At 71.9% G+C, this 46,642-nt stretch carries 37 protein-coding genes and 1 riboswitch (1 of these 38 running past the window's edge); of the genes, 22 read left to right on the top strand and 15 right to left on the bottom strand.

Annotation, left to right across the window (positions count from 1 at the left end):
- The first annotated feature begins 82 nt into the window (after positions 1 to 82).
- The 5 genes from cobM (at position 83) to ACYVD5_RS15965 (ending at position 5,745) form a co-directional block, all read left to right on the top strand.
- Positions 83 to 943 carry a precorrin-4 C(11)-methyltransferase gene (cobM, locus tag ACYVD5_RS15985; RefSeq protein WP_461001834.1) on the top strand — a complete coding sequence of 287 codons (861 nt, stop codon included), beginning with the start codon at positions 83 to 85 and terminating at the stop codon, positions 941 to 943.
- Between the two features lie 4 nt (positions 944 to 947).
- Positions 948 to 2,123 (top strand): cobalt-precorrin-5B (C(1))-methyltransferase, encoded by a 1,176-nt coding sequence (locus ACYVD5_RS15980; RefSeq protein WP_461001833.1) that lies wholly within the window; start codon positions 948 to 950, stop codon positions 2,121 to 2,123.
- A gap of 76 nt (positions 2,124 to 2,199) precedes the next feature.
- The gene (gene cbiE, locus ACYVD5_RS15975) at positions 2,200 to 3,450 is read left to right on the top strand and encodes a precorrin-6y C5,15-methyltransferase (decarboxylating) subunit CbiE (RefSeq protein WP_461001832.1); all 1,251 of its coding nucleotides are present in this window, start codon (positions 2,200 to 2,202) and stop codon (positions 3,448 to 3,450) included.
- Positions 3,447 to 5,264 carry a precorrin-3B C(17)-methyltransferase gene (gene cobJ, locus ACYVD5_RS15970; RefSeq protein ID WP_461001831.1) on the top strand — a complete coding sequence of 606 codons (1,818 nt, stop codon included), beginning with the start codon at positions 3,447 to 3,449 and terminating at the stop codon, positions 5,262 to 5,264. Before cbiE ends, cobJ begins: the two co-directional genes overlap by 4 nt.
- Positions 5,265 to 5,379: 115 nt before the next feature.
- On the top strand, positions 5,380 to 5,745 hold the full coding sequence (locus ACYVD5_RS15965) for a hypothetical protein (RefSeq protein WP_461001830.1): 366 nt from the start codon (positions 5,380 to 5,382) through the stop codon (positions 5,743 to 5,745).
- A 37-nt stretch (positions 5,746 to 5,782) separates the two neighbouring features.
- On the opposite strand, the gene ACYVD5_RS15960 is transcribed toward ACYVD5_RS15965, so the two are convergent.
- The 4 genes from ACYVD5_RS15960 to ACYVD5_RS15945 are packed head-to-tail and all read right to left on the bottom strand — an operon-like array spanning position 5,783 to position 8,628.
- On the bottom strand, positions 5,783 to 6,649 hold the full coding sequence (locus ACYVD5_RS15960) for an energy-coupling factor ABC transporter ATP-binding protein (protein ID WP_461001829.1): 867 nt from the start codon (positions 6,647 to 6,649) through the stop codon (positions 5,783 to 5,785).
- A complete protein-coding gene (gene cbiQ, locus ACYVD5_RS15955) occupies positions 6,646 to 7,401 on the bottom strand; it encodes a cobalt ECF transporter T component CbiQ (protein WP_461001828.1) in 756 nt (251 codons plus the stop codon). Before cbiQ ends, ACYVD5_RS15960 begins: the two co-directional genes overlap by 4 nt.
- Before the next feature lie 9 nt (positions 7,402 to 7,410).
- On the bottom strand, positions 7,411 to 7,857 hold the full coding sequence (locus ACYVD5_RS15950; RefSeq protein WP_461001827.1) for an energy-coupling factor ABC transporter substrate-binding protein: 447 nt from the start codon (positions 7,855 to 7,857) through the stop codon (positions 7,411 to 7,413).
- Positions 7,858 to 7,860: 3 nt separating this feature from the next.
- Positions 7,861 to 8,628 carry an energy-coupling factor ABC transporter permease gene (locus tag ACYVD5_RS15945; protein WP_461001826.1) on the bottom strand — a complete coding sequence of 256 codons (768 nt, stop codon included), beginning with the start codon at positions 8,626 to 8,628 and terminating at the stop codon, positions 7,861 to 7,863.
- A gap of 30 nt (positions 8,629 to 8,658) precedes the next feature.
- Positions 8,659 to 8,870, bottom strand: a riboswitch (cobalamin riboswitch).
- A 124-nt stretch (positions 8,871 to 8,994) separates the two neighbouring features.
- Here ACYVD5_RS15945 and ACYVD5_RS15940 point away from each other — a divergent pair.
- The 12 genes from ACYVD5_RS15940 (at position 8,995) to ACYVD5_RS15885 (ending at position 26,585) form a co-directional block, all read left to right on the top strand.
- Positions 8,995 to 9,195 (top strand): DUF362 domain-containing protein, encoded by a 201-nt coding sequence (locus tag ACYVD5_RS15940; protein ID WP_461001825.1) that lies wholly within the window; start codon positions 8,995 to 8,997, stop codon positions 9,193 to 9,195.
- A gap of 83 nt (positions 9,196 to 9,278) precedes the next feature.
- Positions 9,279 to 9,869 carry a precorrin-8X methylmutase gene (locus ACYVD5_RS15935; protein ID WP_461001824.1) on the top strand — a complete coding sequence of 197 codons (591 nt, stop codon included), beginning with the start codon at positions 9,279 to 9,281 and terminating at the stop codon, positions 9,867 to 9,869.
- A gap of 126 nt (positions 9,870 to 9,995) precedes the next feature.
- Positions 9,996 to 10,967 (top strand): sirohydrochlorin chelatase, encoded by a 972-nt coding sequence (locus tag ACYVD5_RS15930; RefSeq protein ID WP_461001823.1) that lies wholly within the window; start codon positions 9,996 to 9,998, stop codon positions 10,965 to 10,967.
- Entirely contained in the window at positions 10,957 to 12,018 is a 1,062-nt protein-coding gene (gene cobC / locus ACYVD5_RS15925; RefSeq protein ID WP_461001842.1) for an Rv2231c family pyridoxal phosphate-dependent protein CobC, read from the top strand. The genes ACYVD5_RS15930 and cobC overlap by 11 nt, the downstream gene beginning before the upstream one ends.
- 159 nt (positions 12,019 to 12,177) lie before the next feature.
- Entirely contained in the window at positions 12,178 to 14,958 is a 2,781-nt protein-coding gene (cobT, locus tag ACYVD5_RS15920) for a nicotinate-nucleotide--dimethylbenzimidazole phosphoribosyltransferase (RefSeq protein ID WP_461001822.1), read from the top strand.
- A 216-nt stretch (positions 14,959 to 15,174) separates the two neighbouring features.
- Positions 15,175 to 16,485: a uroporphyrinogen-III C-methyltransferase gene (gene cobA, locus ACYVD5_RS15915; RefSeq protein WP_461001821.1), complete on the top strand. Its 1,311-nt coding sequence runs from the start codon at positions 15,175 to 15,177 to the stop codon at positions 16,483 to 16,485.
- A gap of 32 nt (positions 16,486 to 16,517) precedes the next feature.
- Positions 16,518 to 18,335 carry a GTPase gene (locus ACYVD5_RS15910; protein WP_461001820.1) on the top strand — a complete coding sequence of 606 codons (1,818 nt, stop codon included), beginning with the start codon at positions 16,518 to 16,520 and terminating at the stop codon, positions 18,333 to 18,335.
- Positions 18,332 to 20,989, top strand: coding sequence for a GTPase (locus ACYVD5_RS15905; protein ID WP_461001819.1), 2,658 nt, complete (start codon positions 18,332 to 18,334; stop codon positions 20,987 to 20,989). Before ACYVD5_RS15910 ends, ACYVD5_RS15905 begins: the two co-directional genes overlap by 4 nt.
- A gap of 585 nt (positions 20,990 to 21,574) precedes the next feature.
- Positions 21,575 to 22,966 (top strand): sensor domain-containing diguanylate cyclase, encoded by a 1,392-nt coding sequence (locus tag ACYVD5_RS15900; protein WP_461001841.1) that lies wholly within the window; start codon positions 21,575 to 21,577, stop codon positions 22,964 to 22,966.
- A gap of 252 nt (positions 22,967 to 23,218) precedes the next feature.
- The gene (locus ACYVD5_RS15895) at positions 23,219 to 24,271 is read left to right on the top strand and encodes a DUF4192 domain-containing protein (RefSeq protein WP_461001818.1); all 1,053 of its coding nucleotides are present in this window, start codon (positions 23,219 to 23,221) and stop codon (positions 24,269 to 24,271) included.
- Positions 24,272 to 24,326: 55 nt separating this feature from the next.
- Entirely contained in the window at positions 24,327 to 25,988 is a 1,662-nt protein-coding gene (gene ettA, locus ACYVD5_RS15890; RefSeq protein WP_461001817.1) for an energy-dependent translational throttle protein EttA, read from the top strand.
- Positions 25,989 to 26,153: 165 nt separating this feature from the next.
- Entirely contained in the window at positions 26,154 to 26,585 is a 432-nt protein-coding gene (locus tag ACYVD5_RS15885) for a globin (RefSeq protein WP_461001816.1), read from the top strand.
- A 450-nt stretch (positions 26,586 to 27,035) separates the two neighbouring features.
- On the opposite strand, the gene ACYVD5_RS15880 is transcribed toward ACYVD5_RS15885, so the two are convergent.
- Complete coding sequence (locus tag ACYVD5_RS15880) at positions 27,036 to 27,251, bottom strand: hypothetical protein (RefSeq protein ID WP_461001815.1); 216 nt, start codon at positions 27,249 to 27,251, stop codon at positions 27,036 to 27,038.
- A 191-nt stretch (positions 27,252 to 27,442) separates the two neighbouring features.
- Here ACYVD5_RS15880 and ACYVD5_RS15875 point away from each other — a divergent pair, with 191 nt between their 5' ends.
- Both ACYVD5_RS15875 and ACYVD5_RS15870 read left to right on the top strand, forming a co-directional pair.
- Complete coding sequence (locus ACYVD5_RS15875; RefSeq protein WP_461001814.1) at positions 27,443 to 28,252, top strand: helix-turn-helix domain-containing protein; 810 nt, start codon at positions 27,443 to 27,445, stop codon at positions 28,250 to 28,252.
- Positions 28,245 to 28,430 carry a DUF397 domain-containing protein gene (locus ACYVD5_RS15870; protein WP_461001813.1) on the top strand — a complete coding sequence of 62 codons (186 nt, stop codon included), beginning with the start codon at positions 28,245 to 28,247 and terminating at the stop codon, positions 28,428 to 28,430. Before ACYVD5_RS15875 ends, ACYVD5_RS15870 begins: the two co-directional genes overlap by 8 nt.
- Before the next feature lie 18 nt (positions 28,431 to 28,448).
- On the opposite strand, the gene ACYVD5_RS15865 is transcribed toward ACYVD5_RS15870, so the two are convergent.
- The 6 genes from ACYVD5_RS15865 to ACYVD5_RS15840 all read right to left on the bottom strand — a co-directional run bounded on the left by ACYVD5_RS15865 (position 28,449) and on the right by ACYVD5_RS15840 (position 36,324).
- On the bottom strand, positions 28,449 to 29,780 hold the full coding sequence (locus tag ACYVD5_RS15865) for an MFS transporter (RefSeq protein WP_461001812.1): 1,332 nt from the start codon (positions 29,778 to 29,780) through the stop codon (positions 28,449 to 28,451).
- A gap of 73 nt (positions 29,781 to 29,853) precedes the next feature.
- Positions 29,854 to 30,786: a hypothetical protein gene (locus tag ACYVD5_RS15860; RefSeq protein ID WP_461001811.1), complete on the bottom strand. Its 933-nt coding sequence runs from the start codon at positions 30,784 to 30,786 to the stop codon at positions 29,854 to 29,856.
- Positions 30,759 to 32,960, bottom strand: coding sequence for a hypothetical protein (locus ACYVD5_RS15855; protein WP_461001810.1), 2,202 nt, complete (start codon positions 32,958 to 32,960; stop codon positions 30,759 to 30,761). Before ACYVD5_RS15855 ends, ACYVD5_RS15860 begins: the two co-directional genes overlap by 28 nt.
- Positions 32,961 to 33,090: 130 nt before the next feature.
- The gene (locus ACYVD5_RS15850; protein ID WP_461001809.1) at positions 33,091 to 33,432 is read right to left on the bottom strand and encodes a DUF6507 family protein; all 342 of its coding nucleotides are present in this window, start codon (positions 33,430 to 33,432) and stop codon (positions 33,091 to 33,093) included.
- Positions 33,433 to 33,670: 238 nt separating this feature from the next.
- On the bottom strand, positions 33,671 to 34,117 hold the full coding sequence (locus ACYVD5_RS15845) for an acyl-CoA thioesterase (protein WP_461001840.1): 447 nt from the start codon (positions 34,115 to 34,117) through the stop codon (positions 33,671 to 33,673).
- A gap of 74 nt (positions 34,118 to 34,191) precedes the next feature.
- Positions 34,192 to 36,324 carry a prolyl oligopeptidase family serine peptidase gene (locus tag ACYVD5_RS15840; protein WP_461001808.1) on the bottom strand — a complete coding sequence of 711 codons (2,133 nt, stop codon included), beginning with the start codon at positions 36,322 to 36,324 and terminating at the stop codon, positions 34,192 to 34,194.
- Positions 36,325 to 36,665: 341 nt separating this feature from the next.
- On the opposite strand from ACYVD5_RS15840, the gene ACYVD5_RS15835 reads away from it, so the two are divergent.
- Entirely contained in the window at positions 36,666 to 37,166 is a 501-nt protein-coding gene (locus ACYVD5_RS15835; RefSeq protein ID WP_461001839.1) for an HNH endonuclease, read from the top strand.
- A gap of 179 nt (positions 37,167 to 37,345) precedes the next feature.
- Here the strand turns inward: ACYVD5_RS15835 and ilvD are convergent, their stop codons facing one another.
- Together ilvD and ACYVD5_RS15825 are read right to left on the bottom strand one after the other, a co-directional pair.
- The gene (gene ilvD / locus ACYVD5_RS15830; protein ID WP_461001807.1) at positions 37,346 to 39,208 is read right to left on the bottom strand and encodes a dihydroxy-acid dehydratase; all 1,863 of its coding nucleotides are present in this window, start codon (positions 39,206 to 39,208) and stop codon (positions 37,346 to 37,348) included.
- A gap of 326 nt (positions 39,209 to 39,534) precedes the next feature.
- Positions 39,535 to 40,347 carry a nuclease-related domain-containing protein gene (locus tag ACYVD5_RS15825; RefSeq protein ID WP_461001806.1) on the bottom strand — a complete coding sequence of 271 codons (813 nt, stop codon included), beginning with the start codon at positions 40,345 to 40,347 and terminating at the stop codon, positions 39,535 to 39,537.
- A 205-nt stretch (positions 40,348 to 40,552) separates the two neighbouring features.
- On the opposite strand from ACYVD5_RS15825, the gene ACYVD5_RS15820 reads away from it, so the two are divergent.
- A complete protein-coding gene (locus tag ACYVD5_RS15820) occupies positions 40,553 to 41,977 on the top strand; it encodes an amidase (RefSeq protein ID WP_461001805.1) in 1,425 nt (474 codons plus the stop codon).
- On the opposite strand, the gene ACYVD5_RS15815 is transcribed toward ACYVD5_RS15820, so the two are convergent.
- On the bottom strand, positions 41,898 to 43,253 hold the full coding sequence (locus ACYVD5_RS15815) for an MFS transporter (RefSeq protein ID WP_461001804.1): 1,356 nt from the start codon (positions 43,251 to 43,253) through the stop codon (positions 41,898 to 41,900). The genes ACYVD5_RS15820 and ACYVD5_RS15815 overlap by 80 nt on opposite strands.
- Positions 43,254 to 43,402: 149 nt before the next feature.
- Between ACYVD5_RS15815 and malQ the strand changes: the two genes are divergently transcribed.
- Positions 43,403 to 45,454: a 4-alpha-glucanotransferase gene (gene malQ / locus ACYVD5_RS15810; RefSeq protein WP_461001803.1), complete on the top strand. Its 2,052-nt coding sequence runs from the start codon at positions 43,403 to 43,405 to the stop codon at positions 45,452 to 45,454.
- Between the two features lie 110 nt (positions 45,455 to 45,564).
- Here malQ and pepN read toward each other — a convergent pair whose 3' ends face one another.
- Positions 45,565 to 46,642 carry the 3' end of an aminopeptidase N gene (gene pepN / locus ACYVD5_RS15805; protein ID WP_461001802.1) on the bottom strand. Its footprint extends 1,472 nt past the window's final position, so only the last 1,078 of its 2,550 coding nucleotides appear in the window; its start codon lies off the right edge, out of view — the gene reads right to left on this strand; it ends in the stop codon at positions 45,565 to 45,567.

The following is a 46,642-nucleotide window of genomic DNA, read 5'->3' as shown; positions in this document are numbered from 1 at the left end:
CCCGCCGACACCGCCTCGCCCGCACCGGCGGCCGCGGCACCGCGCCGGCAGGCCCGGCGCGGCCACGATGCACGAGAGGTGAGTGAGCAAGCGCATGGACAGCCAGCAGCGACGTGAACACAACAGCGGGGCCGGTTCCGGCGGCGCGGTCGTGTTCGTCGGCGCCGGCCCGGGCGCCGCGGACCTGCTCACCCTGCGCGCGGCCCGCGCCATCGCCGACGCCGACGTGGTGATCTGGGCGGCCAGCCTGGTGCACGAGGACGTCCTCGAACACGCGCGCGCCGACGCCGAGATCGTCGACTCCGCCAAGCTGCCCATGGAGGGCGTGCTGCCCTACTACCAGCGCGCCGCCGCCGAGGACCTGGTCATCGCCCGCATCCACTCCGGCGACCCCGCGCTGTGGGGCGCCGTGCAGGAGCAGGTGGAGGTCTGCGCCGAGCTCGGGCTGGCCGTGGAGATCATCCCGGGCGTCTCCGCGTTCAGCGCGGTCGCCGCGATCGCCAACCGGGAGCTGACCATTCCCGAGGTCGCCCAGTCGGTGATCCTGACCAGGCTGGGCGGCGGCAAGACCCCCATGCCCGAGGGCGAGGACGTCCGCGAGTTCGCCCGGCACGGCACCACCATGGCGCTGTTCCTCTCGGCGGCGCGTTCCGGGCGGCTGCAGCAGGAACTGATCGAGGGCGGCTACGCCCCCGAGACCCCCTGCATCATCGCCTACCAGGCCACCTGGCCCGAGGAACTGATCGTGCACTGCGCATTGAGCGAGCTGGAGGCCACGGTCAAGGAGCACCGGCTGTGGAAGCACACCCTGGTACTGGTGGGGCCCGCTCTCGACGCCGGCGGCACCCGTTCGCACCTGTACCACCCCGGCCACTTCCACACCCACCGCCGGGCCGACCGCGAAGCGCGGCGCGCCCTGCGCGAGGCGCGCCGGGGAGCATAGCCCGGTGAGCGAGAACCCGCGGCCCGGGCCCGAACCCGAACCACCGGAGGGCCCCCAGCCGCGCGAACCCGACCTGCCGCGGACCATGAAGGTGCGGCAGAAGGCCCTGCGCACCGGGTGGACGACCGGCACCTGCGCGTCGGCGGCGGCAAAGGCCGCGACACTGGCGCTGGCCACCGGCCAACCGGTGGGCAGTGTCGAGATCGCGCTGCCCTCGGGCGAGCGCGTCGCGTTCACCACCGAGCGCTGCGACCTGCTCGGCCCCGGCCGGGCCGAGGCGGTGGTGGTCAAGGACGCCGGCGACGACCCCGATGTCACCGACGGCGCGCACGTCACCGCCACCGTGACCCGGCGCAGCGAGCCCGGAGTGGAGCTGGACGGGGGCGTCGGCGTCGGCGTCGTCACCCGCCCCGGGCTCGGCCTGGAACTGGGCGGCCCCGCCATCAACCCGGTGCCGACCCAGATGATCACCCAGGCGGTGGGCGAGGCAGCCGATACCGCAGGCGCGGGTTTGCGGGTGGTGATCAGCGTGCCCGACGGCGAGCGGATGGCGCGCAAGACCACCAACGCGCGGCTGGGTATCCTCGGCGGCATCTCCATCCTGGGCACCACGGGCATCGTGCGCCCCTTCTCGACCGCCTCCTGGCGAGCGAGCGTGGAGCAGGCGGTGTCGGTGATGGCGGCCCAGGGCGAGGACACCCTGGTGCTGTGCACCGGCGGGCGCACCGAGCAGGGCGCCATGCTGCTGCGGCCCGGGCTGCCGCGGGTGTGCTTCGTGGAGGTGGGCGACTTCACCGGCGCCGCACTGCGCCAAGCGGTCGACTACGGCCTGGCCCGCGTCGTCTTCGTCGGGATGGCGGGCAAGCTCACCAAACTGGCCTCGGGCGTGCTGATGACCCACTACACCCGCTCCAAGGTCTCCACCGAGCTGCTCGGCACCATCACCCGCCAGGTCGGCGGCAGTGCGGAGCTGGCCGCCGAGGTCGACCGCGCCAACACCGGCCGGCACGCCTACGAGCTGTGGGAGGCGGCCGGCCTGCTGGAACCGGCCGGGACCGAGCTGTGCCGGCGCGTCACCGACGTCCTCACCCGCTTCGCCGAGGGAGCCGTCGAGGTGGAGGCCGCAATGGTCGACTTCACCGGCAACACCGTCGTCGCCGCCCACCCCGCGGACACGTGATGGCGCCGCCCGCACCGGCCGCCACCCGCGCCGCGCTGCGCACCGGCGCCGCATTGGACCTGCAGGAGGCACCCCGATGATCACCGTCATCGGTCTGGACGGCGGCGCCCTCGCAGAACGGGCCGCAGCGGCGCTGGCCGAAGCGGTGTGCGTGGCCGGGGCCCGCCGCCACCTGGACGCCGTCGCCGCGCACCTGCCCGCCGAAGCCGAGCGTGTGCCGATCGGCGACCTGCACACCGCCACCGGCGCCGTCCTGGCCGCCCGCGGCCCGGCCGTCGTGCTGGCCTCCGGCGACCCCGGGTTCTTCGGGGTGTTGCGCATCCTGCGGGCGCGCGGCGCCGAGCCGGCCGTGGTCCCCGCAGTCTCCTCGGTCGCCACCGCCTTCGCCCGCATCGGCCTGCCCTGGGACGACGCCGTCGTGGTCTCCGCGCACGGCCGCGCCGACTCCGGGCGCGGCGTGCGCCGGGCGCTCGCCGCCGCGCTCGCCCACCCCAAAGCGGCCGTGCTCACCGCCCCCGGCGCCGGCGGCCCCGACGCGTTCCTGCCCGGCCTGCTGCGCGCCGGACGCGAAGTCCACGTCGCCCAACGGCTCGGATCAGCCGACGAAGCGGTGGTCCGGGTCGGCGGCCACCACGACACGCCCCCGGACGGCTGGGCCGCACCCAACGTGGTGCTGGCCGTCGACCCCGACCACGCCGTCGCACCCGCGATGGCGTGGCTGCCCGGCCACCAGGGCGCGCCCGCAGGCTGGGCCCTGGGCGAGGACGCCTTCGAGCACCGCGCCTCGCTGATCACCAAACCCGAGGTGCGGGCGCTGGCACTGGCCCGCCTGGCACCCCGCCCCGGCACCGTCGTATGGGACGTGGGCGCCGGCAGCGGATCGGTGGCCGTGGAGTGCGCCCGGTTCGGCGCCCACGCGCTGGCCTTTGAACGCAACACCGCCGACTGCGAGCGCATCCGCGCCAACGCCCGCGCTCACGGCGTCGCGGTCGAGGTGCTGCCCGGCGAAGCCGAAGCCAACCTCGGCGGGGCCGCCGCAGCGCTGGCCCCCGACGCCGCCTTCATCGGCGGGGGAGACGACACCGTCGCCGCCGCGGTGTGCGCCCAGCGGCCCGAACGCATCGTCGCCGCGCTGGCCTCCCTCGACCGCATCCGCCCCCTGCACGACCTGCTCACCGCCGCCGGCTACACGGTCGGCGGCACCCAGTTGCAGGCCTCGCGGCTGGCGGAGTTGCCCAACGGTTCGCTGCGGCTGGCCGCGGCCAACCCGGTGACCCTGCTGTGGGGCACCGTCCCCGAATCCACTCCATCGGAAAGGCGCAGATGACCGACAGGACCGAGACGACCGGCAGCTCCGCCGGGACCGGCGGCGGCGCCATCGGCGTCGTCGCGGCGACCGAACGCGGGCGCGAAGCGGCCCGGCACCTGGCCGGAGCCTGGCCCGACCGGGTCCGCACCTACACCGGCGACCGGGCGGGCGAGGACCTGCGCAGCGCCTTCGCCGACTGCGGCGCCGTCGTCGCGTTCCTGGCGGTGGGCGCCGCCGTGCGGTCGCTGGCGCCGGTGCTCGGCGACAAACACACCGACCCGCCGGTGGTCTGCGTCGACGAGGCGCTGCAGCACGCCGTGGCGGTCCTGGGCGGCCACCACGGCGGCAACGCCCTGGCCGGCGACGTCGCCGCCGTACTGGGCTGCACCCCCGTGGTCACCACCGCCAGCGACTCCGCCGCTGCCGCCGCGCTCGACTCTTACGGCGCCGACCTCGGATTCACCGTCCCCGACACCGCGCCGCTGGCCGGAGCCGGCGCCGCGCTGCTATCGGGACGCCCGGTGCGCCTGGAACACGACCAGGTGTGGCCGCTGCCACCGCTGCCGCCCAACGCCGCCGACCGCACCGGGCAGGAGCCGGCGGCGGTCCTGCGCGTCACCGACCGCACCGACCGCACCGACCGCACCGAGCCGGGCGCCGCCGGGGTGCCGACCGTCACCTACCGGCCGCCTTCGCTGGTGGTCGGTGTCGGCTCGGCGCGCGGCGTTTCCGCTGAGGAGGTCGGCGAACTGGTCGACCGGGCCCTGGCCGGAGCAGGGTTGTCCGCCGACTCGGTGCGCGGCTGGGCCACCGTCGACGCCAAGGCCGACGAGGACGGCATCCTGCAGGCCGCCCGCCTTCGCGGCCGGCAGGTCCGCACCTTCCCCGCCGCCGAACTGGCCGGGGTGGAGGTACCCAACCCCAGCGACGTGGTCCGCGCCGAGATCGGCACGCCCAGCGTCGCCGAGGCCGCCGCCCTGCACGCCGCGGCCGGAGCCGGCAGCACCGCCGATCTCGTCGCCGCCAAACAGAAATCCGCCAACGCCACCGTTGCCGTGGCCCGGCTGCGGCCCCGCGGCCGGCTCGCCCTGGTCGGGCTGGGCCCCGGAGCCCGCGACCTGGCGGCGCCGCGCGCGCTCGCCGAACTCCAGCGCGCCTCGGTCGTGGTCGGCCTGGACCAGTACCTGGACCAGGTGCGCGACCTGCTGCGGCCGGGCACCCGCACCGTCGCCAGCGGCCTCGGCCACGAAGAGGAACGCGCTCGCACCGCCGTCGCCGAAGCCCGCGCCGGCGCCGCGGTGGCGCTGATCGGCTCCGGCGACGCCGGGGTCTATGCGATGGCGAGCCCGGCGCTGGACTTCGCCGGTTCCGACATCGACGTGGTCGGCGTGCCGGGTATCACCGCGGCCGTGGCAGCCGCGCACCTGCTCGGTGCGCCGCTGGGCCACGACCACACCTACATTTCCCTGTCGGACCTGCACACCCCGTGGGAGGCCATCGAACGCCGGGTGCGGGCGGCGGCCGAAGGCGACTTCACCGTGTGCCTGTACAACCCGCGCAGCCGCCGCCGCGACTGGCAGCTGCCCGAAGCGCTGCGCATCCTCGCCGAGCACCGGCCGCCGCAGACACCGGTCGGCCATGTCCGCAACGCCGCCCGCGACGACGAGCGCGCCGTGGTGACCACCCTGGAGGAGATGCTGGACGGCGGAACGGCCGAGGTGGACATGTTCACCGTGGTGCTGGTGGGCAGTTCGGCGAGCCGCACCGTCGCCGGCCGCTTCGTCACCCCGCGCGGCTACACGTGGCGGGGCGCACCGGCAGGCGTGCAGTAGCGGCCCGGCGGACTTGTGCCGGGGTACCGCGGCTTTTAGCCTGATGAGCCGCCCGGAACCGCGGACCGTAGCGGGTCCGCGGCAATCCGGACCGGACGAATGGGAGAGAGCCGCGATGCCCGCCATGCCCCCTGAGAACACGGCCGGAACCGAGTTGCGCGAGCAGATCGCCGCGGCGATCGCCACCGGCCGCGACCTTGGGCCGGGGTTCGACGCTGAGGTCGCCGACTCGCTCGCCGACCGCTTGGAGGAGAAGAACGCGGAGACGGCCCGCGAGCCGCGGGGGCGGCGGCCGGAGCTGCGGTGGTGGCGGCGCGAGCCGACCGCCCGCGAGCGGCGGGCGGCGCGGACCGCCGGCTGGGGTGCGCTGGGTATCGCCGCGGCCGCCTGGGCCGCCGAGGTCGCGCCCGAGGGGCTGCCGTGGGGAATCCTCGCAGTGGTGGCAGTGGTCTTGCACGTGGTGCGGTCCTGGCGGTCCTGAGACCAGCCGCCCTGCGGCGCAGGCCCCGGCGGGCGGCTCAGCTCCCGCCGGCCGCCTCCAGCAGCCGCGCCGCCTCCTCGGGAGTGGCGGGATCGGGGGAACCGGCAGGCAGCAGCCCCGCCGCGCGCAGCGCGCGGCCGGCGGCCGGAGCCCAGGCCGGGCGCAGGCGGGCGGCCGACAGCAGCGCCGGATCGCCGAGGATGTCGCGGGCCGGCCCGGCGGCCAGCACACCACCGTCCAACAGCAGCACGGTGTCGGCCCACCGGTAGGCCAGGTCCACGTCATGGGTGGAGACCACCAGGGTGGTGCCTGCGGCGCGCAGGCCGTCCAACGTCGCCACCAGCGACTCGACCCCTTCGGGGTCCAGTCCGGCGGTGGGTTCGTCCAGCACCAGCACCGAGGGCCGCATCGCCAGCGCGCCCGCCAGCACCACCCGCTTGCGCTGGCCGTAGGACAGCAAGTGGGTGGGTTGGTCGGCCAGGGCGGTGATGCCCAGCGCCTCCAGCGCCCAGGCCACCCGTTCGCGGGTGGCCGCCCGGTCCAGCCCCAGGTTGAGCGGACCGAAGGACACGTCCTGGCTGACACTGGCCGAGAAGAGCTGGTCGTCGGGGTCCTGGAACACCAGCTGCACGCGGCGCCGCAGCTCGGCCAGCGCCCGGCGGCCGCGGCGCACCCGCTCGCCGCCGACGTACACCTCGCCCGATTCGGGGGTGAGGCTGCCCGACAGCAGGCGCAGCAGCGTTGTCTTGCCGCTCCCGTTGGGGCCGAGCACGCCCACGACCTCGCCTTCGGGGATGCGCACGTCCAGCCCGGTGAACACGGGCGCGGCGTCGGGGTAGCCGAACGCGAGGCCGCGCCCGGCCAGTGCGGCCGGGGCGGCGGTGTCGCCGGGAACGGTTGTCACAGGTCGGCTCCGAGCAGCATGTAGGCGAGGGTCGCCGCGGCGACCAGCACGGGCGCCACCGCGGCGGCGGCGACCGCCGCGGGCCGCAGCGGCACCTCCTCGACCAGGACGGTCAGTTCGCCGGTGTAGCCGCGGCACTCCAGGCCGCGCTGCATGCGCCGCGCACGATCATAGGAGCGCACGAACAGGGCCGCGCCCAGCGAGCCCACCGAGCGGATCCAGGCGCGCCGATCGGTGTAGCCCAGCCGCCCGGCTTGGGCGGTCTGGATGCGCCGGGCGCTGTCCAGCGTGACGAACAGCATCCGGTAGATCAGCGCGACGACCTCCACCAGTGCGCTGGGCAGCCCGGTGCGGGTCAGCCGCGGCAGCAGGTCGGCGAGCGGCGTGGTGAAGGCGAACAGCAGTTGGCAGCACACCGCTGCCGCGGCCCGCCCGGTGATCTCGGCGGCCCGCGCCGGCCCGCCGGGAGCCGGGGCGATGGCGCCCTGCGGCCCGCCGACGGTCACCAGCAGCGCCAGCGACCCGGTGAGGATGAACAGCAGCGGGCCCCATGCGGCGCGCACGAAGGCGCGCGGCGATACCCGCGCCGGGCCGAACGCCGCGGCCAGGGCGACCGCGGCGACCAGCGGCGCGGCGGGCCAGGTGGGCAGCGCCAGCGCGCACGCCAGCAGCCCGCCGAAGAACACCCCCTTGACGATCGGGTGCACCCGGCGCCACGGACTGCGGTAGGCGGCGGCGTCGATTGCGAGCACGTGCGCCCGCTACCGCTCCGCGCCGCTGCCGGGACGGGGCTGCACGGTCTCGGCGGATTCGGCGGTGTCCGCGGTCTCCGCGGAGCCGGTGGCGCCGGACGTGCCGGCTGCACCGGGTGCAGGCGCAGGAGAGCCCTGGCCGGGCCCGGCGTCCGCGGCGGCCTTCGCGAACTTGTTGCGGGTGCGCACAACCCCGAAGTAGTAGCCGATGAAGCCCGCACCGATCGCCGCCTGCAACGCGAAGATGCCCGACTCGATCTCGGTGGAGGGGGGCTCGTAGAACGGGCTGAACCACGGCTCATGACCCGCATCGATCTCGGTGACGGCCGTCTTGGCCTGCGCGTCGGCGCCGCCGAACGGTTCGTCCAGGTGGGCGCCGGCCCCGATGAGCAGGGGCAGTACGGCGATCAGCGCGGCCGCGGCGATCAGCAGCCAGGTGGTTCCGGTCTTGGGCACGGCTCAACCCGCCTTCGGTTCGGTCGCTTCGGTGGAGGCGGCGGCATCGGGGCCGTCCGGGCCGTTCGGCGACTGCGCGGCCGCCGCGGCGGATCCCCGCAGCACGCCCAGCCGGCGCAGCTGCTCGGGGCTCACCCGGGTCAGCAACCGCACGATCACCACGGTGACCAGCCCTTCGATGGCGGCCAGCGGGATCTGGGTCAGCGAGAAGATCCCGGCGAAGGCGGCGAAGGAGCCCGCGAAACCGGACTGGGGATCGGGAAAGGCCAGGGCAAGCTGGAAGCTGGTCATCGTGTAGGTGGCCAGGCTGCCCAGCGCTGCGGCGAAGAACACCGCAAGACCGAGCGACGTGTGCTCGCCGGCCGCGGCGGTGGCCGAACGCACCGCCTTGTAGACCCCGTAGGCCCCCCACGGCCCAACCACCGCCATGGAGAACACGTTGGCGCCGAGTGTGGTCAGCCCGCCGTGCGCCAGCAGCAGCGCCTGGAACAGCAGAGTGACCGTGCCCAGCGCGGCCATGACCGGGGGGCGGAACAGCACCGCGCCCAGCCCGGCGCCGGTGGGGTGGGAGCAGCTGCCGGTGACCGAGGGGATCTTCAGTGCCGACAGCACGAAGCAGAACGCCCCGGCGGCGCCCAGCAGCAGCTTGGCCTCGGGATCGGCGCGCACCGCCCGGGTAAGCGATCGGACACCGTGCGCAACGAACGGCGCCGCAACGGCGGTCCAGGCAGCGGCGTGCTGCCAGGGCAGGAAACCTTCGGCAATATGCATATCGGGGGACCCAACTTCCAACACCTCGTGGACGGTCGTCGCGCCGTGGCCGGTCTCCTGGCTAACGGGTCGTCGCCCTTTGCCGGCCTTCCCAGCGGGCAGCGTCGCTGCTGCCTGCCAGTGGCCTGCGCCGACCGGCCGCCAACGGCGGCGGACGGGGCATCGGACTTCCCGCTCACAGTGGCGAGGGCCGCACCGGTTTCGAACCGGATTTCCCGAGCACCACGGCCCTACGAACGTACGGCGTGCGGTTCGCAATCGCAATGCCGGACATTGGCGCTCGGGGCGGGAAGCATGCCCGAGAGGCCGTGTACGCTGGCCCGACGCCGCCCCTGCGGTGCCCGCGCAGCAAGGGAAGGAGACCCGTTGGCCGACCCCGCCGACAGCGGCGCGCCGGTGGCTGTGACATCGTCGTGCACGGCTTGCGGAGCCTGTCTGCTGACCTGTCCGGAGCACGCGCTGCGGCCCGAGGGCGGGAGCCTGGTGGTGCTGGGCGACAGGTGCACCGGGTGCCTGGAGTGCGTCGAGGTGTGCCCGGCCGACGCCATCGCCATCGCAGCCGAGTAACCCCGGCCCGGCAGTCGGGCCGGACCGGGCCGACCCGCGAAACGTGCGCGGGCCGGCCACTGCGAACCGAACGGAGGAAGAGCGTGGACCGGCAGGTGCACCCCATCGAGGTCGAGTCGTTCGCCATCCTGCGTTCCCGCATCGACCTGGGCCATCTGCCCGCGCTGAGCCGGGCCGTGGCCGAGCGCGTCATCCACGCCAGCGCCGACCTCGACTACGCCGCAGACCTGGTCATCGACGACACCGCGGTCGCGCAGGCCGCGCAGCGGCTCGCCGACGGGGCGCCGATCGTGACCGACGTCGCGATGGTCGCATCCGGCATCACGGCCCGCAGTTGCGTGTGCCACATCTCCGACCCCGGCGCCCAGCGGCTGGCCCGCAGCGCCGGGATCACCCGCTCGGCCGCAGCCGTGCGCACGGCCCACTCCGAAGTGGGGCCCGGAGCCGTATGGGTGGTGGGCTGCGCGCCCACCGCACTCACTGAGATCATCGCCCGCCGCGTCGACCCCGCACTGGTCATCGGCCTGCCGGTCGGGTTTGTGGGTGCCGCCGAGTCAAAGGCCGAACTGCGCGCCAGCGGGCTGCCCCAGGTGAGCAACATCTCCGAAAAGGGCGGGTCGGCCGTTGCCGCGGCGGCGCTGAACGCCCTGCTGTACGGTCCCGCGGCCGATTGACCCGTGCGCGCCGGCGTGCCCCGCCGCACCGCTTCCCCCGCCCCAAGCCCGCCCCCCGCCCGAACGAGAGTCGGACCGCGCCGCCACGGCCGGTCCGAAACACCCGACTCACTGGTTAGGACGCAGATGCAACCCCCTCTGTTGCTGGTCGGACACGGAACCCGCGACGACAAGGGCGTCGCCGACTTCGAGGCGTTCGTCGGCCGACTCGGCCGCCGCCTCGCGGACCGCGAGGTCGCCGGGGGCTTCATCGAACTATCCCCGCCCCCGCTCACCGACGCCGTCAGCGACCTCTACGCAAAGGGCCACCGCCGCATGGTCGCGCTGCCGCTGATGCTGGTGGCCGCCGGGCACGCCAAGGGCGACATCCCCGGCGCGCTGGCCCGCGAGCAGGAGCGCCACGAGGGACTCGGCTACGCCTACGGCCGCCCGCTCGGCCCGCACCCCACGGTGCTGCGGCTGCTCGCCGAACGCCTCGGTGAAGTACTCGGCTCCGGTGGCGCCGACGGCTCCGACAGCGCTGAGACCGCCGGCACACCCGGCAGCGCCGGCGCCGCGGGCATCGGGGACGGCGGCACCGCCGTGCTGCTGGTCGGCCGCGGCTCCACCGACCCCGACGCCAACGCCGAGGTGTGCAAGGTCGCGCGGCTGCTGCAGGAGGGCCACGCAGCACAGTACGGCGTGGACTTCGTCGAGCCCGCCTTCATCTCGCTGGCCTGGCCCAGCGTGCCCGAGGGGTTGGAGCGCATCCGCCGCCTGGGCGCCAAGCGGATCGTCGTGCTGCCCTACTTCCTGTTCTCCGGTGTGCTGCCCGACCGCGTGGTCGACCAGACCGCGGAGTTCGCCGGCGGCCACCCCGACCTGGACATCCGCTGCGCCCCGGTGATCGGCGACTGCGACGGCCTGGCCGACGTCATCGCCGAACGCTACGACGAGGCCCGCGCAGGCGACATCCGGATGAACTGCGACACCTGCGTTTACCGCATCGCGCTGCCGGGCTTCGAGGACAAGGTCGGTGCCGCCCAGACCCCCCACCACCACCCCGACGACCCCGCCCACGGCCACGGCCACGGGCACGGGCACGGCCATGGGCACTGAGGCGCCCGGCCGCCCCGCCGCCGTCGATACAGGTCCCGACCTGCGCCACCACGGCGACACCGAGGCGGCGCCGGGCCTGCTCGACTTCGCGGTGAACGTGCGCGCCGGCGCCCCGCCGCCCTGGCTGGCCGAGCGGATCGCGGAGTCCCTCGCCGGAATCGCGACCTATCCCGATCCGGCACCGGCCCGGGAGGCGGTGGCCCGCCGCCACGGCCGCGACCCCGCCGAGGTGCTGCTGACCGCCGGGGCGGCCGAGGCGTTCGTGCTGCTGGCGCGGGTCCTGCGCCCCCGCCGGGCGGTCGTGGTCCACCCCCAGTTCACCGAACCGGAGGCGGCGCTGCGTGCGGCCGGGCACCCCGTCGAGCGCGTTGTGCTGGAGGCCCCGGACTTCGTGCTGGACCCGGCCGCCGTCCCCGCCGGGGCCGATCTGGTCATGGTGGGAAACCCCACCAACCCCACCTCGGTGCTGCACCCCGCCGCCGTGCTGGAGCGCCTGGCCCGGCCCGGCCGGGTGCTGGTGGTCGACGAGGCCTTTGCCGATTGCGTACCCGGCGAGGCCGAGTCGCTGGCCCACCGCGCGGGTGTGCCCGGGCTCGTGGTGGTGCGCAGCCTCACCAAGACCTGGGGGCTGGCAGGGCTGCGCGCCGGCTACCTGCTGGCCGGCGCCGACACGGTCGCGCAGTTGGCCGAGGCGCAGCCGTTGTGGTCGGTATCGACTCCGGCGCTCGCCGCCACGGCCGCCTGCTGCGAACCGCGGGCGCTGGCCGAAGCCGAGGAGTGGGCGCACCAACTCGCCGACCAGCGCGCCGAGTTCGCGGTCGGCCTGGCCGCCTGCGGGCTGCACGTCACCCCGGCCGCCGCTGCATCGTTCCTGCTCGTAGCGGCCGAAGACGGGGCGCGGCTGCGGCACCGGCTGCGCGGAGAAGGGATCGCGGTCCGGCGCGGCGACACCTTCCCCGGACTGGGGCCGGACTGGCTGCGGGTGGCGGTGCGCGACCGCCCGACCGCTCACCGGTTGACGCGAACTCTGGCAGAGTTGCGGTTGCGGTGAGTCCGCTGTGTGGCAGTGGATGCCTCCGCGGCGCTGCAACGGCTGCTGCGGATGTGTTCGCGCCTGTGTCTGTGCTTGGCCTGTGTCCGTGCTCGTTTTCGTGTTCACTGCTGATGGCCGCCGGCGGGTCGCGCCGCCGGTGCGACCTTGGGGGACGATATGACCGGTGACGACAACCGGCGCCGCGACGGTGCCGACGAAGGGCGCGACCCGGCGCCCGGAGGGCTGCTCGACGACCTGCCGGAGACCGGGCGCGGCTCCGGCGCCGCGCAGCCGCAGGAGCCGGCACCGCGGTCCGAACGGCCGCGCACCAACCCGTTCCACACGCCGGCCGACCGGCGCCGCGGTACCGCCGAGTCGGGAACCGGCGCGCCGGGCACCGGCCAACCCAACGTCATCCCGTTCCGCTACACCGGCTTGGACCGCGCCACCGACCGCGCGGCAGCCGTCCCACAGGCCCGGCACCACCAGCCGCACGAACCCGAGGGGCCGGAGTTGCCCGCCGACCCCGCCCCGCCGCAGCGCGCCGAGGAAGAGCCCGCTCGGCCCGCCGCGGAACCGGCCCGGCCCGCCGAGCCAGAACGGGCCCAAGAACCGGCGCGCCCCGAGCCGCGGCGTTCGAGCGAGCCCAAGCGCGCGCCCGAGCCGCAGCGTGTCCCCGCGCCCCCCGAGCCCGGGCCCGAACGCGAGGGCGCCGCGGGGTCCGCGGACCCGCCCCAGCGCGGCCCCGCACCCCGCGGCCCCCGCGAACCCGAGAGCCCGGCTGCGGCTCCGCCCCCGGCTCCCGCTCCCGCCCCGGCCCGGTCGAAGGCCCGACCCTCCAGACCCCGGCCCATGGCTCCCCAATACCCCCCGCCGCCCCAGGCCCCGCAGACCGATCCTGCGCCACCGTCCCCGGCCCCGGCCGGGCGTCCCTCCGGCCCAGTCCCCGCCGAAGGCCACCGTTCCGCCTCCGCCCCGCAGGCCCCGCCGCCCGCACCGGAGGCGCCCGAGCGCCCGAGCGCAGCATCCGGCCAACCGACCCAGAGCGAAGACGACCCACTTGTGAACGCACACGCAGCAGCCTCCTTCACGGAGCACCCCGACGACCGAGCCGAGCAGGCCACCGCGGGCCGCCGCGACAGCGGGGAGGGCCAAGCCGCTGAGCATGCAGCACCGGCGGCAGCCACTCGGGCCGCCGACCCCGCCCCCGCCCGCGCGACCGCCCCCGGCGAACACGCTTACGGCGAGGTGGAGCGCGAGGCCGTCTACCGAGCCATCCGCGAACGCCGCGACGTGCGCATGGGGTTCCGCACCGACCCGATCCCCGACTCCGTGCTGCGCAACGTGCTCGACGCCGCGCACCGTGCCCCGTCGGTGGGCTACTCCCAGCCGTGGGATTTCATCATCGTCACCGACGAGGACGTGCGCGCCCGCGTGCAGAAACTCGTGCAGACCCAGCGCGAGGCCTACGCCCGGGCACTGCCCGGAGCCCGCGCCCGCGCTTTCTCCGGGCTGAAGGTCGAGGCGGTCCTTGACACACCCGTCAACATCGTCGTGACCGTCGACCCCACCCGCGGCGGCCGCCACACCCTGGGCCGGCACTCCCAGCCGCAGACCGCCTCCTACTCCACCGCACTGGCCGTGGAGAACCTGTGGCTGGCCGCCCGGGCAGAAGGCCTGGGCGTGGGCTGGGTCAGCTTCTTCGAGGAGCGCGAGCTCTCCGCAAGCCTTGATCTGCCTCCGCACCTGGAGGTGGTGGCCTACCTCTGCGTGGGCTACGTCGAGGACTTTCCCCCCGAACCGGAGCTCGCCATGGGCGGCTGGGCGCGCGGTCGCCCGCTGCACTGGGCGGTGCACCGGGACCACTACGGCCGCCGCGGCCTCCCCGGCGAGGCGGCCACCAGCCTGCTGGAGGAGACCATCTCGGCCATCGGCCAACTGAACCAGAGAGCCCTCAACGACGCTGAGGAACGCCAGGCCGCCATGACCAAGCCGCCCGGATCCCTGGGTGTGCTGGAGGAGGTCTCGGTGCGGCTTTCGGGCCTGGCGGGGGAGTGCCCGCCGCCCATCCCCGAACCCGCCGCGGTGGCGATCTTCGCCGGCGACCACGGCGTGCACGCCCAAGGTGTCACCGGATGGCCCCAAGAGGTCACCGCGCAGATGGTGCACAACTTCCTCGACGGCGGCGCCGTGGTCAACGCCTTCGCCGAGCAAGTGGGCGCCGAGGTCACCATCGTCGACGTGGGCGTCGCCGCCGAACTGCCCACCGTTCCGGGCCTGCTGCCGCGCAAGATCGCCCGCGGCACCGCCGACTTCACCCGCGGTCCGGCCATGAGCCGCACCCAGGTCGACTACGCCATCGAGGCCGGCATCGAGGTCGCCCGCGACCTGGTCTCGGCCGGCAACCGCTGCCTGCTCACCGGCGACATGGGCATCGCCAACACCACGCCCTCCGCCGCGCTGGTCTGCGCCTTCACCGGCGCCGACCCCGCAGAGGTCACCGGCAGGGGAACCGGCGCCGACGACGGCACACTGGAACACAAGATCGACGTGGTGCGGCGCGGGCTGGCCGCCAACGAGATCGACCCGGACGACCCCGTCGGCGTGCTCGCGGCCGTGGGCGGTCTGGAACACGCCGCGCTGAGCGGGTTCATCCTCGGCGCCGCCGCCATGCGCGTGCCGGTCCTGCTCGATGGAGTCATCGCCGGCGCAGCGGCGCTGGCGGCGGCGGCGATGGAACCGCTGTGCCTCAACGCCTGCTTCGCCGGGCACCGCTCCACCGAGCCCGGACACGCCGCCGCGCTCGCCCACATCGGGCTGCGCCCGCTGGTCGAACTGGACATGCGGCTGGGCGAGGGGTCCGGTGCGCTGCTGGCGCTGCCGATCCTGCAGGGGTCGGTGCGCGCGCTGCGCAACGTGGCGACCTTCGACGCAGCCGGGATCTCGGAGCAGGGCTGAGCCGAATACGCATATTAGAGTGGGCACACCAACGGGGACGCGCCCGGCAGTGCCGTACCCAAGCGGTGCCGCAACCAAAGCGTGATCCCCGTTTGACACGGTGAACCCCCGGGGGAACGCGCCATGCGCCCGCGACCGGCGCCGCGCTGCGGCGCGGGCGCCGGCGCGTCCCCGATGTGACCAGTGCAAGCACGGCGCGGTCTGGAGGCAACCCCGGTGACCTATCTTCTCGGTTTGCGCATGGACGGGCGCGACGCCCTTGTCGTCGGTGGCGGCCGGGTCGCTCAGCGGCGCATCCCGGTACTGCTGGAGTCCGGCGCCCGGGTCACCCTCGTTTCGCCCGAGGCCACCGCGACCCTGGAGGACCTCGCCGACGCCGGCCGCATCACCTGGCACCGGCGCGCTTTTGCCGAAGGCGACATCGCCCAAGGGCGCCTGGGCCGGTTCTGGTTGGTGCACGCCGCCACCGACTCCACCGCGGCCAACACCGCGGTGGCGGCCGAAGCCGAAGCCGAGCGGGTGTGGTGCGTGCGCGCCGACGACCGCCACGCCTCGGCCGCCTGGACCCCGGCCACCGGCGGCGCGTCCGGTATCAGCGTTGGCGTGGTCGCCAACGGCGATCCCCGCCGCGCGGCCGGGCTGCGCGACGCCGTCGTCGAAGGGCTGGCCGACGGCTCGCTCGACGCCCGGCGCGGGCGCGAGCGCCACCGCGGAGTCGCCTTGGTGGGAGGCGGACCCGGCGACCCCGGCCTGATCACCGTGCGGGGGCGCCAACTGCTCGCCCAGGCCGACGTGGTGGTGGTCGACCGCCTGGCGCCGAACTCGCTGCTGGAGTCGCTGCCCGCCGACGTCGAGATCATCGACGCCGCCAAGATCCCCTACGGCCGGTCGATGACCCAGGACGACATCAACCGCACCCTGGTCGAACACGCCCGGGCGGGCAGGTTCGTCGTCCGGCTCAAAGGCGGCGATCCGTTCCTGTTCGGCCGCGGCGGCGAAGAGGCGGCGGCGTGCGCGGCGGCGGGTGTGCCCGTCACCGTTGTGCCCGGAATCACCAGCGCACTGGCCGCCCCGGCCAGCGCCGGCATCCCCGTTACCCACCGGGGTGTCGCCCAGGATCTGCACGTGGTCTCCGGGCACGTGCCGCCGGGCGACCACCGCTCCACCGTCGATTGGGCCGGATTGGCCCGCGCAGGCGGTACCGTCGTGGCATTGATGGCGGTCGAGCGGATCGAGGCCATCGCCGCGGCGCTGATGGAGCACGGCCGGGCACCCGAAACCCCGGTGGCGCTCGTCCAGGAGGCCACCATGCCCACCCAGCACACTGTCCGGGCCACGCTCGCCGAGGTCGGGGCCACCGTCCGCGAGACCGCGGTGCGCCCGCCGGCGGTGATCGTCATCGGCGAAGTGGTCGACGTTGCCGGGGAACTTGACATACTGCACATGGGGCGCGCTGAGCCGGGGGCCGGCAGCGCCTCCGCCGATACCGCCGTCGGCGATGCATCCGAGGGGAATCGCATCTTGTGACCGCGACGACCGATGAGGAGGGCGGAAACGCTATGTCCCGGCCGTCTGCGATGCCGGAAACCACAGGGGCGCAGAGACCCGAGCGGTCCCAGAGCGAGCCGGCCGCCCCTGGGCGGCGCCAAAGCGCCGGTCCTGCCGCCGACGGGCCCAAGCACGCCAAACATCGGGGCGAAGAGTCCTTCGACATCCGCTTCGAAAGGGTTCTTGAGCACCTGGGCGGTCGCGTCCGCGCCATCGAGTTCGCCGAAGGGCTGCCCGGCGCCACCGCAGGGGTCAGCGCGCGCGCCGACGTCCTGCACCAGCTCGACGACTACGTCCTGCCGCGGGTGCGCCGCCCCCAGACCCCCCTGCTGATCGCCGTGGCCGGCTCCACCGGAGCGGGTAAGTCCACGCTGGTCAACAGCCTGGTGGGCGAGCAGGTCACCACCACCGGCGTGCGCCGGCCCACCACGAACAGCCCGGTGCTGGCCTGCAACCCCGCCGACCTCGACTGGTTCAGCGAGGCGTCGTTCCTGCCGACCCTGCCGCGGGTGCGCCAGCACGGCCTGGCCATGCCCGGCAAGGACGGCATGCTGGTGCTGGCACCCAGCGAGGCCATGCCCGAGGGCGTCGCCCTGCTGGACACCCCCGATGTCGACTCCGCGGTCTCGGCCCACCACGAGTTCGCCGCCAAGTTCCTCGACGCCGCCGACCTGTGGGTCTTCGTCACCACCAGCCGCCGCTACGCCGACGCCCGGGTCTGGGAGTTCCTGCAGGTCGCCCGCGACCGCAACACCTCCCTTGCCGTTGTGCTCTCGCGCGTGCCCCAGCGCGGCCGCAAACAGCTGCTGGCCCACTTCGGCGCGATGCTGGAGGCCAACGGGCTGGGCGGCGCAACCCGCTTCGCCATCCCCGAGACCGACCAGATCTCCGGCGAGCGGTTCACCTCCAACGTGGCCGACCACATCCGCGACTACCTGGCCGAGGTCGCCGGCGACCTCGTGCAGCGCGACCGCGTGTCGCTGCGCACCTTCATCGGGGTCATCGACAGCTTCCGCAGCCGGGTGCCCGACCTCGCCAAACAGGTCGAGGTCCAGGTCGAGGCGCGGCGGGTGCTGGAATCGGCGGTCCAGTCGGCCTACGACCGCGCGGGCGCCGAGATCGACGACGCGCTGCGCGAAGGTTCGCTGATGCGGGGCAACCTGCTGGCGCGCTGGCAGGACATCGCCTCCAGCGGAGCGCTCATGCGGATGATGCGCACCCGGGGCAGGCGCAAGCCGCGCGGCGACTCCGTCGAGGAATCGCGCGTGCAAGGGCTGGAGCACGCGGTGCGCGACAGCCTGGAGTCGCTGGTGCTGGCCTCGTCCGAACGCGCCATCGAAAGGGTCGCCGACCAGTGGGAAGGCGTGCCCGGCGGCGAAACCGTGGTCGAACGGGCCGGCGGTCGCCAGCTGCCCGACTCCTTCGTTGAACGCGTGAAGGCCTCGGTGGCCGGGTGGATGCACAGTGTCGGCGAGATGATCGCCGCCGACGGCGCGACCAAGCGCTCGGTGGCGCGCGTGATCAGCTTCGACAAGCAGGCCTTCACTCTCGTGCTGCTCGTCGAGCTGCTCGGCTACGATGCGGCGGGAGCCGGAGCCGAGCGCAAATCCGGGTCGTCGCCGAACCGCCTGCTCAAAGGCGTGTTCGGGGCGGATTCACTGCGTAACATTAGTACCCGGGCGCGTGCCGACCTGCGGGGGCGGATCGGAACCCTGCTCTCCGAGGAACGCACCCGCTTCACCGACACACTGGCCGCCGTCAACCTGCCCCAAGAGGCCGATGCCGTCCAGCTTTACCAAGCGACGTACAACCTTGAGATTGCGCGATGACGACTCATTGGAACCCCGCTCACGCGGATGAGGAGCCTGAGGCGGCGGGGAACCAGGAATCCGGTGACCCCGGGCGTAATCCGGCCCCGGCCTCCCGGCGCGACCAGCGCAGCGACGACCGGTCGTGGAACGGCTACGTCGTCCCCGACCCCGAGCGCACCGACGCGGGTTGGGCGCCGCCGGCGGGCGACGCCTGGCCGGCGAGCCGGCCCGTGGGGCCGCCGGCCTCCTCCTACCCGGCGCTGCGGCGCGCCGTCGACCAGCAGTCCGGTGGAGCGGCGCCCGAGGGCGGCGCCGACGACGACCCGGCCGAACCCGCCGTCCCCGGCGGACCGGTGGATGCCGCTGAGCCGGCCGCCCCGACTGCGGGCGGCGCCCCTGACACGCCGGTGCCGCAGGCTGAGCCGCAGCCTCCGCAGGCCGCGGCCGACCCCGACCCCGGGGCTGCCGGGGCTGCCGGATTCCAATCCCGCGGCGGCCACCGGACCGGCGCCGACGAAACCGGCGGACCCGGCGGCGCCGCCGATCCGGACGCCCCCGAGCCCCTGCCGAAACGGTCCCCGCGCAAAGACCGGCGCGAGTCCCCGCACCCGGGCGCAGCCGGACCCGCGGAACGCCCGTCGCACGGCCGCCACGCGGCCGCTCGCGGCCAAAGCACCGGCCAGGACGCTGGGGCCGATGGCGGCGATCCCGACGATCCCGACCACCTCGCCGACTGGGTGGGCAGCCTGACCACCGTCAACGAGAGCAACATGATCGCCGGGCGCCGGACCGGTCCGATGCCCATCGTGAAACCGATCACCGATACCGGTGCAGGCCCCGCTGACACCGGCGGGGCCGACGCTGCCGGCGGCGAGGCGGAACCCGAGGCCGGTACCGCTCCCGCCCGGCCCGGCCAGCGGTCCGCCGGGCCCATCGCCGGTGCGCGGTACTGGGCCGACGACGACCCCGGCGACCTCCCCGGCGGCGACCAGGGCGAGTACACCGCGGACGGCGAATACGTGCCCACCTCGGGCGGCGAGCAGTGGGAACCGATGCCCGAGGTCACCCGCGAGCAGCTCATCGAGCGTCTGGACGCGGTGTCGGCGCTCGTGGGTATCGGCGCCGACGACTTCGATGCCGACCTCATCGAGCGCGCCCAGTACATGCTCGACCACGCCGGAGCCCGGCTGCGGCTGTCCGGCGAGCACACCGTTGTCGCGCTGGCCGGAGGTACCGGCAGCGGCAAGTCGTCGCTGTTCAACGCGCTGTGCGGGCTGGACTTCTCCCGGGTCGGCATCACCCGGCCCACCACCTCCGACGCCCACGCCTGCGTGTGGGGCAATGAGGGCGCCGAGGGCCTGCTGGGCTGGATCGGTGTGCCCCGGCGCAACCGGCACTCGCGCACCAGCGAACTCGACAAGAGCAACTCCGAGCTGTCCGGGCTGATCCTGCTGGACCTGCCCGACCACGACTCCGTGCGCTCCGAGCACACCGCCGAGGCCGACCGGCTGATCGGCTCCTGCGACCTGCTGGTGTGGGTGCTGGACCCGCAGAAGTACGCCGACGCCGCCGTCCACCACCGCTACCTCGCCGAGATGGCCGGATACGGGGCGGTCACCGTGGCCGTGCTCAACCAGGTCGACCGGGTCGCGCCCGACGAACTCGAGGAGTTGCTGACCGACCTGCGGCGGTTGCTGGAGACCGAGTCCGGGGCGCAGCCGCGGGTGCTGACCACCTCGACTCTCACCGGGCAGGGCATCGGCGGACTCCGGAGCCTGCTGGCCGAGACCGTGTCGCAGCGGCGGGCGCTGATCGACAGGCTGGTCGCCGACCTCGACCGCGTCGTCGTCGGTTTCGAGCGCTACCACGGCGACCCCGGCCAGGTCCGCACCGGTGTGCCCGACCGCGCGCGTAGTGCGCTGGTCGCCGATCTGGTCGAGGCCGGCGGGGTGGCGGCCATCGCCGACACCGCCGAAACCGCCTATGAGCAGCGCGGCGAGCGCCGGGTGGGCTGGCCGCCCCTCCGCTGGGCGGCCAAACTGCGCCCGGATCCGCTGAGCAAGGTCGGCGACGGCTTCGCCGATGCCGGCGGGCGGCCCGCGCCCATCGAGGCCTATGGCGCGGGCATCGACAAGGCCGCCGTCGATGTGGCCGACCAGGTCGCCGGCTCGCTGCCGGCCCCCTGGCCGCGCCGGGTGCGGGCGGCTGCGCGCAGCGGGCTCGACCTGCTGCCCGGCGAGCTGAGCGAGGCCGTCGCGGCCTCGGTGCCCGACCCTGATGACACCCCGGGCTGGTGGCGGGGGGTGCAGGCGGTGCAGTACCTGCTGGTGGTCTTGGCGGGTGCGGGCGTCGTCTGGTTCGCGGGGGTCCTGGCGAGCTGGCTGGCGGGCGGATTCACCGGCATGGCGGTGCTGGACGACCCCGTGTTCCTCGGCGTCGCCGCCGCGGTTGCGGTGGCCACGCCCGTGACCGGCTGGCTGGTCGGAACCGGATGCGCGAACCTGATCGGAGTGGCGGCCGGGCAACGGCGCGAACAGGTCCAGCAGCGCAGCTCCCAGCGGGCGCGCGAACTCGCCGAACAGCGCATCCTCGCACCGGTCGAGCAGGAACTGGCGCGCTACGCCGAGTCCTGCAGCGCCCTGGCGAGAGCACAGGGCAAGAAGGCCGACTAAGCCCAATGCAGTTCGGCCGCGGCGGGCGGCGGCCGGTGATCATGCTGAAATGCCGTGATCCGGCGCCGGATCACGGCATTTCAGCATGATCGTTGCCGTGCACGACAGGAAACGGGCATAAGGGGCCACGTGGGCGCCCACCCGGGCCGATCGCCGGTCTCGGTGCTGCTTGTCTGTGCAGACCAACCCGCCGCCCGGCCGGTGGCAAGGCCGCACAGCGGACCTGAGCCGCCCACCCGCCACCCGCCACCCGCCACGTGGGCCCCGTGTTGTCGCCGGTAGAGCCGGTCCGACCGAAACCCGGTGATCGTGCCATGCACAAATCCGGCCGGTAAAGCCGCCGCAATCGCATGGGACGTACACCACAGGCGCTGAATCTGCCGGTTCCGCTGAGGTTTACACAACCAGCGATTAAAATATCACTGACTGTGATTCAAGATGGGGTCTCAGCGACCGGCCTCCGGTGCGCAAGGGCACGCTCACCGGCGGCCCGCGGCGCCCGACTCCGCGGTGGCGAGCTGGACGACCTGAGTTTGAGCGGGGGAGATCCACGTGGCGGTGGCCGAGCGGAGCGCGGTGGGTCGAATGTGGGCGTGGCGGCGGCGACATACCCCCACCCCTTGGCCACTCCGCACCCAGCCGACCGGCCTGGTCGTGCTGATCGGCGCCGTCGTCGGCGGCGCGCTGCTGCTGGCGGCGTCAGCGGCGGCGTTCACGCCGTTCCGCGCGAACGAGCTGGCCACCTTCGCCGCGCTGGCGGGCTGTGCAGGACTCTGCGTCGAGGCGATGCGGCGGCTGGGCAAGCCCTCAGGGCTCACCCGCGACCTGCTGGGCGCCTGGTGGCTACCCACGGTGCTGATGCTGCCGCCGCTGTACTCGCTGCTCATCCCCATCCCGGTGTATCTGCTGCTGCAGTACCGCATCCGCCGTGCAGTGGTGCACCGGCGAGTGTTCAACGCAGCCTCGGTGGCCGTTTCCGGGTTCGCGGCCTCGGTGCTGTTCCACTCCTCGGTGGCCGGCGGCTGGGTCGCCGGGCTGGCGCTGCCGCTGTCGGCGACCAAGGACGCGATCTCCTCGGTCCATGGCGCGCTGCTGGCGCTGGCCTGCTGCGCCGCCTTCACCGTGCTGAACAACCTCGCCGTGGCCGTGGCGATGAGCCTCAGCGCCTCGGGAGCGCAGTGGCGCAAGATGCTGTGCGACCGCGAAGCCCTGATCGTCGACGGCGTCGAACTGTGCGCGGGGATCACCGCCGCCATCGTCACCGGGCTGTCGCCGCTGCTGCTGGCGGTGGTGCTGCCGCCGGTGCTGCTGCTCCAGCGCAGCCTGCTGTTCCAGCAGCTGCAGACCGCCGCGCGCACCGATCCCAAGACCGGCCTGCTCAATGCGAGCACCTGGGAGTCCGAGGCCGGCACCGAACTCGCGCGGGCGCGGCGGGTGGGGCAGTCGGCGGCGGTGCTCATCGTCGACATAGACCACTTCAAGTCCGTCAACGACTCCTATGGCCACCTCTTCGGCGACCATGTGCTGCTGGGGGTCGCCAACACCATCACCGGGCAACTGCGCTCCAGCGACCTGGTCGGCAGGTTCGGCGGCGAGGAGTTCGTGGTGCTGCTGCCGGGAGCCGACATGGCCGAGGCCTGCCGCGTCGCCGAACGGCTGCGGGTGCGGGTGGGTGGCATGGAGCTCCAAGCCGATGGCCAGGAGGTCGCCATCACCGTGTCCTTGGGGCTGGCCGTGTTGCAGGTGCACGGCGACGAACTGGTCGGGCTGCTCGCCGCCGCGGATCTGGCCCTGTACCGCGCCAAGGGCGCCGGGCGCGACCGGGTGTGCCTGCCGGTGGTGGCGCGCACGGCCATCCCGGCACAGCTCGACTGCGACTTCGGCGGAATCTGCGACGGCGAGGTCCCTGCGCAGGCGCCCTCCCAGGTGCCGTCGCCGTCCGGTGCCGCAGCCGCCGACGGCAGCGAGCACGGCTGAGCCCGATAAGCCCGCAGCGGTCGGCGCGCCGACCGTATGCAACCGGCACCGGCGGCGGCATCCGCAGCCCCGCCGCCGGTGCCGGAATCGGTTCCTGAGCCTGCGCCCGCGCCAGTGCCTGCGGCGGGCTGCCACCGGGTCTTAGGTCGCTGCTCCCGGGCCCTCGTGTGCGCCGCGTGCCTGCCCGGCCGGTTGTCCACAGCCCGCGAATCGGCGTTGAGCCGGGTATTGGCAACCGGCGACCGTGGGTGCATGGAACAGAACCATGAGTCACCACAGGTTACCGCCCGGCTCACCCTCAGCGGCCCGCAGGACATCCTTGCCGCGGCCCCCTACGTCGTCGGCTACCACCCGCGCGACGCCATGCTGGTGCTCGGCCTGCGCGGCGAGCCGCCGCGGCTGCACACCACCTTCTGCTGCGACCTCCCCGATCTCGCCGATCCCGGCGCCGACGAAGCCGCCGACCGCATCGCCGCTGCGCTGCACGGCGAAGGCTGCAGCACCGCGCTTGCCGTGGGCTACGGCCCCGCGGCCGAGGTCACCCGGCACATCGATGCCCTGCGGCGCGGTTGCGAGCGTGCCGGGGTCGCGCTGCGCGAGGCGCTGCGGGCGGCCCAAGGGCGCTACTGGTCCTACCTGTGCGACACCCCCGCATGCTGCCCGCCCGAAGGCACGCCGTACGACTCCGCGGCCTCGGCGGTGGCGGCCACCGCGGTCGCCAACGGCCTCACTGCCTGGCCCAGCCGCCAGAGCATCCGCCACCACCTCGCCCCCGTCGAGGACCACCGGCGCACCGCGATGCGCGCGGCCACCCGCGCGGCCGAGGAACGCGGCCGGCGGCTGCGCGATACCGCCGCCGATGGGCGCGACACCTTCGGGCCCCGGTTCCGGGCCGAAGGCGCCCGCGCGGTGCGCGCCGCGGCGGCCGATGCCGAACGCGGCGAACTCCCCGCCGACCCCGGCCATATCGCCTGGCTGGGAGTCCTGCTGGGCTGCGTGCGGGTGCGCGACGAAGCCTGGGCACTCATCGACCCCGCCAGCGCTGCGGTCCATCAGCGGCTGTGGCGGCGGGTGCTGCGCTACGCCGAACCCGCCTACCGCCCCGCGCCGGGGTCGCTGCTCGCAGTCGCGGCCTGGACCCGGTGCGATACCGCGCTGGCCGACGCCGCACTGGAGCGCGTGCGCGAGTCCGACCCCGACTACTCCATGGCCGCGCTGATCCAGCGCGCCCTGCGCGCGGGGCTGCCGTGGAAAGGCTTCGCTCCCGAGGCTCTGCAGGCCGCCTGGCCGCTTGAGGAACCATGATCCCGGCCTTCCCCGGGTGGCCGCTGCACCGGCGGTCAGACCCTAGGCTGGAGACATGCCGGAGTTCATTTACAGCTTGCGAAACGTGCGCAAAGCGCACGGCGACAAAGTCGTCCTCGACGACGTCTCAGGGCAGTTCCTCTACGGAGCAAAGCTCGGTGTGGTCGGGCCCAACGGTGCAGGTAAGTCCACGCTGCTGAAGCTCATGGCCGGCGTCGAGCCGGCCTCGAACGGCGAGGCCCGCCTCATGCCCGGCTACAGCGTCGGCCTACTCGCTCAGGAGCCGCAACTCGACCCCGATAAAAACGTCCTCCAGAACGTCGAGGACGGCGTAGCCGAAACCAAGGCGATGCTCGCGCAGTTCAACGAGATCGCCGAGAAAATGGCCACCGACTACTCCGACGACCTCCTCGCCGAGATGGGGAGGCTCCAGGAGCAGCTGGACCACCGCAACGCCTGGGACCTCGACAGCCAGCTCGCCCAGGCAATGGACGCGCTGCGCTGCCCCGCCCCCGACGCCGACGTCAACACGCTCTCCGGTGGCGAGAAACGCCGCGTGGCGCTGTGCCGGCTCCTGCTGGAACAGCCCGACCTCCTGCTCCTCGACGAGCCCACCAACCACCTGGACGCCGAAAGCGTGCAGTGGCTGGAGTCGCACCTCGAGAATTACGCCGGCACCATCGTCGCCATCACTCACGACCGCTACTTCCTCGACAACGTCGCCACGTGGATCCTGGAGCTCGACCGGGGCAAGCTCTACCCCTACGAGGGCAACTACACCACCTACCTCGACACCAAGGCCGCCCGGTTGAAGGTCGAGGGGCAGAAGGACATCAAGCGGCAGAAGCGGCTCTCCGACGAACTGGAGTGGGTGCGCTCCAATGCCAAGGCCCGCCAGACCAAGAGCCGCGCCCGCCTGCAGCGCTACGAGGAGATGGCCGCCGAGGCCGCCAAGACCCGCAAACTGGACTTCGAGGAGATCCAGATTCCCCCGGGCCCGCGACTGGGAACCAGCGTGGTCGAGGTCAAGAACCTCAACAAGGGATTCGGCGACCGCCTGCTGATCGAGAACCTCAGCTTTTCCCTGCCGCCCAACGGCATCGTCGGTGTCATCGGCCCCAACGGTGTGGGCAAGACAACCCTGTTCAAGATGATCGTCGGCGAGGAACAGCCCGATTCCGGGAGCATCTCCATCGGCGACACCGTGCAGATCTCCTATGTCGACCAGACCCGCGGCCGTATCGCCGGCAACAAGAACGTCTGGGAGGCCATCTCCGACGGCGAGAGCTTCATCCGGGTCGGCAACGTCGAGATCCCCAGCCGCGCCTACGTGGCCGCGTTCGGGTTTAAGGGGTCCGACCAGCAGAAACAGGCCGGGGTGCTCTCCGGCGGCGAGCGCAACCGCGTCAACCTCGCGCTGACCCTCAAGCAGGGCGGCAACCTGCTGCTGCTGGACGAACCCACTAACGACCTCGACGTCGACACCCTGGGCTCGCTGGAGAACGCGCTGCTCGACTTCCCCGGCTGCGCCGTGATCACCAGCCACGACCGCTGGTTCCTGGACCGCGTCGCCACCCACATCCTCGCTTGGGAGGGCGGCTCGGACTGGTTCTGGTTCGAAGGCAACTTCGAGTCCTACGAGAAGAACAAGCTTGAGCGGCTGGGCGCCGACGCCGCTCGGCCGCACGCGGTGACACACCGCAAGCTCACCCGCTGACCGTTCTCGGGAATCCGGCATCCGGTCTTTTTCGGGTGCGGCGCGCACTGCGGCGCCGCACCCGAAAAAGCCGCACCCGCCCCGGTTCCACACGCCGCCCGGCCCCGCCGGGTCCGCGACCGGACTCGCGTCCGGGGACGCCACCGCATAAGCTGACGACCGATTATGACTTCCCCGCGCGAAGAACCCCAGACGTTCTATGACGCCGTCGGCGGCGAACCGACTTTCACCCGCCTCGTCCGCCGCTTCTACGAGGGCGTCGCCGACGACCCTGTACTGCGGCCGCTCTACCCCGAAGAAGACCTCGGGCCCGCCGAGGAGCGGCTGCGCCTGTTCCTCATGCAGTACTGGGGCGGCCCCCGCACCTACAGCGAACAGCGCGGCCACCCGCGGCTGCGCATGCGCCACGGCCCCTTCCGCGTGGGCTCGCGCGAACGCGACGCCTGGCTGTCCCACATGCGCACCGCAGTGGACGAACTCGACCTCCCCCAGGCCCTCGACCACCAGCTGTGGGAGTACCTTGTCTACGCTGCCCACAGCATGGTCAACACCCCTGACGACCCTGCCGAGACCGATACCGGCCTGCCCGTCCGATGAGCCGGTAGCAGCCGGGGCAGCCGGGGCGTGTGCGGTCGGCCGTCCGGACCGGGTGGGCGGGACGGGCGCCGCGGTAGGCATCGGCGATCCGGTGCCCCCAGGGGCAGCACGAGCAACCGGGGCCATCGGGCGGTGTCAATGCGGCCCGGAGCCTCCGGGCGTAGGGGCGGACCCGCGCGGCGGATCGTCGGCACCGTCTTTTACGCGGAAGCGGCGGAAGCGACGCGTTGGCGTCCTTCGGATTACCGCAGTACCCGCAGATCTCCTCCTTCTGGTTGGGCCGAGTGCACAGTCGGCAGTCCCACTGCCCGTTGCTGTGCGTGGGGCCGGTGGCAGGTGATTCATCTGTTTCGGCTGGTCTATCCGTGTGTCCCATTCCTACTCCTGATCGTGTGCGCCCACTGAGACCGCGCGAGCGGGGGGCGTATCCGCGCTGCGCTTTCTCCCTCCTCACGGCTTGTAGACGAGCCGCCCTGAGCGCGCGGATTGCACGGCGCGCAGGGCCCACTCCTCAGCGATGCCTTCTTCCACGAGCCAGGCCAACACCGCATCGGCGCCGACCCGTTCGAGGCGGTTTCCGGGATCATTGAGGCTCACGGCGCTGAAGCCCACAGCGGGCGCGCGCGTCCGGTCATAGAAGACCTGGGCTGCGCTGAGCAGATCCACCCGAGTATGCGCACCTTGTCCGGAAAGTCGGCAGAGAATCATGTCCGTCTCCTTTGCTGAAGAGAACCTAAGTGTGTCTGCCACATGCCATGACCTGCGAGGGATTCCACATGTTCAGGGAATCTGCGGGGTGATTGTGGAATCTTGGAGAACCGGTGGCACAGCGTGTCGGCGGCACGCATGATGGGAGCATGAATGAGAAGGCCGACCCAGTCTGGGCTCAGTGGGGCGCTGAACTTCTCCGCCTGCGTGCGTTAGCTGGAAAGACGCAGTCCGAACTCGGGCATGCGGCACTCATGAGTCGCCAGCAGGTCAGTGCGCTGGAGAAAGCCACACGTATTCCAAAATCCGATCACGCCGACAAATTGGACAGCGTTCTTGCCACAGGTGGAGTCCTGCGCCGCCTGTGGGCGGAGCTGAGCGACACGAGGGATGTACCGGCCTTCTTCCGGGATGCGCTGAAGGTGGAACGGCGGGCCACGGAGATCCGGGAATACCAGTCAGTCGTGATTCCAGGGCTGCTGCAGACTTCCGACTACGCCAGAGCGGTGATCGATACGCGTCACACACGGCGTACTCGGGAACAGGTCGATCAGGTGACCAATGCGCGTACCGAGCGGCTGGCTGCGATTGTCGAGCAGCGCCCGTTGCTGTGGTTCGTCATGGGAGCCTGGCTCCTTTCCCGGCCGGTTGGGACTGCCAGGATCATGCGAAGACAGCTCCAGCACATCATCAAGCTCGCCGAAGAGGGCACCATCCAGCTCCAGATCCTCCCGAGTGCGTGCGTCCGATCCGGGCTCTATGCTCCGTTCCGGCTTAGTGTCCTCAGCGAGACGCGAACGGTGGCCTACGTTGAACACGCTTTGGGCGGAGAGACGTACGACCGGCCGGAGGACATCGGAGAACTGGTGACCGTATTCGGGTCCCTCCAGGCGGACGCTCTGCCGCCCGATGACTCGGTCAAGATGCTGGAGAATGCGATGGGAGCCCTCAGTGAGTGACTGGCACAGGAGCAGTTACAGCGACAGCACCGGTGGCAACTGCGTGGAGGTGGCCGAAGGCCCGCAGACCCTTGTCCGAGACTCCCGGAACAATGATCTCGGCTACCTGGCCTTCTATCCGACGGAGTGGACCGCGTTCCTCCGCAGCGTCAAGGACGGCGAGGTGGAGCAGTTGTAGACGGGTGCAAGCCGGTGTTCACCCAGCGGGCTCGGTAACCCGCCTGCCCGCGGGGGCGCCGCGCGGGATGACGGCTGCGGCGGCGATGCAGAACGCGGCCGCCACCGCGTAGACGGCGTCGATCCCCAGCAGGTGGATCACCACGCCCATCAGCACGGGTGCGAGGGTGTTGCTGAGCGCCTGCAACGAGTTCTGCGCGGCCATCGCCCGCCCGGCCCAGGCGAGCCCGGCGGTCTCGGCCACTGCGGTGAACATCAGCCCGTTGTGGGCCGTGGCGAATATCAGGCACACCAACAGCAGGGGCACCGAAGCGGCCGGAAGAACGGACGCGGAGAGCGCGAGCAGCACCAGCGCCAGCCCGGACCCGGCCGCGAGCACGCGCACCGGACGCAGTCGGCTGCCGATCCTGTCGGAGACGACACCCAGCGCCAACCGGCTCAACGCACCTGGCACCAGCGCCGCGCCGATCAGGGCACCGGCGGCGGGCGCGGCCCACCCGTGCTCATCGACCAGGTAGACCAGCGCGTAGGTCGTCATGGAGAACTGCGGCACGCCGAGCAGCATGCTGACCGCGTGCAGACGCCAGATGGCGGCGTGCCGGTAGGGCGAGTAGGGGCGGGAGTCGGCGACCGCGGCCGCTCGGGTGCCCGGCGCCGCTGCGCGGGAGGTGGTGGCTGGTTGCGCCGCGTGGTCCGCCCCGGGGCGGCTTTCCGCTTGCCGGGCGCCGTCGCCGGCGGCCGCGGTTTCGGCATCGTCTTCGGCCGTACCGTCCTCAGCCGTGCTGCGGTCCCGTTCGGGCGGCCGGGCGAAGACCATCACGAACGGCACCATGACCAGCGCGAGCCCGGCCGGCAGCAGCATCGCCGCGACGAACCCCCAACGCTCGGCGACCAGCGGCATCAACGTGGCCGAGCAGCCGATGCCAATGGGCTGCGCCATCTGCCGGATGCCCATCGCCAGCCCGCGCCGGCGCGCATCGAACCAGGCCAGCACCAACCGCCCACCGGCGGCATTGACCGGCCCGCCCGCCGCCCCCGCACAGACGAGCACGGCGCCGGCGCCGATCACACCGTCCACGGTCGCGAGCATGCCGAGTGCCAGCGCAGTAAGCACCAGGCTGGTCACCATCGTGAACCGCTCCCCGTAGCGGTCGATGACCACGCCCCACCCCAGCAGGGTCGCCAGCAGCCCAAGAGCGGGAAGCCCCGCCAGAGTCCCGGCCTGCGCGACGCTCAATCCGTAGGCATCCCGCAGTTCGGGCAACACGAACGGCACCCCGAACATCGCCCCGACACTGGCCACCTGCGCGACGACCGTGATTCCCAGGATGACCCAACGTCTACTCCCCACCAGGACAGCCTAGCCAGCGCCGGTCACCGGAGTTGAAGCGGGCATGGTCCCGGCTGCGGTCCGGGAAGTCCAGTCAAAGTGCCAGTGTGTTTTCGATCAATGTTCCCAAACCGACGTGAGTGTCCGGCGGCGGACCGTCATAGACGGGAGTGCCTACGGGGGATCCCTGCGGCGGGGCCCACGTCAAGGTCAAGCGTCCCTGCTGTGTGCGTGCTTCCAGCAGACGGTCAGAGCCTGACATATCAATAAGGTCTTCGGTGGAAGGCGGGTAAATTTCAACTTCGCCTGTGGTTGCCGCCGCACTGTGTTCTATTGAGTATGCGAGAGCCTCGCCCACGATTTGTGGGCCTTCTGATATTGGGTCTTCTGGTGAATTGATGATCACTCCCGGAGCGACCGGGTCTCTGGTGGCGTTATTGACAAGAGGCAGGATTTTTATGGATTCGCCGTCGAATCGGATATGACAAACCCCGGAATTGTCTTGAAGCAACGCAACGGGTTCTTCGTGGAAATCTTGCACCTCCGGTACAGCAAGTGCATCCCGCATCTCTGGGGATTCGCTGGGAACTGCCGGACTCACGGTGAGCGTTCGGCCGCCAGGGAAAGTTAAGGCTGCGATATCAGTCCCTTCTAGCGCATACGCCATCGGACGCCTGTGTCGGGATCTGCGGACGAGTTGGTCGTACAGCAGGCGCCCGATTGCATCGGTCTCGTCCCTATGGGCACGCATGGTTTTTGTGCCGAATTCGGCTTCGATTTCATAGTCGAAGTATTCGACGGCGGTTCCTCTGGTCGGTCCTGGATCCCCGTGCTCCCTGAAATCGGTGTACATGAGGTTGATATACGCCTCAACATAGCGACCGGCCATATCGGTGAACGCTATAGTGAAAAGTGTTCCGTCCGACATGACCTTGCACATGCCTTGTTGGAATGCGTAGGCCAACTCAAGGGCGATCTGCCCAATTCCTGTATTGGTTTTTATGAAGAAGTGGGCGTGTTTTGCCATGAGTCCTTCCATTCTCGAATTGGGTTCCCGTTTATGTAAATTTTCTGATCCGTGTAAGTAACGCGATTATTGTCGCTTGTGTAGACATCGATCTTGTCGAGATTATCGAGTTTGTGGCTGTACGGATTAAGGTTCTGGCGTATGCGGTTTTCAAGTACAGAGATGACGTCAGATGTTCCGAGGGAATCCCGGGTGTCGATAACGAAATTGGCAGGGATGTCGAGTGGGTATTTATTTGGCGATAGCTTGCTCAGGGCGTTGCGTAGTCGCTTATCCATTGATCCGATTGAGCTTGGGTTCTTGTATTCTACAGGTTTTCCCGGATCGTCGGGCCCGGAGCGTTCCCATGCGTCAAATTGGGGAATGCTTTTCTGTGAGCTGTCTTCATTGTAGCTGGTTACATGGTACCCTTTTGAGTCGCGGAGATCAGCTATCGGGCGTTCGTGCTGAACGTCGAATTGCCTATCGGGATCGACGACGTCCCGTTTATACTCATCTCCCAAAGCGCCCGGGCGTCGCAACTGTTCGATAGTACGATTGACCGCCTCGGGTGTTCCGTCACCCTGTTCCGCCAATTCACCTAGATCGGCGGGGTCAAACGGTCCATCTGCTTCCGCGCGTTTGGTGGCTACGCCTTCTGACGAGATCGCGGGGGAGTCTAACGCAGGAGTTGTTTCGCCCGGCGGCTTCCCTGCCGGCGGGTCCGCATCGGGACCGTCCTGCGAACCAATGGGCGGGGACCATTGTCCACCGCTCGGTGGATCACCTGGCCCGCCTCCAGGGCCGGGACCTTCTGCCGGCCCGGTGCCGGGAGCACCTGAGGTCGGGTTGTCCGTGCCGGACGGAGTGGGGCTGGGGCCGGCCGGGGGCGGGTCGTTGTTCGGTCCGTCAGGTCCGTTCGGCCCATCGGCGTTGGCTTGGATGTCGGGGCCGCCGGCCATTGCGTGTTCGCGCATGGGGATGCCGGCCACGATCTCCATGGCGTCGGTCGGGCTGTAACCCTTTTCGGTGAGACTCGCCATCTCGTCCAACTGCTCGTGGAGCTGCTGGACGCTGGGTGACTCGACCGGGTTGTCGGGGTTGCCCGCGTGGGCGGGGGCGTTCGGGTTGGGCACGTGCTTCATGGGGTCGACGGCGGGGGCCTCCGGTGGGGGAGCCTCAGCGCCGAGGCGGCCGAGCTTGCCGAACTTGAGCGCCGCTCCTACGCCGAGGGTTCCGAAGTTGAAGACGGCCTGGGAGAAGACATAACCGGGCCGGTCCGATTCCCGCCACGGCACGAAGGCGTGGCCGACCTCGATCCAAGCGGGGTAGAAGTTCTCCGCCCACTCATAGGGGGAGCCCACCCCCAGTTCACCGGTCTTGTAGTCGTAGAAGCCGGTCAGGGACCCCGCGAACGCGGCGCTGTCCTTGAGCTGGTCGCCCATGTTGGAGAACCACTGCGGACTCAGGGGGTAGACAAGCCCCATATCCCCGACCACGTTGGGGCCGTAGACGCCCACGCCCTCCGCCACCCCAGCGGCGATATTGCCGAGTCCTTGGAGCGCTTCCATCCAGAAGGGCTCGTCCACCTCTTGGGGCGCGCCCCACGGGGTCGCGGCCTCCTCGGGGATGTAATTCACCCCGTAGACCCGTTCGTTGGGCTTGCAGACCGTGGGTTTTCCCGGGTCGGCCCCGATGAACGTGGTGCCGCCGAAGATGCCGGTGATCTTGTTGGCGCAGTTGCGTTCGGCTTCCTGGTAGTTGCGGATCTGGTGATTGATGTCGATCCGGAGCGCCTCGTGCTCTTCGACCTTCTCCTCGTCCTCGCGCCAGTCGTCGTCGCCGTCGATGCTTTCCAGGAAGGTCTTGGCGTCGCCTTTCAACGCGACCAGATTCTGCTTGATCTGCTTCGCTTCCTGGGCGAACGTGGTGAGCGCATCGCCCACCGTTGCCAGCGCGTCCTGGATGTCGTCGCCGTCGGCGGCCACCGGATCGACCGCGGTGAACAGCGTCTCGGACTCCGGCGCCGCATAGACCTCTTGGAGTCCTTGCCAGGCGGACTTGATGTCGTTTCCCGACTCGGCCATCGTCTCGCCGTCACCGACGAGGTCGCTCGCGGTCGCTTCCAGTTCGTCGGCATTCAGACCGGGGATCCAGATCGCCCCGGGATCGATCTCGCCTTCGTTGCCTGCCAAAGCGGTACCACCGTGTTCCAGCCGCGGCCGCAGGGCTCGCCCGCGGCGTATGCGTCCAAAGGGGGGTCAGACTCGCGGCCCGCGCACGCTCGGCTGCCCGGGTTGCGGGGAAAGCGGACGCGGAAGCGCCTCAGAGGTCGAGGTCGGAGATGTCGCCGGCACCGCCCTGGGCCTCCGCCGCCATTTCGAGGTCGCCGTTCATATAGGCGCTCGTTGCCTCGCCGCAGCCGGAGATCGCGCTGGCGGTCCGCCCCACCATGCCCCAGAGCTTGGGGCGGATGTGGTCGACGAACTCCTCCAAGGCGAGCCCGATGGGCTCACTGGCGGCCTGTTCACCGGCGCTCTGGACGTGGTTGCCGAAGGTGTCGATCTCGCCGGTGAGCCCTTCGGTCATCTCCTCGTCGCCGACGTGGCCGCCCACGGTGGAAAGCACCGAGCTGACTCCCTCTGCGCTGATGTCCCATCCGCTCACGGTGCGTCCGTCCTCTCCTGCTCGACCGGTACGGAGCGCACTCCACCCGCGGCGATCGCGCGCAGGAAGGGCGCTCCGGACACTTAAGACGGATGGCATTATGTCAAGCATCGGCGACATACGGTGGCGGCCGGAACGCCGCCGACTGAGGGCTGTGCCGTGCCGGGCAGGTCAGATTGTGTCAAGGGGCGGCTGCCGCGCGATGGTGGCCGGTCTCGGACACGTGCCGTCGCCCGGCTCACTCCTCCGGATGCAGGAACCCGTTGAGGAACTCGCGTTCGGTGGCGTTGAGGCGGCGGGCGGATTGGGTGGTGGTGTCGTAGCCGACGAGGACCGAGAGGGCGCGGGCGTAGAGGTGGTCGTCATCGCGGATCTCGTAGGCCAGCCGGAAGCTGGCGTTGCGGACCTCGGTCACCCAGGTTTCCACGCGGACCGGTTCGCGGCGCATCAGGATGGGCCTGAGGTAGTCGACCTCGTGGCGGGCCACCACCAGGCCGCCGAGCATGGCGCGGCGGCCGGAGTCGACGTCCCAGCGGAGGAACGCGATGCGGGCGTCTTCCAAGTATGTGAGCATCCGCACGTTGTTGACGTGGTTCAGCGGGTCCAGGTCGGCGAAGCGCACCTGGGCGTGGAACACGTGGCGCTGCGCCCCTGCGGCGGCGGTCGCCGATTCGTCCGCGTCCATAGCGGTCTCCACCACGGTGATCCATCCTTCCAGCGGTTCCGGTAGGGGCGGCCGGGACGCCGCCCCGCATTACGCTATCGGCCGGGCCGCGCCGGCCCGCCGCCGATCTCCAAGCCCGTGTGGTGCGCCAGGAACGCCAGTTGGTCGGCGCTGAGGCTGACCGTGCGGGAGACCGAGCGCGAGCCGTGCCCGACCTCGGACTCGCGGCGCAGCAGGATGGGGCGCTCATCCAGCGGCGCCGCGGTGGCGTACTGCATGGCGGCGCACATCTTGCGGGCGTGCAACGGGTCCACACGGGTGTCGTTGTCGAAGACGGTGAACAGCGTGGCCGGATACGCCGTACCCGCGGTGACACGGTGGTAGGGGGAGTAGGCCAGCAGCCAGGCCAGCGCCTCGGGATCGTCGGCGCTGCCGTACTCCACGTTCCACAGCTCGCCCAGGCCGAAGCGCTCGTAGCGGACCATGTCCAGCAGCGGTGCCGAGCTCACCGCGGCGGCGAAGAGGTCGGGCCGCTGGGTGATGGCCGCGCCGACCAGGAGGCCGCCGTTGCTGCCGCCCATCGCGGCGAGCTGAGCCGGGGTGGTGCGCCCGGTGCTGATGAGGTGCTCGGCGGCCGCCGCGAAGTCGTCGAAGACGTTCTGCTTGGCGCCGAGCATCCCCGAGCGGTGCCACTCCTCGCCCTCTTCCAGACCGCCGCGCAGGTTCGCCACTGCGTATACGCCGCCGGAACGCACCCAGCTCAGCGCCGTGGCCGAGTAGCCCGGTGTCATCGAGATCTGGAACCCGCCGTAGCCGTAGAGCACGGCCGGGCGCGGGTGGATCTCGTCCTCGGCGGGGGAGACCACCAGCATGCGCACGGGCGTGCCGTCGCGGGAGGTGAATACGAGCTGTTCGGTGCGCACATCGGGCACCTCCGGGGCTCCCGGAGGCGCCGCCCACAGGCTGACGCCGCCGGTGCGGGCGTCGTATGTGTAGACCGCCGCAGGTGAGGCGCTGTCGGTGTAGCCGAACCACGCCTGGTGGCCGCCTTCGGGCCGCTCCATCAGCGCACCCACCGAACCCAGCCCCGGCAGGTCCACCGTCCCGCGCTGCTCGCCCGTTGCAAGGTCGTGCACAGTGACCTCGCTGATGGCATGGCGGCGCCACGAGACCAACAACACGCCCGAAGCGAGTTCCGGCCCGTCCAGAACTGCGTAGTCCATCAGCACCGCATCGGGATCGGCCGCCACCAGCGTCCGCCAGCGCTCGGGTCCTGGCGTGCGCGGGTCGGCCACGCACAGCCGCCCCCGCGGCCAATCGCGGTCGGTGAACACGTAGAGCCGGCCGTCGCGGCCCACATACGGCACCGCCTCGGCGTCGACATCCTCTTGGACAGCGGTGAAGCGCGGCCGCTCCCAGCCGTCCGCGGCGAGATCGGCGATCCAGGCGTCGTTGCGGGCGGAGGTCCCTTTGGCGGAGGTCAGCACCAGCCAGCGGCCGTCCTTGCTGACACCCACGCCGTAGTGCTCGGTCTTGTCGCGCCCCGCACCGAAGACCAGCACGTCGGTTTCGGTGGGCGTGCCCACGCGGTGCAGGTAGACCCGCCGGTGGTGCTGCTCCTCGCCCTCGGGCACGGTCCCCGGCGCCAGGCGGCGCACGTAGTAGAACGCCTCGCCGCCGGGCAGCCAAGCGACCGGTGAGTACCGGCACCGGTCAATGGGCCCGTCCACGGTCTCGCCGGTGGCCAGGTCCATGACCCGCAGCCGCGACTCCTCGTCACCGCCTTCGGAGAGCTGGTAGGCCAGCAGCCGCCCTTCGCGGTCGGGCACCCAGGAGTCCAGTGTGGTGTCGCCGGTGGGGTCCAGCGCCATCGGGTCGACCAGGGCGCGCTCGGTGGGTGCGCTCCCATCGGCGGCGGGCCCGGCCGCGTAAAGAACCCCGTGCTCCTGATCGGCCGCGCGCCGCGTGAACAGGCAGTGTTCGCCCCGCCAGACGGGGACTCCGACGAACCCGGCGGCCATCAGCGCCTCTATGCGCTCGGCCAACCGCTCCCGCCCCCGCCACAGCGGGGACCGCGCACTGAACAGCGCGTCCTGCGCGCTGCTCCACTCCTTGGTCTGGGGCGAGCGGGGGTCCTCCAGCCAGCGGTAGGGATCGGCGATGCGGTGTCCGTGCAGATCCTCCACGCAGTCGGTGCGCTCAGCAGCGGGATAGCGAGGTTCAGGCATGACCAGAACTCTATCGGCCCGTAGCGGCGCGCCTCTGCGCCACCGGGACAATCTGGGACGACCATGTGTTACCCGGTGGTTTTCGCTGCCTACGCATAATTAGGGTGGCGGCAGAGCGGTCCGACCTAGCAAACTGAATGCGGGACGTTACTCGGCGGGAACCACCCACGGGAGGTCCGTGTGGCAACGCGAACAGCACCGGTCGTCCGGCCGGTCGACAAGGAGGTCTCCTGGCTGGCCGATCGGCTGGCCGGGGATGAGACACGGCCGTTGGCTCCGACGGTCATGGAGAAGCTGTGAGCAGCGCGCGCAGTACGGAGGGCGGTACAGGGCACCGCCACGTGCTGCTGCTCAACGCCAGCTATGAGCCGTTGACCACTCTGCCGCTGCGCCGGGCGATCCTGCTCGTGCTGCGGGAGAAAGCCGAAGTCGTGCACGGCGATGCCGCAGGCACCGCACTGCACTCGGCCACCACCGCACTGTCGGTGCCCTCGGTCATTCGGCTGCGACGCTACATCAGGGTGCCTTACCGGCGCCGCGTGCCCCTGACCCGGGTGGCCCTGATGCGGCGCGACGGCAACCACTGTGCTTACTGCGGAAAGCGGGCCGAGACCATCGACCACGTTATCCCCCGCAGCCGCGGCGGTGCGCACATCTGGGAGAACGTAGTGGCCTCCTGCAAGCCGTGCAACCACCGCAAGGCCGACCATCTGCTCGACGAACTCGGTTGGCGGCTGAACGTGACCCCCACGGTTCCCCGCGGGCTGCACTGGCGGCTCATCAACGGTGAGAACCACGGCGACCCCCAGTGGGCGCCGTACATGGCGCGCGTCGCGGCCTGAGCCGGCAGGCAACAGGGCCGCGATAGGCGTTTCGGTGCCCGGCGGCGGGCTCCCAGGTCCCACCCGCCGCCGGGCGCTCGCGTCTGGACGCATGCATACCGCGCCGCGAACGCCCCTGCCGGCCCGCTCTGCCAATGGGCAGGCGGGCCGAGGCGGTGGCCGAAGGCCGGGCGCTCGGGCTAGTTCTCGATCTGACCGACGTCGCGGGCAGCGCCGGTGGAGGCCGAGGTGGCCATCGCGGCGTAGGCGCGCAGGGCCTGGGTGACCGGCCGTTCGCGCTTGACAGGCCGGAAGGTGCCCAGCTCGGCCAGCAGTTCGGCGCGCCGGGAGTCGAGTTCGGCGGCAGGCACATCGACCCGCAGCGTGCGGTTGGGGATGTCGATGACCACGCGGTCGCCCTCGCGCACCAGCGCGATGTCGCCGCCCTGGGCGGCCTCGGGCGAGGCGTGCCCGATGGACAGCCCCGAGGTGCCGCCGGAGAACCGGCCGTCGGTGATCAGCGCGCAGGCCTTGCCCAGGCCGCGGCCCTTGAGGAAGCTCGTGGGGTAGAGCATCTCCTGCATGCCGGGGCCGCCCTTGGGCCCCTCGTAGCGGATGACGACCACGTCGCCCGGCTCGATCAGCTTGTTCAGGATGCCGTCGACGGCGTCCTCCTGGCTCTCGAACACCTTCGCCGGTCCGGAGAAGGTGTAGAGCTCCTCCTCGACACCGGCGGTCTTGACGATGGCGCCGTCGGGAGCGAGGTTGCCGTAGAGCACCGCCAGCCCGCCGTCGGCGGTGTAGGCGTGGGCGGTTTCGCGGATGCAGCCGGCCTCGCGGTCGGTGTCGAGGGTCTCCCAGCGGACGTTCTGGGAGTAGGCCTTGGTGGTGCGCTTGCCGCCCGGTGCGGCGTAAAACAGTTCGCGGGCGTCCTCGGCGCAGGTATCAGCTGAGATGTCCCACTTTGCGAGGTACTCGCCGAGCGTTGCGCCGTGGACGGTGGGCACCGAGGTGTCGATCAGCCCGCCGCGGGCGAGCGCGCCCAGGATGGCGGGGATACCGCCTGCCCGGTGCACGTCCTCGATGTGGTACTTGTCGGTGTTCGGCGCGACCTTGCACAGGCACGGCACCCCGCGGGAGAGCTGGTCGATGTCGGGCAGGCCGAACTTCACACCGGCCTCGGTGGCCGCCGCCAGCAGGTGCAGGATGGTGTTGGTGGAGCCGCCCATGGCGATGTCCAGCGCCATGGCGTTGGCGAAGGCCGTCGGCGAGGCGATGGACAGCGGCAGCACCGAGGAATCGTCCTGCTCGTAGTAGCGGCGGGCGGCCTCGACCACCTTGTGCCCGGCGTCGTCGTAGAGCTGCTTGCGGGCGACGTGGGTGGCCAGCACCGTGCCGTTGCCCGGCAGCGCCAGCCCCATGGCCTCGGTCAGGCAGTTCATCGAGTTGGCGGTGAACATGCCCGAGCAGGAGCCGCAGGTGGGGCAGGCGGCCTCCTCGATCTCGTCCAGTTCGGCCTGGGAGACCGATTCGTCGGCCGAGCCGACCATCGCGTCGATCAGGTCCAGCTTGCGCTCGGTGACGGCGGTGCCGTTGACCACCGTGGCCTTGCCGGCCTCCATCGGCCCGCCGGAGACGAAGACCGTGGGGACGTTCAGCCGCATCGCGGCCAGCAGCATGCCCGGCGTGATCTTGTCGCAGTTGGACACGCACACCAGCGCGTCGGCGCAGTGGGCGTTGACCATGTACTCGACGGCGTCGGCGATGAGTTCGCGGCTGGGCAGCGAGTAGAGCATGCCGCCGTGGCCCATGGCGATGCCGTCGTCGACGGCGATGGTGTTGAACTCCCGAGGCACCCCGCCGGCCTCGCGCACGCCGTCGGCGACGACATCGGCGACCTCGCGGAGGTGGACGTGGCCCGGCACGAATTGCGTGAAGCTGTTGGCGATCGCGACGATCGGCTTGCCGAAGTCCTCGCGTTCCACGCCGGACGCGCGCATAAGGGCGCGCGCGCCGGCCATGTTCCTGCCGTGGGTGACGGTGCGTGAGCGCAGCGCGGGCATGGGGTACTCCCATCGACGCCGGGAGGCGTTTACGACGTGTGTTCCTCTGTCGATGGTAGCGCCGATGCGGGACCGGACGTGTCTCGTTGCCGGAGATCAAATGTCCGGATGGTGAGACATCCCTGTTCTTGGGTGCGCGTCTACTCAGGCGCGTAGCGGGCCGGACACGCCGAACGCGCCGGGGCGGGGCGGCCTCCGGCGCGTTCGGGTGGAGCGGTTGCGGGCGGGCGGCGGGAGAGGGGCGGGAGCGGACAAGGGTGCGAGTGCGGGACGGGGGCGGGCGGCGGCGCGGCCGGGAGGGGAGCCGGACGCGGCGCGCGGGCGGTTCAGTACCGGGCGGGCAGCACCTTGCTGGCCGCCTCGTGGATCTCCTCGATCTCCTGGTCGGTCAGGCGTGACTTGCCGCTGCGCAGCCACTTGCGGACCTTGGTGCCGCCGATGACGTCGACACCGCGCAGGTTGTGGCTGTCCCAGGGCAGGGACGGCCCGTAGATGGCCAGCGACGGGCGCACCGTGATCTCGCGCCCGAGGTACTCGCTGATAAGGCGTTCGGCGGCGCGCGCTTCTTCGAGCGCCTCGTCGATCCGCTCGTTCTTGGAGAATTTGCCGTGGTAGAGCTTTTCAAGCTTGTTGCGCAGCGGCAGCCGCTTGTCCCACGACTCGGAGTCGATGGCGAAGGCGCCGCGCCGACCCACGATGAAGTGGTCGATCTGGCCGTTGCCGCCGGGGATGCCGCGGGCGTGCAGCACCCGGTAGCCCAGCCTCCGCATCAGGCGCAGTTGGGCCTCGGTGCGGCGCTGGGCCGCGGCCGGTTTGCGCCAGCGAGGGACCTCGGACTGGCGCCGGGAGGAGTAGACGGAGAAGGCGATCAGTACCGCGGCCGCGAAGGTGGCGCCGATCCGCCAGTCGGTGGTGAGGAGCCCGCAGACCGCCCCGACGGCGGCGGCGACGCCGCCGCGCAGCAGCCAGCGCCGCCCCGAATCAGAGGCCAGTGCGCCGTAGGTCTTGCGGGCCGCTGTGTTGGAGCCCTGGGAGTCGGTGGAACGGGCGCCGGTGGAACCGGTCGCGGGCGGAGTGGAGAAGGGCGATCCGGAGCGGCTCTGCTGCGCGGTGCCGTTGCCTGTGGTTGCCGATTGCACGCTGGAAAGAGTAGTTCGATCCATATGCGAGTCCTAGTACATCGAATCTCACACTTTACTTCCCCGCCCTGGGGTGCTTTCTCACGTGTCCGTCCGGTTGTTCCGGGGGAGGATAACCCTTTCCGGGGTCTCTAGAGAGGCACTCGGGTTCATCCCCTGCAAATGTGGTCTTGACACCCCCTGTTGCGGACTACGCTTGGCTCTCATGGCCGAGATCCACGATCTGACCGCGATCCAGCAGGCCGAGGCCGTCCGTCGGCGCGACCTCTCTCCGGTGGACATCACCGAGCACTACCTCACGCGTATCGAGCGCCTCAACGAGAAGCTCGGGGCTTTCATTGCGGTTGCGGGCGAATTCGCGCGCGAACAGGCCCGAAAGGCGGAGGAAGAGGCGCTTTCCGACACGCCGGGCGAACCGCCGCCGCTGCTCGGCGTGCCCATTCCGATCAAGGATGTCGATCCGGTGGAGGGCCTGCGCTTCACCAGTGGGTCGGCCGTGCATACCGACCGCGTGGCCGATACCGACTCCGATGTGGTCAGCGAGCTCCGCGCCGCCGGGGCGATCGTCACCGGCAAGACCCACACCCCCGAGTTCGCCCTCGCCTGCTACACCGACAGCGACCTCGCGCCGCCCGCCCGTACACCCTGGGACCTCACCCGCTCGGCAGGCGGCTCCAGCGGCGGCGCGGCGGCCGCCGTGGCGGCGGGCCTGGCACCGGCCGCCCACGGCAGCGACGGCGGCGGCTCCATCCGAATCCCGGCCAGCGCCTGCGGCGTGTTCGGCATCAAGCCCACCCGCGGACGGGTGACCGCGGGCCCGCTCAAGCCCGACTTCATCGGACTGTCGAGCGCCGGCCCGCTCGCCCGTACCGTCGCCGACGCCGCCCTGGTGCTGGACATCATCTCCGTCAACCGCCCCGGCGACTACTTCACCGCCCCGCCGCTGCCGGCGGGCGAGACGTTCCTCGGATATGCCCTGCGGGAACCGGGCAGGCTGCGGATCGGCCGCTTCAGCTCGCCGACGACACCCGGTATCGAGGTCGCCCCCGAGGTAATGGCCGCCTACGAGGACACCACCGCGCTGCTGGGCGAGCTCGGCCACGACGTCGAGGACATCGAACCGCCCTTCAATGAGGGCGAGCTCGGGGAGTTCGGACTGATCTGGGCGGCCCTGGCGGCGGCCAACCCCGTCGATCCCGTCGACGAGCACCTGCTGCGCCCGCTGACCCGGTGGCTGCACGAGCGCGCCGCCGAATCCTCCATTGCGGCCTACATGGGCGCCACCGCCCGGTTGCAGAACGCGGTACGCGCGGCCCTGCCGCAGTTGCTGCCCTATGACGTGGTGCTCAGTCCCACGCTGGCGCAGCTGCCGGCTCCGGTGGGCCACTTCAGCGGCGACCCGGCAGCGCAGTTCCGCCGAATGACCGAGTTCACCCCGTTCACCTCGCTGTTCAACATCACCGGCCAGCCCTCGGCGAGCGTCCCGCTGCACTGGAGCCCCCAAGGGCTGCCGGTGGGTGTCATGCTCACCGGGCGCCCGGGCGGCGAACCTACTCTGCTGTCGCTGTCGGCCCAGCTGGAGGCGGCGCGTCCATGGGCGGAGCGCCGCCCGGACGCGTGGTGGGAGTAGACCCGCCGGCCTGCGCGGTTTCCGTCTGCGCGGCCGCGCTGTCAGCGGTCTCATCTGCCTCTGTGCTCTCCGCTGCCGCGGCCGGTGGCGGGCCCAGCCGCAGCGCGGCCGCGGCCGCCAGCAATGTCGCCACGGCCGCGCCCGCCGCCCCGGCGGCGGCACCGCCGAAATCGATGAGCCACCCGGTCAGCGGCGCGGCGACGGAGATGCCGCCGGTGATGGACGAAGCGAACCAGCCGAAGGCCTCGCCGCGGCGGTGGGCCGGGGCGACCCCGCTTAAGCGCTCGGTGACGGCGGCGATGGTCGGTGCGGCGAACAGCCCGCCCGCGAACAGCACGGGAGTCAGTAGCCACGGCGAGGGCAGGTGCAGCAGCGGCGGCAGCAGCGGTACCAGCAGCGCCACCCCCGCTGCGGCCGCGAACGCGCGCCGCGCCGGCCGCGGCGGGCCGCTCAGCGTCCCCGCGAGCAGGCCGCCCACACCCGACCCGGCGGCGTAAACGGCCATCAGCGCCCCGGCATAGCCCGGCGACCCGAGCTCGCGCGCCCAGGCCACGATGGTCAGGTCGACCGCGCCCAGGCCCACGGCCAGCAGGGCGCTCGTTGCCAGGACCAGCGCGATCCGCGGGTTGGTGAGCAGGGAGCGGCCGTCTGCGCGGGACGGGACCCGCCCTGCGTCGGGCGGCATGGGCGCGGAGAGCCCAGCGCGCCGCAGGCTCCAGGCCAATCCTGCGGCCCCCACGCACGGCAGGACCGCCAGCACGGCCACGGCCGCGCGGCTGCCGGCCAGCCCGACCATGGCCGCCGCCAGCAGCGGCCCGGCAATGAACAGCAGCTCCTGCAGCGTGGCTTCGGCGGCGAACATGGTCTGGCGGTTGCGTCCGGAGGTGATGCGCGGCCAGATCGAGCGGGCGATCTGGGTGGCCGGCGGCTGGAACAGGCCGGTGGCCAGCGCCAGCGGAATCGCCGCCCACCACAGCGCAGCGGGCAGCAGCGCCAGCGCACCCAGCCCGGCGCCGTAGACCGCGGCCGAGCTGAGCATCAGCTTGGCCTTGGAGCTGCGGTCGGCGATCCGTCCGCGCAGCGGGCCGGCAACGGCGGTGCCCACGGTCAGCCCGCCGGCGACGAGACCGGCGATGGCGTAGGAGCCGGTCCACCCGGCGACCAGGAAGGTCACCGCAATCGGCAGCCCGCCGAGCTGCACCCGGGCGCACAGCGACCAGAACAGTAGCGAGGGGACGTGGGGGATCGCGAAGAGCCGACGATAGGACGACAACACTCCCGCATGTTACTGGGGAGTCCCGCACCGGCAGGCGGCAGCCCGCTCCGATCGACATTTGCGGCAAAGTTCGCAATAGGTCGTGCGGGCGGGAGTAGGGGTATGGCGCAGCCGCCACGGACCCCTGCAGTGCGGCATTATCGTTGTCTGTGAGTGATGCGGAGCTGGCCCGGCTGGCCGAAGAATACGGCGTTGCGACGACGTACGAGGATTGGCGCGGCCGCCGCGTCCACGTTTCCGTCGACACGCTGCGCCACGTGCTGGGCGCCATGGACGTCGATGCCTCCTCGCCCCGCGCCGCGCTGGCCGACCACTGGGCCCGCCAGGCCACCCGCCTGCTGCCGCCGTGCGTGGTCACCCGCGCCGGCCGCACCCCGCAGCTGCCCCTGCCCGACCTCTCGCGCTGCTGGGTCGAGCAGGCCGGCGGCGGCTGGAGCGAACCCGGCCCGCGGCTGCCGCTGGGCAGGCACACCCTGCACGTCGAGAACGGGGCCGTGCGCCAGCAGGCGCCGCTGCTGGTGGTCCCCGACCGGCTGGAGCCGCTGCCCGACGAACGGCGGGTCTGGGGGCTGACCGCCCAGCTCTACTCGTTGCGTTCGCGCGCCTCGTGGGGCATGGGCGATCTGCGCGACCTCGCCGAACTCGCCGACTGGAGCGCCCGCGACCTCGGCGCCGACTTCACCGTGGTCAACCCCCTGCACGCCACCGAACCCGCCTGCCCCATCGAGCCATCGCCCTACCTGCCCGTCAGCCGCCGCTACTGCGGGCCGCTGAACATCCGGATCGAGGACATCCCCGAGTACGCCGCCCTGGAGCCCGCTCAGCGCGAGACCATCCAGCGGCTGGCCCGCCCGTTGCGCGAGCACGCCCGCACCGCCGACCTGCTCGACCGGGACGCCGTCTGGGACGCCAAACGCAGTGCGCTGATGATGCTGTTCCAGGTGCCGCGCACCCCGGCGCGCGAAGCCGCATTCCAGGCCTACCTCGGCCGCGAGGGCGCCACCCTGGTGGAGTACGCCACCTGGTGCGCCCTGGCAGAGGAGCACGGGGCCGACTGCCGCACCTGGCCGGTGGAGCTGCGAGACGTTTCGGCGCATACGGTTGGAGCCGAGGCGCTGCGCCGCTGGCCGGGCGTGGAGTTCCACCGGTGGCTGCAGTGGATCCTCGACGACCAACTCGCCGCCGCCCAGGCCGGAGCCCGCGCGGCGGGGATGTCGCTGGGCATCGTGCACGACCTGGCCGTCGGGGTGCAGCCCGGCGGCGCCGACGCGTGGATGTTCGCCGACACCATCGCACCCGGCGTCCGAGTGGGCGCGCCGCCCGACGAGTTCAACCAGCGCGGCCAGGACTGGGGCCAGCCGCCCTGGCACCCCGTCAAGCTGGCCGAGCAGGGCTATGCCCCCTTACGGCAGGTCCTCGGCCAGGTGCTGCGCCACGCGGGCGGGGTGCGCATGGACCACGTCATGGGCCTGTTCCGGCTGTGGTGGGTGCCCGAGGGCGGCTCGCCCGCCGACGGGACCTACGTGCGCTACGACCACGAGGGCACGGTCGGCAGCCTGCTGCTGGCCGCCCGCGAGTTCGACGCGGCAGTGGTCGGCGAGGACCTGGGGACGGTGGAGCCCTGGGTGCGCGACCACCTCGGCGAACGGGGCGTGCTGGGGACCTCGGTGCTGTGGTTCGAGCGCCGCGACGACGGCAGCCCGCGCCGCCCCGAGGAGTGGCGCCCCGACAGCCTGGCCACCGTCGCCACCCACGACCTGCCGCCGGTGGCGTCCTACCTCTCCGCCGAGCACGTGGAACTGCGCGACCGCTTGGGCCTGCTGGACCGCCCCGCGGCGGTCGAACGCGCCGAGGCCGAGGCGCAGGCGGCCGCCTGGTGCGAGCGCCTGGTGGAACTGGGGCTGCTCGACCCCGCGGTGGACCCGCTGTCGGAGCCGGCCACCGTGGTCGCCGCGCTGCACGCCTACCTGGTGCGCACGCCCGCGCGGATGATCGGGATATCGCTGGCCGATGTGGTCGGTGATAGGCGGATGCAGAACCAGCCCGGAACCAGCGACGCCTACCCCAATTGGCGGATACCGCTGACCAGCGCCGAGGGCGAGCCGGTGCTGCTGGACGAGCTGATCGCCGACCCCCGGCTGGCCGAGCACGCACGCCGGGCACTGCGGCCGCTCATCGAACCGTCCTACCTGCAGTTCTAGCCGCCGGGCGCCGGTTGCCGGTCACCGGCCGGCCGTCGCCGGGCGCACGCATCCGCGGCCCGCACGCACCGGGTGCGCGCGGGCCGCGGAGACGGACTGCGGAACGGAACCTAGGCTTCGCGCGACCCGGCGTCGCGGCGCTGGGCCTCCAGGGCCCGCCGCACGCCCGCCGCGCCCTCGACGAGCAGGCGGCGCAGCGCCGGCGCCGGCTGCTGTTCACTGATGTAGGCCTCGGTGCGGCGAATGGTCTCCTCCTCGACCAGGTGGCCGGGGTAGGCCATCTCGGCGAAGGTCTGGGCGAACTCGCCGGTCCACTCCTGCCAGGCCTTGCCGATCAGGTCGAAGTAGCGGTCGACGTAGGGCCGGTACAGCTCGCGGTGGGCGGGCTCGGCGAATCCCGACAGCGTCGCGCGGAACTCGGCGTTGGCCATCTGACCGGAGCGGATGCGGTCCCACGCCTGCGCCTTGGCCTCGGGCCCGGGGATCGCGGCGCGGCAGCCGGCGGCCTTGCGCTCGCCGGTGGCGGTGGGGTCGAGCTCCAGTTCGCCGGTGATCTCCTTCTCGCCGGCGCGTCCGGCCGCCACGAGCCGGCGCAGCAGTGTCCACCGCAGGTCGGTGTCGATGGCCAGCCCCTCGACGGTGATCGCGCCGTCGAGCAGCCCCTGCAGCAGCGAGAGGTGCTCGCCGCCGACCGCGGCGTCGGCGAACCCGTTGGCGTAGGCCAGCTGCAGGTCGCCACCGGGTTCGGCCGCTGTGAGCAGGCCGCGCAGCCGCCCGGCGAGCAGGTCGAAGCCGGTTTCCCGCCAGGAGTGCGCGGTGTACTGGTGCAGCGCGGTCACCGCCTGGCGCAGCAGGGTCTGCACGACCATGACGTCGCTGACTCCGCCGATGCCCGTGACGACCAGCTTCACGAAGTCGCGTGCGGCCATCTCGGCGTCGCGGGTCATGTCCCAGGCCGCGGCAAAGCACAGGGCGCGGGGGAGGGACTCGGAGATCTCCCCGGCGGCGTCCACAACGGTGCGCAGCGAGCGCTCGTCCAACCGGATCTTGGTGAAGGTGAGGTCGTCGTCGTTTACCAGCACCAGGTCGGGCCGGGCCTTGCCGACCAGTTCGGGCACCTTGGTGCGCTCGCCGGAGACGTCCAGCTCGACGCGCTCGCGGCGGACGATGCCCTTTTCGGTGCGGTCG

Source organism: Streptomonospora sediminis, assembly GCF_054778995.1.
This window is presented reverse-complemented; position numbering and strand designations above follow the sequence as displayed.

What these genes read in the sequence shown, in the direction of transcription:
- cbiE (WP_461001832.1), top strand. Translation starts at nt 2,200, where the DNA reads ATGATCACCGTCATCGGTCTGGACGGCGGCGCCCTCGCAGAACGGGCC.
- cobJ (WP_461001831.1), top strand. Translation starts at nt 3,447, where the DNA reads ATGACCGACAGGACCGAGACGACCGGCAGCTCCGCCGGGACCGGCGGC.
- ACYVD5_RS15965 (WP_461001830.1), top strand. Translation starts at nt 5,380, where the DNA reads ATGCCCGCCATGCCCCCTGAGAACACGGCCGGAACCGAGTTGCGCGAG.
- ACYVD5_RS15945 (WP_461001826.1), bottom strand. Translation starts at nt 8,628, where the DNA reads ATGCATATTGCCGAAGGTTTCCTGCCCTGGCAGCACGCCGCTGCCTGG.
- ACYVD5_RS15930 (WP_461001823.1), top strand. Translation starts at nt 9,996, where the DNA reads ATGCAACCCCCTCTGTTGCTGGTCGGACACGGAACCCGCGACGACAAG.
- cobC (WP_461001842.1), top strand. Translation starts at nt 10,957, where the DNA reads ATGGGCACTGAGGCGCCCGGCCGCCCCGCCGCCGTCGATACAGGTCCC.
- cobT (WP_461001822.1), top strand. Translation starts at nt 12,178, where the DNA reads ATGACCGGTGACGACAACCGGCGCCGCGACGGTGCCGACGAAGGGCGC.
- ACYVD5_RS15910 (WP_461001820.1), top strand. Translation starts at nt 16,518, where the DNA reads ATGTCCCGGCCGTCTGCGATGCCGGAAACCACAGGGGCGCAGAGACCC.
- ACYVD5_RS15905 (WP_461001819.1), top strand. Translation starts at nt 18,332, where the DNA reads ATGACGACTCATTGGAACCCCGCTCACGCGGATGAGGAGCCTGAGGCG.
- ACYVD5_RS15900 (WP_461001841.1), top strand. Translation starts at nt 21,575, where the DNA reads ATGTGGGCGTGGCGGCGGCGACATACCCCCACCCCTTGGCCACTCCGC.
- ACYVD5_RS15895 (WP_461001818.1), top strand. Translation starts at nt 23,219, where the DNA reads ATGGAACAGAACCATGAGTCACCACAGGTTACCGCCCGGCTCACCCTC.
- ettA (WP_461001817.1), top strand. Translation starts at nt 24,327, where the DNA reads ATGCCGGAGTTCATTTACAGCTTGCGAAACGTGCGCAAAGCGCACGGC.
- ACYVD5_RS15885 (WP_461001816.1), top strand. Translation starts at nt 26,154, where the DNA reads ATGACTTCCCCGCGCGAAGAACCCCAGACGTTCTATGACGCCGTCGGC.
- ACYVD5_RS15875 (WP_461001814.1), top strand. Translation starts at nt 27,443, where the DNA reads ATGAATGAGAAGGCCGACCCAGTCTGGGCTCAGTGGGGCGCTGAACTT.
- ACYVD5_RS15860 (WP_461001811.1), bottom strand. Translation starts at nt 30,786, where the DNA reads ATGGCAAAACACGCCCACTTCTTCATAAAAACCAATACAGGAATTGGG.
- ACYVD5_RS15845 (WP_461001840.1), bottom strand. Translation starts at nt 34,117, where the DNA reads ATGGACGCGGACGAATCGGCGACCGCCGCCGCAGGGGCGCAGCGCCAC.
- ACYVD5_RS15840 (WP_461001808.1), bottom strand. Translation starts at nt 36,324, where the DNA reads ATGCCTGAACCTCGCTATCCCGCTGCTGAGCGCACCGACTGCGTGGAG.
- ilvD (WP_461001807.1), bottom strand. Translation starts at nt 39,208, where the DNA reads ATGCCCGCGCTGCGCTCACGCACCGTCACCCACGGCAGGAACATGGCC.
- ACYVD5_RS15820 (WP_461001805.1), top strand. Translation starts at nt 40,553, where the DNA reads ATGGCCGAGATCCACGATCTGACCGCGATCCAGCAGGCCGAGGCCGTC.